This window comes from Streptomyces sp. NPDC020917, from assembly GCF_044333795.1.
GTDB lineage: Bacteria > Actinomycetota > Actinomycetes > Streptomycetales > Streptomycetaceae > Actinacidiphila.
Map to the genome: position 1 here is coordinate 285,069 of NZ_JBIRRR010000005.1, position 54,320 is coordinate 339,388.

Sequence of the window (54,320 nt, forward strand, 5' to 3'; positions counted from 1 at the left end):
CCTTCGACCGGTCGGTGGTGCTGGGTGCGGACGAGCCGGTGGCCATGCGGATCCTCCCGCACTCCGGCCAGGCCGCGGTCAGCGTCGACGGCCAGCTGCGGGGGGTGCTCGACCCGGGCGACTGGATCGGGGTGTTCGCGGCGCCGCGCCCACTGCGCCTGGTGCGTTTGCGGCCGCCCGACTTCTACGGGCGGCTGCGCGAGCGGATGCGGCTGACGGACGCGCCGGCGACCGCGCAGGACGAGTCGGCGCCGTTCTTCCGCCCGTCGAGTCCGGTGCCGGCGGACCTGGCGCACCTGTACCTGCCGCCGCCCACGGGCTGAGCGCGGGCGGCGCGGCGACCGTGCTGGCCGGCCGGGGCCGGGTCCCGCGCTCCCGCCGGGCGGGGCGGGCGAACCGGCCTGCCCGGCGGCCGAGTTGACGGCCGCATCCGGGACCGTGGCCGCCCGCAGCGCGCGGGCGGCCACGGTCCCGCGGGGCTCAGCCCGAGTAGCCGGAGGTGCCGGAGTAGCCGGCGGGCTCCCGCGGCCGCATCGGCTCGCCGGTGGTACGCGGGCCGAACGGCCGTACCGGGCCGCGCGCCAGGCGGTGGGCGCCGAGCGCGACGAGGACGGCGAGCAGCCCGCCGCCACCGGTCCACAGCCAGCGCGGCGACCACCAGGTCCCGGCCCAGCCGCCCGAGGGCGCCAGATCCGGGCCGTTGGCGGTGACCACGGGCGTGACGGAGCCGTCGACGGCCTGCCGTCCCGCGGTCCCGTGGGAGCTCGCGGTGATCGCCGCCTGAACGGGCAGGCCCAGGTCGGTCTGCGGCATGTCGAGGACCGCCAGGCGCAGGTAGTAGGCGCCGCGCAGCGGGTCGTTCGACCACGGCTCGGCGAACGAGCGCACCGCCCGCAGGGTGCAGGCGAGTTCGACGGTGGTGGCGTCGGCCGCGGCGGTGCGGGTCTGCATCCCGTAGCGGCACGGCTGGCGGCGCCGCAGGCCGTCGTAGACGTCGATCTGCCAGGTGGAGGCGCCGTGGCGGGCCGCGGTCGACGGGAAGGTCACCGTGGCCTTGACGGTGACGTTCTGCCCGGTGTCCGCGGGGAACGTCCAGTACAGGTAGTCGCCGGTCGAGGCGCTGGCCGTCGCCTGCTGCCCCTGCTTGACCGGCGTCGCGGTACGGAAGTTGGTGCCGGCCTCGGTGGGCGCGGCGTCGCCGGACGACGAGGAGCCGGACGCGGAGGCGCTGGCCTCGGGCGTGGCCGGCGCCGTGGTGGCGGAGTCGTCGGCCCGGGCCGCCGGGGCGACGAGCAGGGCGAGGCCGGCCAGGCCCGCCGCGGCGAGCAGGGAGGCCATCGGCCTGCGGGTACGGGTGCGCATCACAGGGCCCTCCCGGTGTTGAGGCGCCAGCGGGCGATCCAGCCGGTGAGCAGGCCGAGCACCGCTCCGGTCAGGGCGAGCGTGCCGAGCAGCCACCAGCCGCGGCCGAGGCCGAAGAAGGCGACGTCGGACGGCTGGTCGGGGCTCTTGACCAGGTCGATGGACAACTCGACCGGAAGGCCCGGGGTGGTCTTGACCGACGCGGGAGCCGAGAAGGAGTTGCCGACCTGCAGGCAGACGGTCTCGGCCGGGGTGTCGGAGTCGGCGGACGGCTTGGGGTAGCGGATGCCCGCGGAGACCGCGTCGGTGCGGCCGGTGCCGCCCTCGTCGTCGCGGACGATCTCCCGGCCGTGCACGGTCACTCCGCGCAGCAGCACCCCGTAGTTCGCGTTGACCGCGCGGTCGTCGGCGACGCTGACCGACGCCCGCAGTTCCTGGCCCGGCTTGACCTGCACGCGGTACCAGCGGTTCTCGGAGAACGTCTCGCGGTCGGTCCAGAGGCCCTGCTTGAGCTCGGGCGCGGTGTCGCAGCTGGCGGCGCCCTGGGTGGCGACGGGGGTGACGGTGCGCGCGTCGCTGCGCCCGACCAACTGCTTGACCTTGCTGGTCAGTTGCTGGCGGTGCTGGACGGTGGTGTAGGTGCCGCCGGTCGCCGCGGCGATGCAGCTGAGCTGGTTGCGGGTGCTGGCGTCGGGGATGAGGCCGAGGGTGTCGATGACGAGGTGGACGCCCTGGGCCGCGATGTCGCGGGCGACGTCGCACGGGTTGGTGGGGCCGCAGGTGTCCTCGCCGTCGGTGATCAGCACCAGGCGGCGGGTGCCGTCGCCGCCCTTGAGGTCGGCGGCGGCGGCCAGCAGCGCCGGGCCGATCGGCGTCCAGCCGGTCGGCGCGAGGGTGGCCACGGCGGCCTTGGCCTCGGTCCGGTTCAGCGGGCCCACCGGGTAGAGCTGGCGGGTGTCCTTGCACCCGGTCTTGCGGTTGTTGCCGGGGTAGTCGGCGCCCAGGGTGCGTATGCCCAGTTGGACGTCGGGCGGTGTGGAGTCGAGGACGTCGTCGAACGCCTGCTTGGCGGCGGACATCCGGGACTGGCCGTCGATGTCCCGGGCGCGCATCGAGCCGCTCACGTCCAGCACGAGTTCGACCTTCGGGGCGGGTTGCGCGGCCGGTTCGTCGGCGGCCGCGCCCGTGGCGAGCGGGCCGCACGCAAGCAGGGTCAGCAGGCCGCACACCGCTCCCGCGGTCGGCAGCTTTCTCATGATCATCGCAGGGATCGTAGTGGGGTCCGGCCGATTCCCGAAGTCGGCTGGTCACAGCGGTGGTTGAACGGGCATCAGCGGCTTTGACATTTCTTTACAACCCCGTCGGCGGCCGCGTCGTCTCTCCTCGCGATTCCCCGGTCCGGGCGGTTCGGACCGCCCGGCACCCGGCAGACGGGCGCCGGGGGCCTGCGGGAGAGTAGGAAGAGGGAGAGCAGGACATGCGCAGCAGTTCACTGGCCGCCGGTGCGGCGGCCGTCGCGATCGCCGCGCTCGGCGTCGTCCCTGCGACCGCGTCGGCGGCCGCTCCGGTGCGCGACGCGACGGGGACCCCCATGTGCGCCACCTCGCAGCTGACCGCCTCGCTGAGCGGCGGCGAGGGCGCGGCCGGCAGCCTGTTCCGGAACCTGGTGCTGACCAACCACAGCGCGACGACGTGCCACCTCACCGGGTTCCCCGGGGTGTCGCTGCTGGACGCCGGCGGCAAGCAGATCGGGCAGCCGGCGACCCGCGAGCACGAGGGCTACCAGCCGGTGGTGCTCAAGCCCGGCGGCTCCGCGAGCGACACCATCCACACCGTCAACCACATGGGCAGCTGCCTGCCCACGTCGGCGAGCCTGCGGGTCTACCCGCCGGGGAACCGGGCGTCCCTGGTCGTCCCGGCGAAGATCGCCAACTGCGACAACCTGTTCACCATTACGCCGATGGCCGCGGGCAGCGGCGGCAACCCGGTCGGCTCCGGGCCCACCGGCGGCAGCACGCCCACTCCGTCCCCGACCGGCTCCGGAAGCCAGGTCACGGCCGTGCCGAGCGGCGCTCCCGACACCGGCCTCGCGGCCGGCTCCTCGGGCGGCGGCGGCACCCCGCTGGCCCTGGTCGCCGGCGGCGTGGTCGTGGCCGGCGGGATCGGCGTGGCGGCGGCCCGGCGCCGCAAGTCCCAGGCGCGGGCCCGGGGCTGAGCATTGAGCCACTCCCCCGCGCACACCCCTGCCACCGCGTGCTCCCGCACGCCCACCCCCTCCGCGGCCGGACGGGCCCGGGCCGGACGCCGGACGCCTCCCCGGGGCGCCGCGCCCGGGCCCGCCGCGGCCTGGCGAAGGGCGCTGGCCGCGGCCGCGGTGGCCCTGGTGTGCGGGTGCTCGGCGACGACGGGGGCTCAAGTCCCCTCGGACGGCGGCTCGGTGACCGCGGTGTCGCCGGCCGCCGGGTCGCCCGGCCCCTCGACCTCCGGCGACACCCCCGCGGCCGCGGCCCGGCCGATGCCGCGGTCGCTGCCGGAGCGGCTCCGGATCCCGTCGATCGGCGTGGACACCTCGGTGATGTCGCTGGGTCTGGCGGCCGACGGAACCGTGGGGGTGCCGCCGATCGCCGCCCACGCCCCGGCGGGCTGGTACCGGGGCTCCCCGACGCCGGGGCAGACCGGGCCCTCGGTGATCCTCGGCCATGTGACCGTGGGGGCGTACGGCGACGGGGTGTTCGTGCACCTGAAGCGGATGCGGCCGGGCCAGCGGATCACCGTCGCCCGGCAGGACGGCTCGGTGGCCACGTTCGCCGTGGACTCCGTGCAGACGGTCTCCAAGTCGCACTTCCCGACGGAGGCGGTGTACGGGAACGTCGACCACCCCGCGCTGCGTCTCATCACGTGCGGAGGCACCCGGGTGAGCGGGGGCGGCGGCTACACGGACAACGTGATCGTCTACGCCTCGCTGGTCGCGGGCTCGTGAGCGGGGAGCACGCGGCCGCGGGTACCGTCAGCACGACACGAGTGAGGAGAGCGGACATCCGGTCTCATGAGCGCGCCGCCGCCGAGCTGTTCACGGCCCTGTACCCGCGGCTCGCGGGCTGGGTCCGCCGGCTGGTGGACGACGACGGGACCGCGCACGAGATCGCCTCGGAGGCGTTCACCCGCCTGTGGGCGCGCTGGACGAAGGTCGAGGAGCCGAGCGGCTTCCTCTATGTGACCGCGGCGAACCTGGTCAGGGACCACTGGCGCAAACTGGAGCGCGAACGGCGTGCGTTGCGCCGGGTCACCACGGAGGAAGCGTTGAGGCCGCAGCCGCAGGAGTCGGATCCGTCGGTGCGCATGCTCGTCCAGTCGCTGCCCGAACGGCTGCGCAACCCGGCGCTGCTGTACTACTACGCGGACCTGCCGGTCCGCGAGGTGGCCGCGCTGCTCGGCCGCAACGAGGGGACCGTCAAGGCCGACCTGCACGCGGCCCGTGAACTGCTCCGCGCCAAGCTCGGGGGTCGCCATGACCGTATTTCCTGACGACCACCGCGACGGCGACCTCGGCGGGGGCACCGGCGGCGGCGCCGGCGGCGAGGCCCCCGATCCGCTGGAGCAGCTGCTGCGCCCGCAGGTGGAGTTCCTGGCGGTGCCGTCCGGCGCGTTCGAGCAGATCCGGCGCAGGGCCGCCCGGCGGCGGCGGGTGCGCGCCGCGGTCGGCGGCGGCACGGCGGTGGCGGTGGCCGCCGGTGCGCTGTACCTGGCCGGCTCGCTGTCCTCCGGCGGCGCCGACGAGGAGGTGGGGCCGCCCGCCAGCCACGCGCGGACCACCTCGGCGCCGGCGACGACCGGCACGCCCGCCCCGCAGCCCTCCACGACCCGGCCCACGGCCGGCGGGCACACCAGCCGGCCCCCGGCCGGCGGCCCGGGCACGACCGCCGGACCGACGAAGGGCAGTACGGTCACGCCCACACCCACCGGCACCGGCACCGGCACCGGCACGACGCCGATGTGCACCGCGGACCAGCTGACGCCGTCGCTCGGCGGCTCGGACGCGGGCGCGGGCAATCTCTACCGGTATCTCGTGGTGACCAACCACAGCGCGACCGCGTGCCATCTGACCGGCTACCCGGGCCTGTCGGTGCTCGACGCGAACGGCCGGCAGATCGGGCAGCCGGCGACCCGCGAGCCCAGCTCGTACCAGCCGGTGGTGCTGCAGCCGGGCGATGCGGCGAGCGACACCATCCACACCGCCAACCAGATGGGCACCTGCCTGCCGGAGTCGGCGAAGCTGCGGATCTACCCGCCGGGCAGCCGGGCCTCGCTGGTGTTCGCGGGCCAGATCACGATCTGCAACGACGAGTTCGCGATCACGCCGTTCGCGCCCGGCACGACCGGCAATCCGCCCTCGTAGGCGGGGTTCTGCCGGATGCCGGGCCGGCCCGGCATCCGGCGGTTTGCCTCTGAGGCAAGAAGTTTGCCTGGGGGGTACAGGGGCTGTTCCATGGAGCCATGGACACAGCGGACGGATCCGGCCCCACCGGGACGGAGGACCTCGTCCTGGCGCCGCGCCTGCGGGAGCGGCGCCGGGGCAGCGGGCTGACCCTGGAGGCCGCGGCCGCACGGCTCGGCCTGTCGGCCGCGCACCTCTCGCGCCTGGAGTCCGGGCTGCGCCAGCCCTCGCTCCCGGTCCTGCTCGGGCTCGCCCGGCTGTACGGCACCACCGTGTCGGACCTGCTGGGCGAGACGGACGCGGAACCGGATCCCATCGTACGCGGCGCCCGGATGACGCCGGTACCGGCCGGCGGCTGGACGTACTGGCGGGCCGGCGGCACCGGGCGGGCCATGCAGGCCCTGCGGGTCCACGTGCCGGCCCGCGCGCAGCGCGCCCTGGTACGGGTGCACCCCGGCGAGGAGTGGCTGTACGTCACGGCCGGCGAGCTGGAGCTGACCCTCGGGGAGCGCACCCACCGGCTGGCGGTGGGCGACTCGGCGCACTTCGACTCCCTGGTGCCGCACCGGCTGGCCGCGGGCGGCGGGGACGGCGTGGATCTGCTGTTCGTCCACACGCTGATGCAGAGCGAGACGTCCGGACTGTGCATCGGGCCCGACCAGGCCACGAGGATGCGAGGAGAGCGGCGATGACGGCGAACGACACGGAACCGGTTCCGGCCCCGCGGGTGGTGCCCACCACCAACGGCAGCGAGAAGCGCAAGGAACGCGGCGTGACCTTCCGCGTCCTGGTCTACGTGGTGGTGGCCCACCTCATGGCGTTCTACCTGTGGTTGCTGTTCGCCGTGGTCGGCAAGCGCTGACCCTGGCCCGCCCCGGATCCCGGCCGGATCCGGGGCGCACGCGCGAAGGCGCCTGCCGCCGCCCACGGAGGGCGGCGGCAGGCGCCTTCGTGCGGTTCAGCCGTTCTGGCCGCCGTTCCCGGTCAGGATCGGGATGTCGTCGGCGATGTGCGAGAGCGCCTCGTCCCCCTTGGCCTGCGTGGAGTTCTCCGCGCACTGCTGGTTCTGCGGGTCGGCCAGCACGTTGACGTCCTGGACGGTGATCGGCACCGCGCCGATCAGCGAGCCGACGTTGGCCTTGGCCGGAACGCCGAGGCACAGCTTGTTCAGCGAGCCCTGCACCAGGCCGACCTGCGGGCTCAACTGACCGCCGGTGGTGGTGTTGCCGTACGCCTGGGTCGCGCCGTTGCCGTTGACGGTGGTGGAACCCTCGTCGTTGCCGATCGCCGAGGCGGTGCCGGCGCCGCCGGCGATCACCAGGGCGGCCAGGCCACAGGCGGCCAGAGCACTGCGGGTACGCATATCTCTCCCATCGATGACGAAACTGCGAAAGCGGGAGAAAATTACCGTTCAGGCACCGGACGGCCGCGCCTTCACCCGATCGTCGGCGGGCCGCGGGTCCGCGTGCTCACGGCGTGTCGCCCGTGGGAGTGACGGCACACTGGGCTCGAAACGGTGACCGTACGTAGGGTGGGGGCAGGCAAGCGGTTGCCGCGGCCTGCTCTCGGGACGGGGAAGTGCGGGGGAAGGAGGCAGCGTGCTGGGACGCATCCGGGAGGCGTTCGGCACCGGCCGTGGGATCCCCGGGGTGGCCGGTGCTGCGGCCCCCGCGCGGTCGGCGCCGCTGCTCCTGACGGTCCTGCCCTATGCGGTGATGGCCGTGGTGGCGGTGGTCGACGGTGTCGCCGGCGCCAGTGTCGGGCTGCTCCCGCTGGTCGCGCTGGGTCCCGCGTTCGCGGGTCTGGTGGGCAGCTGGGAGCGGACGGTGGTGGTCGGCGGGCTGGCCGTCGCCGTGGTATGCGCTCTCGGCGCGGTCGACGGGCTGTTCGCGCACCGGCGCGGCTTCGCCGCCGTCGGTGCGGTGGTCGGGGTCACGGTGGCCGCCGTGATCGCGGCGGTGACCCGGCAGCGGCGCGAGCAGGAGCTGGCCAACGTCCGGTCGATCGCCGAGGTCGCCCAGCGGGTGCTGCTGCGCCCGGTGCCGCGCAGCGCCGGCCATCTGCGTGCCGCCGTCTCGTACACCTCGGCGGTCGCGGAGGCCAGGATCGGCGGCGACCTCTACGAGGTGGTGGCATCCCCCGCGGGAGTGCGGGTGATCATAGGCGACGTGCAGGGCAAGGGCCTGGACGCGGTGGAGACCGCGGCCGTCGTGCTGGGCGCGTTCCGCGAGGCGGCGCACGACGAGAAGACCCTGGAGGGCGTCGGCGAGCGGGTGCAGCGGGCGGCGGACCGCACGATCAGCGGCGAGAAGTTCGTGACCGCGCTGATGGTGGAGATCACCCCGGTCGGCGGCGCGACCGTGCTCAACTACGGGCACCCGCCGCCGATGCTGGTCCGCTCCGGCGGCCGGGTCGACTTCCCCGAGCCGCCGTCGTACGCGCTGCCGCTCGGGGTCGGCCTGCCCACCGGGGAGCGCGCGGAGGCGTTCCCGGTGGCGTTCCGGCCCGGCGACCAGATGCTGCTGTACACCGACGGGGTCACCGAGGCCCGGGACGGCACCGGGGTGTTCTACCCGCTCGGGGACCGGGCGGCCCTGCTGGCCGACGGCGACCCCGAGAACGCCCTGGAGGCGCTGCGCGTCGACCTGATCCGCCACGTCCGCGGCCCCCTGCACGACGACGCGGCCATGCTGCTGCTGCGCTACCGGGAGGCGGAGGGCGTCCCCGCCGCACCGGCCGGGGCCTGACCGCCCTGCTGCCGTCAGCGGCAGTCGGGGTGGCCCCAGCCGTCGGCGTTCTTGGTGATCGTCTCGCCGGCGGCGTACGAGCGGCCGCAGCGGCAGCGGCCGGGGTACTTCGCCTTCAGCGTGCGTGCCGGTCCTGACCGGGCGCGGGTGCCGGAGGGCGCGGCGGAACCCGCGCCGCTCGAGCCGGACGAACCGGCACGCGGCTTCTTCGGCGTGTCAGGGGACGGCGGGGGCGCGGCGGAGCCGCGGACGCTGCCGGCGGGCTGCTGGGTGAGGGCTGCCTGGCTGGCGGCGCGGTCGGCGAAGTCGTTCAGGCGGTCCCCGTCGGCCTGGTGGGCCGGGACGTAGCGGAACTCCACGCTGCGGCCGCCCAGCAGCGCGTCGATCCGCACCACGAGATCCTGGTTGGCGACCGGCTTGCCCGCCGCGGTCTTCCAGCCCTTGCGCTTCCAGCCGGGCAGCCAGGTCGTGACGGCCTTCATCGCGTACTGGGAGTCCATCCGGATCTCCATCGGCACGGCCGGGTCGACCTCGGTCAGCAGCCGCTCCAGCGCGGTCAGTTCGGCCACGTTGTTGGTGGCGGTGCCCAGCGGGCCCGCCTCCCAGCGATCGGGCTCACCGCCGCCGTCGGCGATGACCCACCCCCACCCGGCCGGTCCCGGATTTCCCTTCGATGCCCCGTCACACGCGGCGATGATGCGCTCAACCACGACACCGATCATGCCAGCCCGCGCGGGCGGCCGTGACCGGCACCCGGCCGTACGCCCGCGGAAGGGGGCTGCGGGGCCCCGGCCGGGCGCCCGGTTCTCAGTCCTGCCCGGTGATCCCGGTGGCGGCCTGCTCCTCCAGTTGCTCAGGCGTGAGGTAGGCGTCGGTGTACTCGAAGTCGCGCAGCGTCGCGGGGGTGCGGGCCTGGAATCCGGTGCGGACGAAGTCGTCGCCGGCGACGGCGTTCAGCAGCCAGTTGGTCATCACCCGGGCCTTCGCCACGTTGGTGCGCAACGCCGACCAGTGGTAGCCGCGGGCCACCGCCTGGGCGGGCAGGCCGCGCAGTTCGATGCCGAGCGGTTTGGAGACGGCGTCCCGGCCGCCGAGGTCGACGACCAGGCCGAGGTCCTTGTGGGTGTAGGGCTGCAGCGGCTGGTTGCGGAGCGTGGCCAGCACGTTGTCGGCGACCTTGCGGCCCTGGCGCATCGCGTGCTGCGCGGTCGGCGGGCACACCGCGCCCTCCTCGTTCTTGGCCAGGTCCGGGACGGCGGCGGCGTCCCCGAGGGCGAACACGCCGTCGAAGCCGGGCAGCGTCATCTCGGCGGTCACCGCGAGGCGGCCGCGGACCGTCTCCGCGCCGAGGGTGGCGACCAGCGGGCTGGCGACGACGCCGGCGGTCCAGATCAGGGTGCGGGTGGGCACCACCCGGCCGTTGGTGAAGGTGACCTCGTGCGGGCCGGCCTTGTCGATGGACACGCCCAGGGAGATCTCGACGCCGCGCTCGGTGAGGATCTGCTGGGCACTGCGGCCGAGCTTGTCGCCGAGTTCGGGCATGAGCTTGGGGGCGATGTCGATGAGGTGCCACTTGATGAGCGCGGGGTCCAGCCGCGGGTAGCGCCGGACCGCGGCGCTGGTGAGCCGCTGGAGGCAGGCCGCGGTCTCGGTGCCGGCGTAGCCGCCGCCGACCACGACGAACTGCAGCCGGGAGGTGCGCTCGGCCTGGTCCTGGCTGGCGTCGGCGAGGTCGAGCTGGGAGATGACGTGGTCGCGCACGTAGGCGGCCTCGGCGAGGGTCTTCATGCCGCGGGCGTACTCGAGCAGGCCGGGGATGTCGAAGGTGCGGGTGATGCTGCCGGGGGCGAGCACGATGTAGTCGTAGGGCTCGTTGACCAGCTCGCCCGTTATCTTGCGGACCACGCAGACCTTGGCCTTGGTGTCCACGCCGATGGCCCCGCCGGGGATGATCCGGGTCCGGTGCCGGCGGCTGCGGCGCAGGGACACGGCGATGGACTGGGGGGTGAGGATGCCCGACGCGACCTGGGGCAGCAGCGGCAGGTACAGCTGGTAGGAGAACGGGGTGACCAGCGCGAGATCGGCCTCGTTCGGGGTCAGGCCGCGCTCAAGCCGGCGCACGCACCCCACCCCCGCGAATCCGGCGCCCACCACGAGGATCTTCGGTCGTGCCACGATGTCCGTCCCTTCTCCGGGTCCAGGCGGTCGTGTCTGTCCCCTGCCCACGGTCCGCGGCCTCGCACATCCCGGTCTACCCCCGTGGCACCCGGCCCGCCAGCGGAGTGGGAGGCCCGGCGGGCACGCGGGCGGCTCCCCCGGCGCTGCCCGCCGGGGGAGCCGCGGCCCGGCTGTCGCGGGGCCGTCAGGGTGAGGTGCCGCCGGGGCGGCCCGCGGCGGTCAGGCCACCGGGTTCCAGTAGTCGCCGGCCATGACGACGTAGACGAGCATCTTGATCGTCTCGCCGTAGTAGGCGTCGCCGAAGGGGTTGGCCGCCAGCTGCTTCCAGATCGCGTCGGTCCACGCCTGGTCGCCTGCGGCCATCGCGGCCGGGCCCGCGGAGTCGCCGGCCTCCTCGGCCTGGGTGTCGCCGGAGACGTTGCCGTTGGCGCAGCCGAGCTTGATGTGCGGCTGCACCTTCGCGGGGTTGCCGCCGGACAGCTTCTTCAGGCAGGCGGACTCCTTCTTGGCGGCGGAGTAGGCGACGGAGGCAGTCGAGGAGCCGTTGACCAGCGCGTCGGTGCCCAGGTGCCAGGGGACGCGGAGGGAGTTGTAGCCGACGATGTTGTCGGGCTGGCTCTCCTGGTAGTCGGCCGGCGCGGGCTTGGGGCTGGTGGTGTTGGCGCCGACCACGAAGTCCGGGAGCAGGCCGGCGGACGAGGAGTACCTGCCGGTGAACTCGCTGATCACCGCCTCCGTGCGGGTGACGACCTTCTTCCAGTTGTGCGCGGTGTCGAACTTCGCGAAGGCCCGCAGGTGGTCGAGCATCATGTCCGAGGGGCGGGTGTCGGTGGAGGGTCCGTCGTCCTCGCACTTCAGGTGGCCGTCGGAGGCGACGTCGTGGGCGTAGACGCTGGCGAGCCAGGCCTTGGCGTCGGCGCTGTAGCCGCCCCACTGCTTGTCGGCCAGGATCAGGCCGTAGCCGATGTCGAGGTCGCCGTCGGTGGCCGAGTCCGGCGTGCCGCTGTCGGTGTACTTGCAGGTCCTGCCGTCGAGCTGCCACTGCATCAGGCCGTCGTGGTCCTTGTGGTTCTTGACCAGCTGCCACAGGCCGTTGAACTCGGTCTGCGCGTTGGCGTCGTAACCGGCCATCAGCGGCACGATGTTCATGCCGTAGCCCTGCGCCTCGGACACCGTGCCGTTGTGCGGCGCGTCGTCGTCGCCCTTGGTCGACACGTAGTACTCGTTCGAGGCGCAGCCGTGGACCAGGTAGTTCTTCTTCCAGGCGTCGTACGCCGTCTTCACCGCGCTGTCGCGCGAGGACTGGCTCGCCGACGGCCGCACGCCGACCTTGTAGGCGGTGTGGACCGGGAAGGGGTGGGCGGGTGCGGTGGCGGCGCCGGCCGGGCCGCCGGTGCCGAGCAGCAGGCCGGCGGTGGCGCAGCAGGTGGCGACGGCGGCGGCCGTCGCGGTGGTGAGGGGTCGGGGCATCGGGTCAGCTCCTCGCCGAGGGTGGGGTGCGCCGTGCACCGCCGGGCCGCGGGCACGGCAGGGCACGGAACAGCACAGGGTGGGAGATAGTTAGGAAAGCTTCCTAACATCTGTGCGGCACAAGGGTGTTGCTCCGCGCGCGGTCCGTCAAGGGGGCGGGCAGGGTCGGATATCCAGCGGCTGCGGGCGCGGCGCGGCGGATCCGCGAATCGGCGAGGTCCGCAACGTCCCCGAGACCCGCGAGGATCCACCCGGGCCAGGGGCCAGGGGCTAGGGGCTAGGGGCCGGGGGCCAGGGGCCGCGGACCGGTCAGCCCGCCAGCAGGTCGCCGACCGCGGCGATCCCCTGCGTCACCGCGCGTTCGGCGACGTTGCCGAAGCCCAGCACGAGCCGCGGGCCGTCGGCGCGCGCAGGCGCCGCGCGGTTGGCCGCCATGGCGTACAGGCCGACGCGCCGGGCGCGGGCCGCGGCCACGACCGCCTCCTCGTCGCATCCGGCGCCGAGGTGGGCGACGGCGTGGAATCCGGCGGCCAGGCCGGTCAGCCGCACGCCCGGGGCGTGCACGCCGAGCGCCTCGACCAGGGCCGCGCGCCGCGCCGCGTAGACCGCGCGCATCCGGCGCAGATGGCGGTCGTAGCGGCCGGACGCGATCAGCCGGGCGAGCGCGAGCTGGTCGAGGGTGGGCGAGCCCCGGTCGGCCAACTCCTTGAATCCGACGACCGGTTCGACCAGCTGGGGCGGGCACAGCAGCCAGCCGAGCCGGAGCGCGGGGGCCAGCGACTTGCTCACCGTCCCGATGGCCAGCACGCGGTCGGCGGCCAGGCCCTGCAGCGCGCCCACCGGCTCGCGGTCGTAGCGGAACTCGGCGTCGTAGTCGTCCTCGATGACGTAGGCGTCGCGGCGCTGCGCCCAGGCGATCAGCGCGCGCCGCCGCTCCGCGGCCATCACGACGCCGGTAGGCCACTGGTGGGCGGGCGTGACGAGGACCGCCCGGGCGCCGGTGGCCGCCAGCGCCCGCACGTCGATGCCCTCCTCGTCGACGGGCACCGGGACGGCCGCCATCCCGGCCTGCGCGGCCGCCGCGGACGTCATCGCCGGGGCGCCGGGGTCCTCGTGGGCGAGGGTGCGGATCCCGCGGGCGGCCAGGGCGCGCAGCGCCAGGTCCAGGCCCTGCGCGTAGCCGGAGCAGATGACGGTGCGCTCGGTGTCCGCCGCGGCGGCCCGCACCCGCCGCTGGTATCCGGCGACCACCTCGCGCAGCTCCGCGGCGCCGCGCGCGGCACCGTAGTCCAGGGCTGCGGTCGGCAGGGCCCGCCCGGCCTCGCGCAGCGCCCACAGCCAGTCGGCGAGCGGGAACGAGCCGAGGTCGGGGACGCCGGCGCGGAAGTCGGCGACGAGCCGGGGCGCGGGCGGCGCCGCGGGGACCGGCGCGACCGGCGGGCACGCCCGGGCCGCGACCGTGGTGGAGGCGCCGACCCGGGTGGCGAGATAGCCCTCGGACCGCAGCTGGGCGTAGCAGTCCTGGACCAGGCCGCGGGACAGCCCCATGCGGCAGGCGAGTTCGCGGGAGGACGGCAGGCGCTCGCCGACCTGCAGGCGGCCGGCTCTGATGGCGTCCCTGATCTGCCGCTCCAGTTGCGCGCGCAGCCCTTCGCCGCTCCCCCGGTCCAGGGTGAGCAGCAGTTCCGGCGACAGACCGGACCACTCCAGCGGCATGGAAATGGAGCTTATCGGGGGTCCGGCCGGCTCCTAGCGTCGAGGCATGACGACGACTCCGCCCCGCCCGTCCGCCGCACCGGCCCTGACCCCGGACCGCTCCACTGCCCCGGCCCCTCCGCCGCTGGTCACCCGGCCGCTGGTGCTGCGCTTCCTGACGGTGATCGGCGCCTCGGCGAGCTTCTTCCTGCTGCTGTCGGTGGTGCCCCTGTACGCCGAGCGCGGCGGCGGCGACGCGGGTCTGGCCACCGGGTCGCTGATGCTCGCCACGGTCGCCGGCGAACTGGCCACGCCCCGCCTGGTCGCGCGGTACGGCTACCGGGCCGCGCTGGCCGCGGGCCTGGTGCTGCTCGGCGCGCCCGCCCTGGTCCTGACAACCTGGCACGGCATGGCGTGGGTCGCGGCGGTGTGCCTGCTGCGCGGTCTGGGCTTCGCGCTGACCGTGGTGGCCGGCGGGGCCCTGACGGCCTCGCTGATCCCCGCCGAGCGGCGGGGCGAAGGGCTCGCACTGGCCGGGATCGTGTCCGGCGTGCCGTCGCTGGTGGGACTGCCGCTGGGGGTCTGGCTGGCGTCGCACGCGGGCTTCACCCCGGTGTGCGTGGCCGGCGGGGCGGTGGCACTGGCCGCGGTCGCGGTGGTGCCGGGGCTGCCCGGGCGCGAGGGCTCGCGGGGCGGGGACGCCGGCGTGGTGGCCGGCCTGCGGACCGGGGCCCTGGCACGGCCGGCCGTGGTGTTCGCGACGACCGCGCTCGGCGCGGGGATCGTGGTGACCTTCCTGCCGGTCGCCGTGCCGGCGTCGATGTCCGGCCTGGTGGCCGTCGCGCTGTTCGCCCAGCCCGCCATGGCCACCGTGGCCCGCTGGTTCGCGGGGCGGTTCGGCGACCGGCACGGCCCGTCCCGCCTGGTTCTGCCCGGCCTGCTGGCGTCCGCCGCCGGGCTGCTCGTGACGGCGATGACGGGCAGCCCGGTGGCGGTGCTGGCCGGGGTGGCCCTGTTCGGGGCCGGGTTCGGGGTGGCGCAGAACGCGACGCTGACGCTGATGTACGCCCGGGTGCCGGCGTCCGGGTACGGCACGGTCAGCGCCCTGTGGAACGTCGCCTACGACGGCGGGATGGGCCTCGGCGCGGTCGGGTTCGGGGCCGCGGCGGCCCGCACCGGCTATCCGGCCGCCTTCGCGCTCACCTCCGCCGTGATGCTCCTGGCTCTGCTTCCCGCCTGGCGCGACCGCTGAACCGGCCGGCCTGCGACCGCCGCGGGCCGGCGGAGCGCCCGCCCGGGGCGTCCCCGGGGGCGGCGGCGAGGGCCCGGGACGGGACGGCCGCGGGAGCCGGGAACGGCCGCGAACACCGCGTTCAGGGGCCCGCGGGGAAGCCCGGCACCGTCCTTGACAGGGGCGGTGGATGCTGATTCTTTAGCCTTACGTCAGACCGAACGGTCGGTCGGCCCGGGGGCGAGCGCGAAGGAGAGCGTGATGAGCGGCGACACGGACCGGCTGCGGCCCGCCGACGGGGTGCCGGACGAACTGCTGGACGCCGCCGAGCGGTTGGACCGCGACGAGCTGCGCGCCCTGCAACTGGAGCGGCTGCGGCGGACCCTGCGGCTGGCCTACGACCACGTCGAGCTGTACCGGCGGAAGTTCGACGCGGCGGGCGTGACCCCGGACGACTGCCGGAGCCTGGACGACCTGGCCCGCTTCCCCTTCACCACCAAGGCGGACCTGCGGGAGGGCTACCCGTTCGGGATGTTCGCGGTGCCCATGTCGCAGGTGCGCCGGCTGCACGCCTCCAGCGGCACCACCGGCCTGCCGACCGTCGTCGGCTACACCGAGCGGGACCTGTCGATGTGGGCCGACGTGGTGGCCCGGTCGATCAGGGCGGCCGGTGGCCGGCCCGGCCACAAGGTCCATGTGGCCTACGGATACGGCCTGTTCACCGGCGGGCTCGGGGCGCACTACGGCGCGGAGCGGGCCGGCTGCACGGTCATCCCGGCCTCGGGCGGCATGACCGCCCGACAGGTGCGGATCATCCAGGACTTCCGGCCCGAGATCATCATGGTCACGCCCTCCTACATGCTCACCCTGCTCGACGAGTTCGAGCGCCAGGGCGTGGACCCGCGCGGCACCTCGCTGCGGGTCGGGATATTCGGCGCCGAGCCGTGGACCGAGCAGATGCGGACCGAGATCGAGGAGCGGTTCGGCATCGACGCCGTCGACATCTACGGGCTGTCGGAGGTGATCGGCCCCGGCGTGGCCCAGGAGTGCGTGGAGACCAAGGACGGCCTGCACATCTGGGAGGACCACTTCCTCCCGGAGGTCGTCGACCCGCTGACCGACGAGGTCATGCCGGAGGGCGGGAGCGGGGAGCTGGTCTTCACCTCCCTGACGAAGGAGGCGATGCCGGTGATCCGGTACCGCACCCGCGATCTGACCCGGCTGCTGCCCGGCACCGCCCGGCCGGCGTTCCGGCGGATGGAGAAGGTGACCGGGCGCAGCGACGACATGATCATCCTGCGCGGGGTGAACGTCTTCCCGACCCAGATCGAGGAGATCGTGCTGCGCACGCCGGACGTGGCGCCGCACTTCCGGATCGAGCTGACCCGGCGCGGCCGGCTGGACCACATGGCGGTGGCGGCGGAGGCCAGGGGCGACGCGGGCCCGGAGCGGCGCACGGCCGCCGCGGCGGCCATCGCCCAGGGCATCAAGGACGGGATCGGGGTGACGGCCGAGGTCAGCGTGGTCGATCCCGAGACGCTGGAGCGCTCGGTCGGCAAGATCCAGCGGGTGAAGGACCTGCGGCCGCGCGACTGACCGCGGCCGCCCGGCGGCGGGCCCCCGCGGGCCCGGCGCTGGTGCGCACCCGTCAGTCGATATCGACGGGGCCGTCGGAGGACGTGCCGTTGCGCGGGGCGCCGCCGCGCGGGTCCTTGCTGCCGACGTAGCCGCGCAGGGCGACGGTGCCTGAGGTGCCGCCGCCGTCGGAGCCGTCCTCGCCGTTGAGGTTCTTGCGGACCGAGTCCAGGATCGTCAGGCCCTGGCTGACCAGGCCCGCGGCGATCTCGCTGAGGCCGTCGGCGCCGTTGAGCACGTTGACGTTCGCGCCGGACAGGCCCGCGGACGCCTCCTTGACGATCTGCGGCAGCTGGTCGATCAGCATCCGGTCCAGGGCGACGCGGTCGTGCGAGGCGGCCGCGGCGGCCTGGATGCGCATCCGCTCGGCCTCGGCCACGGCCAGCACCCGGATCCGCTCGGCCTCGGCCTCGGCCGGCTTGACGATCTCGGCGACCAGTTGCTGCTGGCGCAGCTCGGCGGCCCGCAGCGCCAGTTCGGTCTGCGCGGCGAGCACCTCCTGCTGGGCGTGCGCCTGGGCGAGCGGGCCGGCCTGGGCGGCCTGCGCCTGCACCCGGTCGACCTCGGCGTTGTACTCGGCCTGCACGACCGCGGTCTGCCGGGCGTACTCGGCCTGGTTGCGGGCGGCGGCCTGCTGCGCCTCCACGGCCGCCTGGGTGGCCTGCGCCTGGGCGATCTGCGCCTGCCGCTGGATCGCGGCCTTGTGCGGGGCGGACATCGCGTCGATGTAGCCGGTGTCGCCGTCGTCGATCGACTGGATCTGCAGCGAGTCGACGATCAGGCCGATCTTGGCCATCTCCGACTTGGAGGTCTCCAGCACCTCGGTGGCCAGCTTCTGCCGCTCGGTGACGATCTCCTCGACGGTCATCGAGCCGATGATGGACCGCAGGTGGCCCGCGAAGATCCGGCCGGTGAGGATCGACATCTGGTCCTGGTCGGACAGGAACCGCTGGCCGGCGTTGACGATGCTCTCGTGGTCGTTGCCGACCTTGAACGCGATGACCGCCTTGACGGTCAGCGAGATGCCCTGCCGGGTCACGCACCTCTCGGAGACCTCGGCCTCGCACATGGCCAGCGTCAGGAAGCGGGTCTTGCGGAAGACCGGCAGCACGAAGGTGCCGTGGCCGGTGACGACGCGGAACGGCGAGCCCCCCAGACCCCGTCGGCCGCCCGAGATGAGCATGGCCTCGTCTGGTGCGGGAACGCGATATCCGAACATCCTTCGTCTCCTTCTCGAACGCGGCTCAGCCGGCCGGCGCTTCCAGTGGATCGAGCCATTCGATGACGTCCACCTGGCGAGTGCCGCGGGACTCCACCACCAGCACCGTCGCCCCCGTCGGCAGCGGCGCGTCGGACCAGGCCAGGAACGCCTCGGTACCGCCTCTGACGCTCACCAGCACCTCGCCGGGACCGTCGGGGCCGCGGGTACCGATCAGCAGCCGTCCGCTGCAGCCGATCACGGCGTCGTCCCGTGCCATCAACGGCAGCCCCTCGTCCTCGTGGAACCTCGAATCTCCGACCTCGACCATCCTCCCACCTGGGGTGGCCCCCCGGAGTCCGGTCGTCGCTACCCAATACGCGTGCCGGGGCCTCCCGGTTCCGTCCGCGGCGGTACCGTCCGTTCCATGATCCCGGCGCGCCGGGCGGGGGCCTGTCATGTCAGGGTTGTGGCAGGAGACGGGACTGGTAGGAGGCTGGATGTTCCGGGGGTTCACAGCGCCCTTGTCGGGGCGGACCGAGCGCGAGGGTCCGTCCCCCACGTCGCCGTGGGCGTTCATCCGCACGGAGACCGGCAGCGCCGCCGTACTGCTCGCGGCGACGCTGGTCGCGCTGGCGTGGGTGAACATCTGGCCGGACGGCTACGCCTCGGCGTGGGCCACCCGCATGTCGGTGCAGGTGGGCGGGCACGGCGTGGACATGGACCTGCGGGAGTGGGTGAACAGCGGTCTGATGACGCTGTTCTTCCTGGTCGTGGGCCTGGAGGCGCGGCGCGAGTTCGACATGGGCGAGCTGCGCGACCGGCGCCGGATCCCGCTGCCGATGCTGGCCGGGATCAGCGGCATGGTGGTGCCGGTGCTGCTGTACCTGGCGCTGAACGCGGGCCACTCCACCGCGCACGGCTGGGGCGCCGCGATGTCCACCGACACCGCCTTCGCGCTGGGCATGCTGGCGCTGCTCGGCTCGCGCTTCCCGCGCCGGCTGCACACCTTCATCCTGACCGTCGCGGTCGTGGACGACCTGGTGGCGCTCGTGGTGATCGCCGTGGCGTACAGCGACCACATCTCCTGGACGCCGCTGGCGGTCGGGCTCGGCGCGCTGCTGCTGGTGGGCGTGGCGCGCGCGGCCGGGTTGCGCCGCAGCGCGGTGTACGCGGTGCTGGGCGTGACCGCCTGGGTGGCATTCGTCCATTCCGGCGTGGACCCGGTCGTCGTCGGCCTGATGGTGGGGCTGATGGCCTACGCGTATCCGGCCCCGCGGGACGCGCTGGAGCGGGCCAGCGGGCTGTTCCGGTCGTTCCGGGAGCAGCCGACGGCCGAACTGGAGCGCGAGGCGCGGCAGGGCATCGCCTCCGCCCTGTCCCCCAACGACCGGCTGCAGCGGATCTGGCACCCGTGGAGCAGCTACGTCATCGTCCCGCTGTTCGCGCTCGCCAACGCCGGTATCCAGCTCAACGGCTCGGTGCTGGCGGCCGCCTTCACCTCGCGGGTGACGCTGGGCATCCTGCTCGCGTACGGGGTCGGCAAGCCGCTGGCGATCGTCTCCTCGTCGGCGCTGGCGACCCGGCTGAGCGGGGGCCGGATGAGGCCGCCGGTCGGCTGGGGGGCGGTGCTGGGCGGCGGCACCATCGCCGGGATCGGCTTCACCGTCTCGCTGCTGATCGCCACCCTCGCCTTCCACGGGCCGCAACTGGAGCAGGCGAAGATCGGCGTGCTGAGCGCCGTGGTGCTGGCCATGGTGGACACCACGCTGGTCGCGCTGGTCATCGAGCGGCTGCCGAAGGCGCGCCGGGCGAAGGCGCTGCTGGGAACGGCGCAGTCGGTGGTGGACCTGACCGACCCGGTCGACCCGGACTGCGACCACGTGCGCGGCCCGATGGACGCGCCGGTGACGATCGTGGAGTACGGCGACTTCGAGTGCCCGTACTGCGGGCAGGCCGAGAGCGTGGTGCGCGAACTGCTCGCCGACTTCGGCGACGTGCGCTACGTGTGGCGGCATCTGCCGCTGAACGACGTGCACCCGCACGCGGAGATGGCCGCCGAGGCCGCGGAGGCCGCCGCGGCGCAGGGACGGTTCTGGGCGATGCGGGACCTGCTCTTCGAGCACCAGGACGCGCTGACGGTCAAGGACCTGGTGCGCCATGCCGAGGAGATCGGGCTGGACGTGGACGCCTTCCGCGAGGCGCTGCGCGGCCGCAAGGGCGCCGCGCGGGTGGCGCGGGACGTGGATTCCGCGGACGGCAGCGGGGTGTCCGGCACGCCGACGTTCTTCGTCAACGGCCGCCGCCACCACGGCGCTTACGACATCGAGAGCCTGTCGCGGGCGGTCATCGCCGCCCGCGACCGGGCCCTGCTGGTGGACGGTGACGTCTGACGGCGGATGCCCGCCGGCGTCTCACGGCTCGTCGTCGGGCCGTACGACGGTGGGCAGCCCCGGGTCCTGGTGGCCGCCACTGGCCATCATCCGCACGTCGCCCTCGGGGCTGATCTCGGCGCGGACGATCCCGGAGTCGTCCTCGTAGATGGGGTAGCCGCCCGCTCCGGCCCTTTCGGTGCGGTGCACGACGATGGTGTCGGCATCGGAAGCGGGCGCGTGGAAGACGAGCTCGTAGTGTTCCGGATAGTCCATGGATGCCTCCCGACCAGGTCGTGAGGGGCCGTGCGCCCCTCCACCCGTCTCGCGGCCTCACCCATCATCCCCCGCACCCCCGGCGGACGCACATCCCCGTCACCGACAGTGACCGGACCTCGACGTGCGGGCGTCAGCCGAGCAGTCCTGCCCGGTAGGCGGCGGCGACCGCGGCCGCGCGGTCCCGCACGCCGAGCTTGCCGTACAGGTGCAGCAGATGGGTCTTGACGGTCGCCTCGCTGATGAACAGGCGCTTGGCGGCCTCCTTGTTGGTGGTGCCGGCGGCCACCAGGCGCAGCACCTCCAGCTCGCGGTCGGTCAGCAGTCCGGACGCGGCGGGCGCCGGTGCGCGGACGTGGCCGAGCAGCTTCTGCGCGACGGAGGGGGCCAGCACGGCCTGGCCGAGGTGCGCGGCCCGCACGGCGCGGACCAACTCGTCGCGCGGCGCGTCCTTGAGCAGGTAGCCGGTCGCGCCGGCCTCCACCGCGGGCAGCACGTCGGCGTCGCTGTCGTACGTGGTGAGGACCAGGACCCGGATGCCGGGGGCGCGTTCGCGCAGCAGCCGGATCGCCTCGACGCCGCCCATCCGCGGCATGCGCAGGTCCATCAGCACCACGTCGACGCCGAGCGCGACGGCCCGGTCGACCGCCTCGGCGCCGTCCGCGGCCTCTCCGGCGACGGTGAAGTCGGGGTCGCCGTCGAAGACTCCGCGCAGGCCGTCGCGGACCACGGGGTGGTCGTCGGCCAGGAGCAGTGAGATGGTCACACGCCATCATCCCCGACGGGTGCGGGCGGCGTCAGCGGCAGGGCGGGCACGCTGGCGCTGACGGCGGTGCCGTCGCCCGGCGCGCTCTCGATGGCGAGCGTCCCGCCGACCTGCCGGAGCCGGTGCCGCATCGCGGTGAGGCCGTAGCTCTGGCCCGTGCCGGGGCCGCCGCCGGCCTCCGCGTCGAAGCCGGCGCCGTCGTCGAGGACGTCGAGCAGCACGACGTCGTGGGTGTAGGAGAGGGTCAGCCCGGCCCGGGAGGCGCGGGCGTGCTTGGCGATGTTGGCCAGCCCCTCCTGGGCGGTACGGAACAGCGTGACCTCCAGGGCCGGGGACAGCGGCACCGGCGTGCCGGTCACCTCGACGCGGACCTTCACCCCGGAGGTCTGCGACCAGCGTTCCGCCAGGTCGCCGAGGGCGTCGGGCAGATGAGCCGCCTCGTCCAGCGGGCCGGGGCGCAGGGCCTGCACGGAGCGGCGGGCCTCGGCGAGGCCCTCGCGGGCCAGCCGCTGGGCCAGCGCCCGGTGCCGGGCGCGGCGCAGGGGGTCGGCGTCGAAGCGCTCGGCGGCCTCGAGCTGGGTCACGATGCCGGTCAGGCCCTGGGCGATGGTGTCGTGGATCTCCCCCGCCATGCGCTGCCGCTCGTCGAGCACGCCGGCCTCGCGGGCCTGGGTGACCAACTGGGCGTGCAGTCCGGCGTTCTCCTCCATGGTCTCGCGCAACCGCCGGTTGGCGTCGGCGAGTTGGTCGATCATGCGGGCGCGCTGCCGGTTGCGGGTGTCCTCCTCGATGCTCTGGTGGGTGATGACGCCGGCGATCAGCACGTTCACCGCGACCAGCCCCAGGTAGACCCAGACGGTCCCGCCGTGCAGGTTGGCGATCCCGCCGACCTGCGTGGTGGCCATCAGCGCGGCGTTGACCGCGACCGCCGGCGGCCGCAGCGCCCGCGGCAGTACGGCGACCTGCATGTAACCGGTGAAGCCGAAGAACCCGAAGAACGGGGTGAGCGCCAGCAGCAGCGCGATGAGGACGGTCAGCCCGGCGTAGAACACCACGGCCCGCACCCGCCGTTCGGCGGGGACCGGGTAGTCGACGCCCATCGTGCGCAGCCAGACGGCGGTGGCCGCCGACAGGCCGACGGCGGCCGCGAGGAAGGGCGCGCTGCGCGGACCGAGGGAGACGGCCAGGACCAGGGAGACGGCCAGCCCCCCGTAGGGCAGGTAGTGCTGCAGCAGATGGCGCCGGTCTCCGGCGCCGGCCAGTGCGTCGTCGGTCACCGTCCCATCATTCCCAACGGAAGAGGCGGGCGGCGACCAGGCTGCCGACGACGGTGTACCCGGCCAGCACCGCCAGGTGCTCCCCGAGCGCGCCGTGTCCCGCCCAGGCGGCCATCACCGCGCCGAACGGCACGAACTCGCCGATCCGCTGGAGGGAGTGCGGCAGTTCCGCGAGGGGCACGTACAGGCCGCTGAAGAAGAAGTTGAGCACCATCAGCGGGACGCCCATCCCGCTCGCGGCGGCCGAGGTGCGGGCGACGGCGGCGGCGATCAGGCCGAGGGCGAGCACCGCGGTGGTGCCCAGCACGAACGCGGCGCACACCGCCGCCGGGTCGGCCGGCGCGGCGACGTGGAAGGCCAGCCCGCCGATCGCGACCACCAGCCCGACGCCCACGGCGGTGATCGCGGCCATGACGGCGAGCAGCGCGCCGAGCATCCCGGCGGCCGGCACGGGGGTGACGGACAGCCGTCGCAGCACGTCCTTCTCGCGGTAGCCGGCCATGGTCAGCGGCAGTGCGGTGCAGGCCAGGAAGAGCGGCACCATGGCGGCCAGCGTCGGGACGTACACGTCGATGACGCGCTTGCCGTCGAGGGCCTTCTGGGCCGTGCCGAACGACGGGATGCAGCCGAACACCACCACCATGGCGACGGGCAGGGCCAGCCAGATCAGCGCGGCCGGGGCGCGCAGCAGCAGCCTGGCCTGGGTGACGGTGAGGGTACGGAAGCCCTGCGGGGTCATGCGCAGGGAGGGCAGGGCGAAGGCGGACATCTCAAGGTCCTCTCGGAGGTCGGGCCGGGTTCAGGATCGGATCGGGAGCGCGGGGCGGGCGCGCTGCGCGAGCACCCTCCAGCGGCGGCGGTCGAACGCGCGCGAGAGCGGCGTCAGGCGGGCCGGCCCCGGCCCGTCAGAGCGATGAACGCGTCGTCGAGGGTGGCCTGTTCGACGCGCAGGTCGGCGGCGATGACGTGGCGGCGGGCCAGCAGCGACGTGACGGCCTGCACGAGGTTGCCGGTGCCGGTCACCTCGAGCCGGCTGCCGTGCCGCGTCACACCCGTGACCTCGGGCAGGGCGCGCAGCAGTTCCTCGTCGAGCGGCTCCGACGGCCGGAACGCCATGCGCTGGGTCTGCCCGGCCCGCCGTGCCAGGCCCGCGGGGGTGTCGACGGCGACCACCCGGCCGGAGTCGATGAGCGCGACCCGGTCGCAGAGCCGCTCGGCCTCCTCCATGAAGTGGGTGACCAGGAGCACGGTGACGCCCGCGTCCCGGATCTGCTCGACCAGGTCCCAGGAGGTGCGGCGGGCGTGCGGGTCGAGGCCGGTGGTCAGCTCGTCGAGGATGACGGCCCGGGGGCTGCCGATCAGCGCCAGGGCGATGGCCAGGCGCTGCTTCTGGCCGCCGGACAGCTTGCGGTACCGGCAGCCGGCCTTGGCGGCGAGCCCGAGGCGGTCCATCAGCTCCGCGGTGCCGGCGGGCCGCTCGTAGAACGACGCGAAGAGCGCGAGCGCCTCGCGCACGGTGAGGTTGTCGGGCAGCCCGCTCTCCTGCAACTGGACGCCCAGCACCTGCCGGAGCGCGTCCCGCTCGGTCGCCGGGTCGTGCCCGAGCACCGTCAGGCGCCCGCGGTCGGCGTGCCGCAGCCCGGACAGGCATTCCACCGTGGTGGTCTTGCCGGCGCCGTTGGGCCCGAGGACCCCGAAGATCTCGCCCTCCTCGACCGCGAACGACACGTCGTCGACGGCGACGGTGCCGCCGTAGCGCTTGTGGAGGTTCGCGACCTCGATGACCGCCATGCCCGGTGCCCCTTCCGTGAGCCTGCGGCGCCCGTCCGCCGTCCTGGCCTCAGACTCCCGCGCGGGGCGGGGCGGGCGGATCGACCGGCGGGCTGCGAGCCGCGCCGGTGCGGTGGATCCGCCGCATCCACCGATCGGTGGATGCGGGTGGACGGGGCGGGCGGACTCCCGGGCGCCGCGCCCCGGTTCACGCCGGGCGGTTCGCGCGGGTCCGGCCGGTCGGCGGGGGTCAGGGAAGGGCGCGCAGCCAGGCCGCGGCCCGGGCGGGCGTCCCGGCGACCGGCACGCCCGCGGGGGGCGGTGGGCGCCGCACGACCAGCACGGGGATCCCGAGGTCGCGCGCCGCGGCGAGCTTGCCGGCGGTCGCGTCGCCGCCGCTGTCCTTGGTCACCAGCACGTCGATGCGGTGGGCGCGCATCAGCCGCAGCTCGTCCTCGGCCGTGAAGGGGCCGCGGGCCAGGACCAGTCGGTGGTCGCGCGGCAGCGGCGGGTCGGGCGACTCCACCGAGCGGATCAGGCAGAACAGGCCGGTGGCGGCGAAGACCGCCAGGTCCTGCCGGCCGACGGTGAGGAACGCGCGGGTCCCCAGGTCCGGCAGCGCGGCGGCGGCCCCGGTGAGGGTGTCCGCGGGGTGCCAGTCGTCGCCGCTGCCGGCACACCAGCCCGGCCGGCGCACGGCGAGCAGCGGGATGCCGGTGGCGGCGGCCGCGTCGGCGGCGTGGCGGCTGACGGCCGCGGCGAACGGGTGCGTCGCGTCGACGAGGGCGCCGATCCGTTCGGCGCGCAGCCACTCCGCGAGGCCGGCGGCTCCGCCGAAACCGCCGGTGCGGGTGCGTGCCGCGGCCCGGCGCGGCGCGGCCGTGCGGCCGGCGAGGGAGAGCGTGATGTCGAACGCGGCCTCGCCGTCGAGCAGTTCGGCCAGCGTCCGGGCCTCGGCGGTGCCGCCCAGGATGAGCACCCGCCGCACCCCTCCGCGCGCCGCGGCCCGCCCGGCGCTCTTCGGGTCGCCGCCCTCCCGGTCCACGGTCCGGCCGCTCAGTCCCGGGTCGCGGGACGGCGCAGCAGGTAGGTGTCCATGATCCAGCCCTTGCGGGCCCTGGCCTCCTCCCGCACCCGGGCGATGTGCTCGGCGAGCGGGGCGTCCAGCGGCCCGGAGAGCAGGATCTCGTCCGGCGTGCCGAGATAGGCGCCCCAGTAGATGTGCAGGCCCTGCCCGGCCAGCGCGGCGAACGCCCGGCGGGCGTCGAGCATCACCACGACGTCGTCGGCGCCGGGCGGCAGCCCTTCCTCGGCCAGCCGGCGCCCGGTGGTGATCCGCACGGGCCGGCCGACCTGGTTCAGGCCGGTGCGGTGCCGCGCGGCGAGGGTCGAGACGCTGCTCACGCCGGGGATCACGTTCCAGGTGAACTCCGCGGTGCCGCGGGCGTGGACCTCCTCCAGGCTGCCCAGGGTGCTGTCGTACAGGGCCGGGTCGCCCCACACCAGGAACGCGCCGCACTGGCCGTCGCCGAGTTCGTCGAGGATGAGGCGCTCGAAGACGTCCGCGCGGCGGCGCCGCCAGTCGCCGACGGCCGGGGCGTAGCCGGGGGTGGCCGCGGTCCGGTCGCGTTCGGGGTCGCGGGCGGTGACCACGCGGTGCGGCTGCCGCGCGTGCTCGGCGAGGATCTGCCGGCGCAGGGCCACGAGTTCGTCCTTCTCCTCGCCCTTGTCGAGGAGGAAGAAGGCGTCGGCCGCGCCGATCGCGCGCACCGCCTGGAGGGTCAGCTGGTCCGGGTCGCCAGCGCCGATTCCGATGACCTGGATCGTTCGCACGCTCGGGAGTCTGGCACAGCCGTGCGCCCCCGCCGCACTCCCCTGCCCCCGCCCGGTCCGCCCCCGTTCCCGACCGGGCCGCGCATGCGAGCAGGTCGGCCGGGGTAGTCAGGACTCGGACCCCCTTATTGCAATCGACTTGCAACTAGTAATGTGACGCGTGAACGCCCGCGACTGCCGCGACGACGGAGGACGACAGCATGACCACCACCCTCGGGGACCAGGCCGCCGACGGCACGCGCCGCCGCCTTGGCCTGGCGATGTCACGCGCCGAGTGGACGCGGCTGGGCGGCATGGCGGCGTTCATCGTCGCCCTGCACGTGATCGGCTGGTTCACCCTGGTCGCGATCGTCGCCCCCGAGCACTACAGCGTCGGCACCAAGTCCTTCGGTATCGGGATCGGCGTGACCGCGTACACGCTCGGCATGCGGCACGCCTTCGACGCCGACCACATCGCGGCCATCGACAACACCACCCGCAAGCTGATGGGCGAGGGCAAGCGGCCGCTGTCGGTCGGTTTCTGGTTCTCGCTCGGGCACTCCAGCATCGTCTTCGCGCTGGCCTTCCTGCTCTCCCTCGGGGTGCGGGCGCTGGCGCACCCGGTCCAGGACGACGGCTCCCAGCTGCACAACGTCACCGGCTGGATCGGCACGACGGTCTCCGGCGCCTTCCTCTACCTGATCGCCTTCCTCAACCTGATGATCCTGGCCGGGATCTGGAAGGTGTTCCGGCGGATGCGCCACGGCGACTTCGACGAGGCAGCGCTGGAGGAGCAGCTGGACAACCGCGGCTTCATGAACCGGCTGCTGGGCCGCGTGATGAAGTCGATCACCAAGCCCTGGCAGATGTACCCGCTGGGCCTGCTGTTCGGGCTGGGCTTCGACACCGCGACGGAGATCGCGCTGCTGGTGCTGGCCGGTTCGGGTGCCGCCTCGGGCCTGCCCTGGTACGCGATCCTGTGCCTGCCGGTGCTGTTCGCCGCCGGGATGTGCCTGCTGGACACCATCGACGGCTCGTTCATGAACTTCGCCTACCAGTGGGCGTTCTCCAAGCCTGTCCGCAAGGTCTACTACAACCTGACGATCACCGGCCTGTCGGTGGCCGTCGCCCTGCTCATCGGCACGGTCGAGCTGCTCGGCCTGATCTCCGACAAGGCCGGCCTGCACGGGGCGTTCTGGGACTGGATCGGCGGCCTGGACCTGAACATCGTGGGGTACGTGATCGTGGGCCTGTTCTTCGCCACCTGGGCGATCGCCCTGGCGGTGTGGAAGTTCGGCAACATCGAGGAGAAGTGGTCGGCCGGTCTGCGGCCCGCCGAACAGAAGGCGGACTGACCCGGACGTGGTGACGGGGCCCGCCCGGCTGCCGGGCGGGCCCCTTCCGGTACGCGGCCGCTCGCCGCACCTTCGTCCCCGCGGGCGGTCAGGGCGCCTTGCGCCCCGTCACGACCGTCGCGCCGCGCTCGTCGTCGTACGCGACCTCCGCGTCGAGCCGGCCGCCGCGCACGATGCCGGCCGCCTCCTGCGCCTGCCGCTCGCTGACCTCGAACAGCAGGCCGCCGCCCGGCGCCAGCCACTGCCGGGCCCCGTCCACCACCCGGCGGAGCACGTCGAGGCCGTCCGCGCCGCCGTCCAGCGCCATCAGCGCCTCGTGCTCGCGCGCCTCAACCGGCAGCAGCGGCACCTCGGCGGTGGGCACGTAGGGGACGTTGGCGGCGAGCACGCCGATCCGGCCGCGCAGCCGCCCGGGCAGCGCCGCGAACAGGTCGCCCTGGTGGACCGTGCCGCCGGCGGGCAGCACGTTGCGCCGCGCGCACCGCGTCGCGGCCGGGTCCAGGTCGGCGGCGTGCAGTTCCGGCCCCTCCAGGTGCGCGGCCAGCGCGACGCCGATCGCGCCGGAACCGCAGCACAGGTCCACCACCACCAGGGGTCCCGGCCCGACCTGCGCCCTGCCCAGGGCGATGCCGCGCTCGACGAGGAACTCCGTGCGGCGCCGGGGCACGAACACGCCCTCGTCCACCGCGATCCGCAAGCTCATGAACGCGGCCCAGCCGACGACCTGTTCGAGCGGCAGCCCGGCGACCCGCCGCCCGACCTTCGCGGTGAGGTCGGCGGGGCCGCTCGCGGCGGCCATCAGCAACTCCGCCTCATCCTCGGCGAACACGCAGCCGGCCGCCCTGAGGACGGCGGCCACCTCGTCGGGCGACGGCGCTCCGGAAAGCTCGGGCCGCGGGCCGGCCTGCGGCCGGCTTGCGGACTGCGGTTGCGCGTGCGGGTGTTGGGAGGTGATGTCCGGCATGAGGGGCCATGGAGCCTTTCGGGTGCGGCGGGCGGGGAGCGTCCCGCGCGTGAGGCTACCCGAGGCCCCGCGGCCCTGGCCGACCGGTGATCGCCGTACGGATCCGGCGTGCGGCGTGGCGCTGCCGGGTCAGGCATGGTGCTGCCGGGTCAGTAGCGCTGGGCCTGGGCGACCCGCGGGAACAGCGGCTTGTCCACGTCCTTGAGGCTGAACGCGACGGGCGTGGCCTTCTTGCCCGCCGCCACGTCCTTCGCCCCGACCACTGTGGTGTCGATGACCTTGCCGGACGAGTCGGCGAACTCGACCTTCACCGCGAAGGACGCGGTCGAGCTCGTGTGGTTGGTGATCGTCACGACGGTGGCGTGCAGGCCGCCGGTCTCTGTCAGGGGCACGCCGGTCAGTTGCACGTCCTGCCCGGCGTTGCCGGGTCCGGAGACCTTGGCGAGCTCGGCCTTCGCCGCCGCCTGGTCGCCGCTCAGCTGCGCCCCCACGGACGCCGCGAAGCTGGACGCGGCGGCGCCCGCGGACGCGGCGGCCGAGGTCGCGGCCGAGGAGGCGGCGGCCTTGGCCGACTCGGCGAGCGAGGCGAGGCTGGACGGCAGGTCGCCGGCCAGGGCCATCGAGTTCGGCGCGGAGGCGGGAGTGGTGTTCCCGCTGGAGCTGCTGCCCGAGCTGCCGCACGCGGTGAGCCCGGCGAAGCCGGCGGCCGCGCAGGTGACGAGGACCGCGGCGGTCACGGAGCGCAGCCGCCTGCGGGGGCCGGGGTGCAGGGACGAAGGGCTCACGGTGGGCCTCCAGGTTCGGCGGACCCTCCCACGCTCGCGCCGGTGGCCGCGGTGCGCAGCCCCAGCGGGCCGACCGGGTGACTCCCGGTACTCCGCCGGACCGTGAAGCCGCAGGTGGCGGGGTGTTGCGGCTGCGGAAGTCGGCGCGGTGCGCTATCCAGGAGTGGACAGAGCGACCTCCGCCGCGGGCCGCGCGGCCGTGCGTGACGGTCTCGTCCGCGGTCGCCTCCGCGGCTGCCGCAGCCGTCGCCGGAAAGGTGTCCCCCCATGCCGTCCCTGCACCAGCCGCTGACGCCCGCCGTCCTCGCCGACCTGCGGCGTCCGCGGAAATACCCCGCGGTGTCGGTCCTGCTGCCCACCCACCGGCGCGAGCCCGACAACGCCCAGGACGCGGTGCGGCTCCGGAACCTCCTGGAGGAGGCGAAGGAGGCCGTGCACAACGACCCCGAGGTCTCCAGGGCCGACCGCATCGACGTCATCGGCCAGCTGGACCAGGCGCTGGGCGAGGTCGACCTGGTGCACGCCGAGGACGGCCTGGCGATCTTCGCCGCGCCCGGTGAGCACCAGGTGTGGTCCCTCGGACGGTCGGTGCCGGCCCGGGTGCTGCTCGCGCAGACGTTCCTGACCCGCAACCTGGTCGCCGCCCACGCCGCGAACCAGCCCTACTGGGTGCTGGCGCTGGACTCGGAGGTCGCCACCTTGTGGAGCGGCGGCCGGCAGCACGTGCCCGAGGCGGCGGACGACGGGCCGTTCCCGGTGCGCCGCCCGGAGGTCGACTTCGACCCGGAGCGGCAGGAGCAGATCGGCGACACGCCGAGCACCTTCCGCGACGAGGAGACCCGCAGGTTCCTGCGGGAGGTGACGGAGGCAGCCGGCACGGTGCTGGCCGCGGACCCGCGGCCGCTGTACGTCGTCGGCGAGACCGAGGCGCTCACCGCCCTGGACGACGCGGGGCCGGTGGCCCGCGAGGCCGTCGCCAGGATCCCCCAGGGCGGCCTGGCCACCGGCCCGGGCACCGCGCTGGGCGAGGCGGTCAGGGCCGCCGACCGCGAGCGCGACGAGCAGCAGCTGGCCGACGTGCTCACCGACCTGGACCGGGCGCGCAGCCGCAAGGCGTTCGCCGGCGGCGTCGACGAGGTGTGGTCGTCCGTCACCGAGGGCCGGGCCTCGCTGGTGGCCATCGAGGACGGCTACCGCACGACGGTCCGCGAGGACGGCGAGCATCTGATCCCCTCGACCTCGGGCGAGCGCGGCTCGCGCGACGACATCGTCGACGAGATCGCCGAGCAGGGCCTGGACTCGGGTGCGCGGGTGCACTTCGTGCCCGACGGCGCCCTCGCCGGCTCCGGCCGGATCGCCGCGGTGCTCCGCTACTGACCGCGACATTGATGTGACGTACGTCACATTCATGCGGTGTGCTGTCACACCCGGGCCCCCGCCTTCCCTCCTAGGGGGAAACGCATCACGGGAGGCTCATCGTGTCCGAGGCACTCGCCCAGCGGCCCACACCCGCGGACGACCATGCGACCGAGGTGTTCCTGGGCCACCGCGAGCTGCTCTTCTCGGTGGTCTACAACATGCTCGGCAGCGTCTCGGACACCGAGGACGTCCTCCAGGAGACCTGGCTCGCCTGGGCCCGGCACAGCAGCAAGCCGGTCCGGGACGAGATCGACAACCCCCGCGCGTACCTGGTGCGGATCGCGGTCAACCAGGCGCTGACCCGGCAGGCCACCATCAGCCGCCGCCGGGAGACCTACGTCGGCCCCTGGCTGCCCGAGCCGCTGATGACGCAGACGCCCGACGCGCACGACCACGCGCAGGCCGCAGGGGCGGCCGACGCGGCCGAGTCCGCCGAGCGCAACGAGTCGGTGTCCATGGCGCTGCTCGTGGTGCTGGAGACGCTGACGCCGCTGGAGCGCGCAGTGTTCGTGCTGCGCGAGGTGTTCGGCTACTCGCACGCCGAGATCGCGGAGATCCTCGGGCGCAGCACGTCCGCGATCCGCCAGCTGGCGCACCGGGCCCGGGAGCACGTCCAGGCCCGCCGCCCGCGCTACCAGGCCGACCCGGAGGTGCGGCAGCAGGTCACCGAGCGGTTCCTGGCCGCCGCGCTCGGCGGCGACCTGGCGGGCCTGATGAGCCTGCTGGCGCCGGACGTCACGCTGTGGACGGACGGCGGCGGCAAAGCCCCCTCGGCGATGCGCCCGGTGCTGGGCCGCGACAAGGTCGCCCGCACGCTCCACGGCTACGCCGGCAACAGCCGCCAGCCGCAGCTGGACATCCACTACCGGCACGTCAACGGCGACCCGTCGGCCGTGGTCTTCTCCGGCCACTCGCCGTACGCGGTCATGATCGTGGACGTCAACCGCGACACCGGCCAGGTGACGGACGTGTACCTGGTCACCAACCCCGACAAGCTGCAGGGCGTACGGCTCGACAAGGGCGAGGCCGCCGACGGCGCGCCCGGCCGGACGCCCACCGCCCGCGGCGCGGGCCCCGCGCAGGGCCGACGCGCCACCGCGGACCCGGGGGCCGCCGGGTGAACCCCCGTACCGGCGCGCGGCCACCCGCATCCCGCGGGGCGCGCACCGGTCACCCGGCGGCTCCCGCCCTCTTCCCCCGGCCTTCCTGGGCCGGCTGACACCTGCGAGCGCCCCGCCGAACTCCCGGCGGGGCGCCGGTTGCCGTGGCTTCGGTCAGGTGCGGCGAGGGTCCGGCGCCCGGCATTCCGCTGCCCGGTGGCGGGACGTACCCGCCAGTGACCGCCGGCGGCCCGCACCACGGTGGGTACGGGCCGCCGCTTCGAGAGCGCGCCGGCGGACGCACGCTGTGGGATGCGCGCCGTCAGATGCGCGCCGCGACCCTGGCCGCGGGGAGCGCCTGCGGCGCGTCCTGCTTCGTGCGGCGGACGAACGTCCGGACGTGGCGCAGCATGCGGTACTCGTAGCGCGGTCCCCTGCGCACCTGCAGCAGCGAGGCGTCGGCCAGCTCGGCGAGCAGGCACATGGCTTCGGTGCGGCTGAACTCCGGCTCCAGGCACTCCAGTTCGGGTCCGTCACTGGACACAGGGCCGGGTTCCGCGGCCAGCCGGGCCAGCAGCGCCTGCTGGCGGCCGGTCAGCAGGTCCCAGCTCCAGCGCAGGCTCCCCGCCAGGGAGCGCTGGTGCGGCAGCAGGGAGAGGTCGGGGAACCCCAGGAGTTCCAGGACGTGTTCGGGCACCAGCAGCGCCGAGACGGGCACCGACCGCAGCCGGTACGCGGCGAACTCGACGAGCCGCGGCACGCCGTCCAGTTCGCGGCACAGCGCCCGGACCGGCTCGCCGCCCGCGGCGAGTTCCTGCTCGACGCAGCCGCTGGCGATCCGCTGCTGCAGCAGCCGCAGGGCGCTGTCGGCACCCAGCGGCGCCGTCTCCCACAGGCACGCCTCGGGGAGCGCGGGCGGCCGGCGGCTGGTCAGCACCAGCCGCAACTCCGGCCAGCTGCCGCGCAGTTCCTCCACGAGCAGCGAGGTGACCTGCGGCAGGTGCTCGGTGGTGTCCAGGACCAGCAGCGCGGGACCGCCGGCCGCTTGCGCCGCGACCCCGGCACCCGCACCCGCACCCGCTCCCGCTCCCGCTCCCGCTCCCGCTCCGCCGAGCATGGCCTCGACGGCCTGCCGGACAGCCGCCAGCCGCACCTGGACGTCCCCCGCCGGAGAGGCCGTGGGGGCCGGGATGCGGCCGAGCTGCACCACCGCGACGCCGCCGGGGTAGCGGCGGGCCGAGCGTTCCGCGGCGGCCAGCGCGAGCCGGGTCTTGCCGACGCCACCCGGTCCGGTGACCACGGTCACCGGATGGGTGTCGATCAGGCCGCACAGCCGGTCGAGTTCGGCCTCCCGGCCGATCAGGGAGGTCCTGGGCGGTCGCGGCCCCCGCCAGTGGCCCTGCGCGGCGGACCCGGCGGGGCGCACCGCACCGCCCGGGACGCGGCCGCCGCGGGCGCGCGGCTCCGGGTCGAGGACGGAGAAGAGCAGGTCGAGCGAGCTGCGCCGGGGGCTCTGGATCCGGCCGCGCTCCAGGTTGCGTATGGTCCGTACGCTGATCCCGGAGCGTTCCGAGAGCTCCTCCTGCGTCCACCCGCGCTGCGTCCGTAACGCCAGCAGTAAGTCGTGCCTCATGCCCGCACCTCGGCGGGCAGCCGCAGCCCTGAGGCCGCCCTGGTCGCCGGTGCGTGCCCGTGCTGCCGGCCCTGGCAGCACGACCCGAGTTGATGTGACACGTGGTCACGCCCCCCTTGCAGTCGCTCGCATGTCGGTCGGTACGTTCCGTTCTCTCCGGGGCAGCGACGTGGCGCGGCGGCAGGTCCCCGTCCTGCACGTCGCCGCTGGTCGGCGCGGCCGCAGCCCGCCGGACGAGCGAGGTGGCCGGGCCGCATCATGGCACGGCGGATCAAGCAAGGACGAGTGGGACCCGGCCCCCCTTCCCCCACCTCGCCCGACGCCGGGCACGCCGCCGACCGTTCGTCTGACCTGTGGGGACCGGCCGCCCCGGGACGACACCCAACAGCACCCCGCACACTATCCCTTGGCGAAGTTTTTACCTACCTGCAGGTGGTGACCACCTGTCAGTACCGGGTGACGGCGGTGGCGCCGCCCGTCGTGCCGATCGCGATGTGCGGCTTGGCCGCGGGCTTCAGCCACGCCGTGACGGCGGTCATCGCCGCGGCCGGTACGGACACGCAACCGGCCGTGGACCCGCTGCCGTTGACGTGCAGGAAGATCCCGGCGCCACGCCCCTTGACCGGGGCGGCGTAGTTGAAGTCGATGACGACGGCGTGGGCGTACTGCACCGGATACTGGTTCAGGTGCTCCGACTCGGTGGCCCGGCAGTCGGCGGGCAGCGGGCTGACCCAGCGGTTGTACGAGGTCGACTGCACGTCCTCGCACCACCACGACGACGGCGTCACCGCGCGGTAGGGCAGCGTGGTGCCCGCGGGCGCGGCGGAGTTGCCGAACGCGAAGGGCAGCCCGTAGAGGCCGGTCGGGGTGGTGTTCGTGTCCTGGCGGCGGGTGGCGCCGTCAGCCAGGCCGCTCGCGCCGAAGCGGGCCGGCGCGGAGCCCACGAGCCGCCAGGCGCTGCCGGACCTCTCCCACCAGCTCAGCGTCCCGGTGGTGGCGGCCAGGCTGCTCGCGGTGGCGGTGATCAGCTGGGTGCCTCCGCCGGTGTCGGCCATCGTGACCGGCAGGGTCACGGGACGGTACCCGGTGGGCGTCCGGTGGACGGGGCCCGGCCCCGGGGCCAGCGCCAGGGTCATGGCGGCGGCGGAGGCGAGGGCGAGCGGGGCGGCGGCGAGCACGAGGGCCTCCTGCGGTTCCGGGTGGGCAGGGGGACGCCGGCACCACCGGTGCCGCTCCCCGTTGTCGCCGACATCTATCACGCGCCCGGCCCGCCGAAGCGCAGAACCGCCCTCAGCCGGCCGCGGGCGCCAGGTCGGTCCGCCAGTCGTTGCACGTGATCGGGTTGCCCTTGGGGTACTCGAAGGCGCACTCCCCCACCAGCGCGAAGCCGGCCTTGCGGCAGACCGCGTTCGACGCGGTGTGCACGACCTTGGGGAAGGCGTGCAGCGTGGGGCGGTTGCCCAGCTCCCGGGCCTGCTCGACGACCGCCCGTGCGGCCGCGGCGGCGATGCCCCGGCCCTGGAACTCGGGCAGCACGCCCCAACCCGTCTCGTACACCGGCTCGCCCTGCCAGGTCTGGGCCCAGAAGCCGATGGACCCGGCCACCTCTTCCGTCTCCGCCAGGACGACGGTGAACATCCGACCCTGGTCGCCACCGAGGCGCTGGTAGCGCTCGTGGCGGGCGAGCAGCTCCTGCTCGCCCTCCGGCCCGCCGAGGTGCTCGGTCATCTCCGGGGCGTTGGTGCGGCGCAGGAGCCACAGGTCGTCGTCCGACCAGGGGCGCAGCCGCAGGGCGGGCGTCGGGGGGCGGGTGCTGCGAGGTGCGGTGTCCATGCTGGGGACGCTACCCCGAGGGTCTGACAACGCGGGCGGGACGGCGGCACCGGGCGGGGCGGAGTCGTACGGCCGCCGGCCCGCGGGCAGAGAAGAGCCCCGGCCGGGACGGGGGGACCAGGCCGGGGCAGTCATCGGGAGAGGGAGCACTGTTGGCGCCTCTCATTGTTAGTTTAACACTCAATGAGCGTAGTCGAAGCCGTGCGGCGCGGGCGCGGTCCGCATCGCGGTGCCGGCGGGCACGGCGGGCTCCCCCTGGGCTTCGCCGGCGTCCCCCGTCGCCCCCTGGGGGGCAGCGGCGGGCGGGGCGCCCAGCGGGCCGTGCAGGGCCCCTGTGGGGGCCAGGGCGGCCCCGACCAGCACGTCGCAGAACTTCCTGCCGTCGGTCGGCAGGTCCCGGCGCCAGGCCATGGCGACCAGCGGGGCCAGCAGCGTCAGGGCCGCGGTGAGGGAGCTGGTGACCGACAGCCGCACGAGGGTGCCGTCGGCGTGCGGCAGCAGGTCGAAGGAGTACAGGGGCACCTGGGTGCCCAGCGGGCTCCACATGCGCTGGCCGCGGAACGCTATGCGCCGGCACGGCTCGTAGTCCGCGCACACCAGGTGGTGCGGCCGGCGCCTGCCGGGGTAGCGGTAGCGGTACACCGCGTGTGCGCCGGGGGTGACGTAGGCCGCGTCGACCGAGGCGACGCCGGAGCTCCAGAGGGCGAGATTGCGGGCATCGGCGAGAAAGTCGAAGACCTCGGTGGCCGGCCTTGACACGAACACGTTCGTGGACACGCTCGGCATCACAAACCTCCCCGGTAGCGGCGTGGACGGCGTGCCGCACACGGCGCAGACCGGGTCGGGCAGTGCGTGCGCCGGGTGGGCGGCGAGCCGCCTGTTTCACTCCTCTCGGAAAGCGTGCCCCGCAAAAGGTCACATGTCGTGGCAATGAGCCCATTCGGGTGAGAACGGCCCGTGTTCGGGGAGGGGTGGGCCCGGCCCGGGGCCGATAGCCTGGCGCCGTGGAAGAACAGCAGGTACCGGCACGCTTCGAGCGCGGCACGGACGGCCCGAAGATGATCCTCGCCGGCCTCGACGGCTCCGATTCGTCATGGCGCGCCGCCGCATATGCCGCCGGGCTCGCCCGCCGCCAGAACGCGACCCTCGCACTGGTGTACGTGCAGCCCTACCTGCCCGGGGGCGCGGCCCTCGGCGTGCCGGTGTCGGAGGCGGAGACCGGGGTCGCCGAGCAGCTGCTCGCGCAGATAAGGGAGTCCGTCGAGCGGGTCCGGGACACCTTCCACGTGCGCTGGGAGTTCCACACCTTCCGCGGCGACCCGTACAACGGCCTGGCGATGGCCGCCGACCAGCTCACCGCGGACGCCGTGGTGGTGGGCGCCTCGGAGCGCGCCGGGCACCGGTTCGTCGGTTCGGTCGCCGTCCGCCTGGTGAAGACCGGACGGTGGCCGGTCACCGTCGTGCCGTGACCCGGCGCGCTCCGCCGGCCGCCTAGCGCGGCGCCGGGGCGTACTTGTAGCCGACGCGGCGCACGGTGACGATGCTCGACCGGTGCTCGGCGCCGAGCTTGCGGCGCAACCGGGCGATGTGCACGTCCACCGTCCGGCCGTCGCCGATGTGGCCGTAGCCCCACACGGTGGTGACCAGTTGGTCGCGGGAGTGCACGCGGTGCGGGTGGGCCACCAGATGGGCGAGCAACTCGAACTCCAGATAGGTGAGTTCGAGGGGCCTGCCGTCGACCTCCGCGGTGCGGCGCTCGGCGTCGATGCGCACCGGCGGCGCGGCGTCGGCAGGCCCGGACGGCGCGGCGGGCCCGGTGCCACCGGGCTCGGCCGGCACCAGCACCAGGTAGCCGACCATGGGGGCTCCGCCGGAGACCGCGGACAGCACGTGGCCCGGGGCGGGCATCCAGGTGGCGCCGGGCGGCAGGAAGTCCGGCGCCGGCGGGGCCTCGTCGGGGCGCACCGCCCTCAGGTGCTGCCGGGCGGCGGTCTGCCCCGGGGCGGCCTGCGCCGCGGGCGCGGGGCCGGTCTGGGCGGGCAGGGGAGGGAAGGAGGACACGTTCGACATGGGTTCGGCTCTTTCGCGCGAAGGGTCGTGGGACTCCGTGTGCGCGGGACCGGGGATGCTGACGGCGGGCTGCGGCAGCCGTACGGCTGCGGGCGGGTCAGCGGGCGGGGCGGGTCCGCGCGGGGATCGCGCGGCAACACCAGCGGTCGAAGTGGTGCTCCTGCCGGGACGGCCAGAAGGGCTCGAGGTCGAGGCGACCTGTCCCGGTGTCAGTAGTGCTGGCCATGCCCCCCATTGAACCAGACGGGGCGTGCGGGATGTGAGGGGTCGGGGACGGTCCGCGACGTGGCCGCGGTCACGTCGCCCCGGCCCGGCCGCCGGAAGGGGCGCTGCGGCGCGCGGGCCACCCGGAGCGCGGGGGCCGGGGGACGCGGGTTTAGGCTGGATCGCCCTATGAAGGAGACCCCCATGCAGATCCACCACCTGATGAGTCTCGCGATCGACAACTCGGCCGGCCCCGGGCCGGTGATGCGCACGGTCCTGATCGGCTCGGTGGTCGGCGTCGTCCTGCTCGCGTGGTTCGTGCTGCGCGGCTACAGCAAGAAGGACTGAGAGGGCGGCGCGGACGCGCCGCCCCCCCGCCCCGTACCCGATCGGGTCACCGGATCGGCAGACCCGAGAGGGTGCGGGCGATGACCAGGCGCTGGATCTCGCTGGTGCCCTCGAAGATCGTGTAGATCGCGCTGTCGCGGTGCATCCGCTCCACCGGGTACTCGCGGGTGTATCCGTTGCCGCCGAGGATCTGTATGGCCTGGGCGGTGACCTTCTTGGCGGTCTCGCTGGCGAACAGCTTGGACATCGACCCCTCGGCCGAGGTGAACGGCCGGCCGGCCGTCGCCATCCAGGAGGCGCGCCACACCAGCAGCCGGGCGGCGTCGATCTGGGTGCGCATGTCGGCCAGCTGGAAGGCGACGCCCTGGTTGTCGATGATCGGGCGGCCGAACTGCTCGCGCCCTGTGGCGTACTCGAGGGCGTACTCGTAGGCGGCGCGGGCGGTGCCGACCGCCATCGCGCCCACCGCGGGCCGGGACGCCTCGAAGGTGGCCATGGCCGCGTTCTTGACCCGCTCCCCCTTGCCGGCGCGCTCGCGGGCCCGGGCGAGCCGCTCGTCGAGCTTCTCCTTGCCGCCGAGCAGGCAGTCGCCGGGGACCCGCACGCCGTCCAGCACGACCTCGGCGGTGTGCGAGGCGCGGATGCCGTGCTTCTTGAACTTCTGACCCTGGGACAGGCCGGGCGTGCCCGCCGGGACGATGAACGAGGCGTGGCCCTTGGTGCCCAGCTCCGGGTCGACGACCGCGACGACGACGTGGACGTTGGCGATGCCGCCGTTGGTGGCCCAGGTCTTCGTGCCGTTGATCACCCACTCGTCCGTGGCCTCGTCGTAGACGGCCCGGGTGCGCATGGCGCCGACGTCGGAGCCCGCGTCCGGCTCGGAGGAGCAGAAGGCGGCCACCTTGACGTCGTCGGCGTCGCCGTACATCTGCGGCACCCAGGTGCCGATCTGCTCCTCGGTGCCGTTGGCCAGCACGCCGACGGCGGCCAGGCCGGTGCCCACGATGGACAGGGCGATCCCCGCGTCGCCCCAGAACAGCTCCTCCATGGTCATCGGGATGCCGAGGCCGGTGGGGTCGAAGAACTGCTGGGCGTAGAAGTCCAGGGAGTAGAGTCCGATCTTGGCCGCCTCCTGGATGATCGGCCAGGGCGTCTCCTCGCGCTCGTCCCACTCGGCCGCGGCCGGGCGCATCACATCGGCGGCGAAGCCGTGGATCCAGTCGCGCACGGACTTCTGGTCGTCGTTGAGTTCGAGCGTGAAGTCGCCCATCTCGTCCCCTCCACGTGCTGGTTACTAGCGGTAACAGCAGTCTGTTACCGGCGGGTAAGGAATGTCAACTCCCCCCTTCCCGGACGAAGGGGACCCGGCGGGGTGTTACGTTGCGCAGACCAGCGGCAATCGAACAACCCGGGGAGGCGTCGGTGGACACCGGCCAGCGCGAGGACCAGCGGACGGCCAGCGAGCGGCGGCGCCACGAGCTGCTCGAGGCGGCCGAGCGCGTGGTACTGCGGGACGGCCCAGAGGCGTCCATGAACGCGATCGCCGCCGAGGCGGGCATCACCAAGCCGATCCTCTACCGCCACTTCGGCGACAAGAGCGGCCTGTACCGGGCCCTGGCCCGCCGCCACACCGACGCCCTGCTGGCCACCCTGCGCGCGGCCCTGGACTCCCCGGGCGACCGCAGGGACCGGGTGGAGGCCACGCTGCACGCCTACCTGTCGGCGATCGAGGCGCGGCCGCAGGTGTACCGGTTTCTGATGCACCCGGCGGAGACGCCCGCCGCCGACGGCGAGAAGGGCTTCGACGTCGGCCGGCAGTCGATCCCGGTGCTGCGGCGGATGGGCGAGGACCTCGGCGACGTGATCGCCGAGCGCCTGGACCTCGGCCCCGACGGCCCGCTCGTCGCCCGCGTGTGGGGCCACGGCATCGTCGGCATGATGTACGCGGCCGGCGACTGGTGGCTCGGGGAACGCCCCTGCTCGCGCGACGAGTTGGTGCGCATCCTGGCCGACCTGCTGTGGGGCAGGCTCGCCGCCGTCGAGGATCGCGCCGGCAGCCAGGGCTTCTAGCCGACGTCCTGCGCACGGCGCCGGGCCGGGCTCTCGCCCGCGCCGTCGCCGTCGCCGTTGCCGGCGGCCTTCCGGGCCCCGCGCAGGGCGCGGTAGCGCCGCAGGCCGCGCAGCCGGTCGGTGTACACGGTGCCCTGGAGATGGTCGAACTCGTGCTGGAGGCAGCGGGCGAAGAACCCGCTGCCGGCGACCGAGGACTCGTTGCCCATCGCGTCGACGCCCTCCAGGACCGTCTCGTCGTACCGCAGGGTGCCCGCCTCGACCCCGGGCACCGACAGGCACCCCTCCGGGCCGGTGACCTCGACCCCGCCGAGGTGCACCAGCCGCGGGTTCACCAGGTGGCCGAGGTGGCGGACGTCCTCGTCGTCCGGGCAGTCGTAGACGAACACCCGCAAGGGCACGCCGATCTGGTTGGCGGCGAGGCCCACTCCCCCGGCCGCGTACATCGAGGCGAACATGTCCTCCACCAGCCGCAGCAGCGGGGCGCCGAACTCGGTGGCCTCGCCGCACGGGGCGTGCAGGACGGGGTCGCCGAGCCGCCGTACAGGGTGGACGGTGCCGGTGCTGCCGGGGATGCTGCCGCGTCGCATGCGGCTCAGCGTAGGCGCCGGCCGGTGCGGTGCGGTGCGGGGAGGGGGCCGGGAGTCGATAGGCTGAGCGCGACCGGAACCCGCAGGCCGCGCAGGCGGTCCAGGGAGCGGAGGTCCGGCCCCGCCAGGGCAGTGGCGCGGCCGGGAGTCGAGGAGGAAGTAGGACGATGGCAGGCAACTCTGAGCCGCTGTCGCCGCGGGCCAAGCTGGCCGTGACGGCGGGCAAGGCCGTGGCGGCGGTGTCGCGCGCGGCGGGCCGCGGCAGCGGATCGGTGATCGGCGGCCGGGTCGCGCTCAGGTTCGACCCGGACCTGCTCGCCAGGCTCGCCCGGCACCTCGACGTCGTGCTGGTGTCGGCGACCAACGGCAAGACCACCACCACCCGGCTGCTCGCGGAGGCGCTGCGCGCCAACGGCCAGGTCGTCTCCAACGCGCTGGGCGCCAACATGCCCGCGGGCATCACCTCCGCGCTGGCCGGCGGCTCCGAGGCCCGCTACGGCGTGATCGAGGTCGACGAGAAGTACCTCGCCGGCGTCGCCCGCGACGTCGCGCCCAAGGCGATCGCACTGCTCAACCTCTCCCGCGACCAGCTGGACCGCGCGGCCGAGACCCGGATGCTGGCCGAGAAGTGGCGCGAGGGCCTGGCCGGCGTCGAGGCGATCATCATCGCCAACGCCGACGACCCGCTGATCGTCTGGGCCGCGTCCTCCAGCCCGACCGTGGTGTGGGTGGCGGCCGGCCAGGAGTGGAAGGACGACGCCTGGTCCTGCCCGTCCTGCGGCGGCGTCCTGCAGCGCCCGTCCGACGACTGGTACTGCGCCGAGTGCGGCTTCCGCCGCCCCACGCCCACCTGGGCGCTGTCCGGCGACCACGTCGTCGACCCGTACGGCGTCGCGTGGCCGATCCACCTGCAGCTGCCGGGCCGGGCGAACAAGTCCAACGCGGCCGTCTCCGCCGCGGCCGCCGCGGCCTTCGGTGTCGACCCCAAGATCGCCCTGGAGCGCATGTACAAGGTGCAGGCGGTCGCCGGGCGCTACGACGTGGTCAGCTACCAGGGGCGCGAACTGCGGCTGCTGCTGGCGAAGAACCCGGCCGGCTGGCTGGAGACCTTCTCCCTGATCGACAAGCCGCCGACGCCGGTGATCCTGTCGGTCAACGCCCGCGGCGCGGACGGCACCGACACCTCCTGGCTGTGGGACGTGGACTACACCCGGCTGGCCGGGCACCCGATCCTGGTCATCGGCGACCGGAAGCTGGACCTCGCGGTGCGGCTGGAGGTCGCCGGCCTGCAGTTCCTGGTCTGCGCCGACCTGGACGAGGCGGTGCGCTCCGCGCCGCCCGGCCGGATCGAGTCGATCGCCAACTACACGGCCTTCCAGGACCTGCGCCGCAAGGTCGGCAACTGACCCGTGCCCGACCCGTCGCCGGCACCCGACAAGGAGAAGCACGCATGAACGAGTCCAGCCTCCGCCTGGTGTGGGTCTACCCGGACCTGTTGAGCACCTACGGCGACCAGGGCAACGCGCTGGTGGTGGAGCGCCGCGCGCTGCAGCGCCGGGTGCCGGTCTCCCGGGTGGACGTCCGCTCCGACCAGCAGATCCCGACCTCGGGCGACATCTACCTGATCGGCGGCGGCGAGGACCGGCCGCAGCGGCTGGCCGCGGAGCGGCTGCGCAGGGACGGCGGGCTGAACCGCGCGGTCGCCAACGGCGCGATCGTCTTCTCGGTGTGCGCCGGGTACCAGATCCTGGGCCACGAGTTCGTCAACGACCTCGGCCACCCCGAGCCGGGCCTCGGCCTGCTCGACGTGGTGAGCGTGCGCGGCGAGGGCGAGCGCTGCGTGGGCGACGTGCTGGCCGACATCGACCCGCAGCTGGGGCTGCCGCAGCTGACCGGGTTCGAGAACCACCAGGGCGTCACCCATCTCGGCCCGACCGCCCGCCCGTTCGCACGGCTGCGGATCGGCCGGGGGAACGGCACCGGGGACGGCACCGAGGGCGCGTTCAACGACACGGTGTTCGGCACCTACATGCACGGCCCGGTGATGGCCCGCAACCCGCACATCGCGGACATGCTGATCAAACTGGCCCTGGACGTCAACGCGCTGCCGCCGGTGGACGACCAGTGGTACGACGCGCTGCGCGCCGAGCGGATCGCCGCGGCGGTGCAGCCGGCCTGACCTGCGGCAAAGGCCCCGGCCGGGGAGTTCACCTGGCGGTCCCGATCATGCCGGCTGCTGGTCGACCCGAGTTCGAGCAATCGTCAGGCGTCCGTACTGCGGTCGCCGTGGAGACTGTGCCGGTGGGCTCGGTAAACTTGCCGCGATCCATCCGGACGACGGGGTCCGGCCGTCCGGTTGAGGTGCAGGAGTAGCGAGAGCAATGCGTATTGGTGTGCTGACCAGCGGCGGAGACTGCCCCGGGCTCAACGCCGTCATCCGGTCCGTCGTGCACCGCGCCGTGGTGGACCACGGCGACGAGGTGATCGGCTTCCACGACGGCTGGAAGGGGCTCCTCGAGTGCGACTACCGCAAGCTCGATCTGGACGCCGTGAGCGGCATCCTCGCCCGCGGTGGCACCATCCTCGGCTCGTCCCGGGTCCAGCCGGCCCATCTGCGGGGCGGAGTGGAGCGGGCCAAGGGCCACGTCCAGGACCTGGGTCTCGACGCGATCATCCCGATCGGCGGCGAGGGCACCCTGAAGGCCGCGCGGCTGCTGTCGGACGCGGGCCTGCCGATCGTGGGCGTGCCCAAGACCATCGACAACGACATCGCGTCCACTGACGTCACCTTCGGGTTCGACACCGCGGTGATGGTCGCCACCGAGGCCCTTGACCGGCTGAAGACCACCGCCGAGTCGCACCAGCGGGTGCTGATCGTCGAGGTCATGGGCCGGCACACCGGCTGGATCGCCCTGCACTCGGGCATGGCCGCCGGTGCGCACGCGATCCTGGTGCCGGAGCGCCCGTTCGACGTGACGGAGCTGGCGCAGGTGGTCGGGGAGCGCTTCGAGGCGGGCAAGAAGTTCGCCATCGTGGTGGTCTCCGAGGGCGCCAAGCCCCGCGAGGGCACGATGGACTTCACGTCCGGCGCGACGGACATCTACGGCCACGAGCGGTTCTCCGGCGTCGCCAACCAGCTGTCCGTGGAGCTCGAGGAGCGGCTGGGCAAGGAGGCCCGCCCGGTGATCCTCGGCCACGTGCAGCGCGGCGGCACCCCGACCGCGTACGACCGGGTGCTCGCCACCCGCTTCGGCTGGCACGCCGTCGAGGCGGTGCACAACGAGCGGTTCGGCATGATGACCGCGCTGCGCGGCACCGACATCACGCTCGTCCCGCTGGCCGAGGCCGTGGAGCACCTCAAGACCGTGCCGGCCGAGCGGTACATCGAGGCCGAGTGCGTGCTGTGACGCGCTGAACCACCGGGCCCGGAAACGCCGGCCCGCCGACCGCCCCCGCCCGCAACCGCGGCCGGGGGCGGTTCTACTCTGGTGCGGGCACAACGGTCGAAGGAGTGACAGATGGATCACGGCGGGCACGGCATGCACATGGACTTGCCGCCGTTCACCCTCGGCCGGGGGCTGTCGTTCAGCGGTGGCGACCCGTTCTTCCTGGTCGGCTGCGTGCTGCTGCTCGTGCTCTACGGCTGGGGGGTCGTCCGGCTGCACCGGCGCGGCGACCGGTGGCCGGTGGGGCGCACGGTGGCGTTCGTGCTCGGCGTGCTGACGGTCGGGGCCACGATGTGCACCCGCCTGAACGACTACGGCATGGTCATGTTCAGCGTGCACATGGTCCAGCACATGATCCTCAGCATGCTCTCCCCGATCCTGCTGCTGCTGGGCGCGCCGGTGACGCTGGCGCTGCGGGCGCTGCCCACCGCGGGCCGGGGCAGGACCGGGCCGCGCGAGCTGCTGGTGAAGCTGCTGCACAGCCGCTACATGCGGGTCATCACGCACGCGGCGTTCACCATTCCGCTGTTCATCGCGAGCCTGTACGCGCTGTACTTCACGTCGCTGTTCGACAGTCTGATGGGCAGCAGGGCCGGGCACATCGCGATGATGGTCCACTTCCTCGCGGTGGGCCTGGTGTTCTTCTGGCCGATCATGGGCGTCGACCCGGGCCCGCACCGGCCTGGTTACGTGATGCGGATGCTGGAGCTGTTCGCGGGCATGCCGTTCCACGCGTTCTTCGGCATCGCGCTGATGATGGCGAGCGAGCCGATGGTCTCGACGTTCAAGCACCCGGCGGCCTCGCTGGGGATCGACCCGCTCAACGACCAGACCGCGGCGGGCGGCATCGCCTGGGCGTTCAGCGAGATCCCCTCGGTCATCGTGCTGGTGGCGCTGCTCTTCCAGTGGTACACCTCCGAGCAGCGGCAGGCCCGCCGCAAGGACCGGGCGGCGGACCGCGACGGGGACGCGGAGCTGGTCGCCTACAACGCCTATCTGGCTTCGCTGCAGGGACGCGGCCGCGGCTGACGGGAAGGCGCGCGGCCGGGGCTGACGACGACAAGGGGGAACCGCATGGGCGGGCAGGTACGGGTCTCGGCGGCGGCACTGGAACTTCCGGGCGGCGCGACGGTCAGGTTCATGCGGACGCTGCGGCTGCCGGAGACGGGCACCCATCCGCTGCCGCCGGGCCTCGGGACGTTCCCGCTGCGCCGGGTCGCGGACTATCCGGACCGGGCGCCCGCCCGGTGGCTCGCCCGTGGCGGGGTGCTGCTGCCGGTGTACCAGCGCGAGGCGATGTGGCTCAGCTTCTCCGCTCCGGTGCCGGTGGCCCTCCAGGTCGGGGTCGGCAAGGTCTGTGCGGTGTCCGGGCGGCCGTGGAGCGACCGGCTGGCGCAGAGCCCGCAGAACTACGTGGTGCTGCCCCGCCAGCCGTGGCTGGACGGCATCAACTCGGGCTCCGGCACGATCCGCCAGTTCGTGGCGGTGCCGCTGGGGCTGGGCGCCACGGTGGAGGGCCAGGTCACCGGCGAGGAGGTGTGGGGCGGCGTCCAGTTGCAGGCGTTCGAGCTGCGGGACGAGGCCCTGGAGCGCTGGCGGGCCGCCCAGGCCGCGCGCGCGGAGCGCACCCGCGGCGGCTGGGGGCACCCGGCTCCGCCGCCCGCCCCGATGGCCGCGGCGGCGCCCGGCGGCGCCGCGTACGGCGCGCCCGCGGCCGCGCCGTCGATGGGGCTCGGCGCCGGCGGGCGGATGCGGCAGGAGGTGTACCGGGACGAGCGGCCGCTGTCCGACTGGCGCGAGGAGCCGTCCGGCCGGGTGTTCGTGCATCTCGCGACGGCTCCGCAGTGGCGGGCGGTCACCGGCGAGCCGGCACCGGCGTCCCCGGTGGACCGGGCGGCGTACAACGCGGCGGGGCTGCCGTGGTTCGACTACTACGACGCGGACGCCGAGGACCTGTCCCCCGCCGAGCCGCTGGCGAACGTCAAGCCGGTCGGCGACTGGCTGGGCGACGACCAGCAGCCGTGGCTGCCGGTGCAGCCGGGCCAGGTCAAGCCGCTGGGCGACGATCCGGGGGCGGTGGCCGACGGGGAGTGGTAGCGCGGCGGCGGCCCGTCGCGCGACCATGGCGTGACGGGCCGCCGCCCGGCCCCGGAAGGAGGTCGCGCGATGCCGGGAGCCACGAAGGCCATGGTCGTCGGCACGGCGACCACCCTGGTCATGGTCGTCGGCTACACCGTCGCGGTGCGCTCCGACCCCTGGCTCTGGTTCGCCTGGACCGTGCTGCTCCTGTGCACCGCCGGCCTCATCGCCCTCCGGTTCCCCCGCTGACCCCCGCCGCCGGCGGCAGTCGCCACTGACCGCCCTTCCGAGCGGATCCGGGGGGGATTACTCCTCCCAGGGCCACCGCGCGTCACGGCCCCGGCTCAGCAGCTCCACGAGCGTGAACAGCTTGTCGGAGAACCCGCCGATCTCGTAGCGGCACGGCTGCCCGCTGTCGATCGCCGCCGCCGCGTACCCCGCGGTGTTGACGCCGAACAGCGGCACGGACGGCGGCACGGCCTCGGACACCGACCGGCCGCGTGCCGCCGCGCCGGGGTGGGCGAAGGCCTGCATGTCCGAGAAGAGCACGACGCGGTCGTGCCCGCGGTACGCGGACTCCAGCGCGGCCACCGTCTGCGTGCCGTGCCCGACCTCGCCGATCCGCGCGGTGAACTCCTCGGTCTGCCGCAGCACGCTGCCGCCGGGTGCCAGCCGGTGCCGGAACGTCCCGTCGGCGAAGCCGAACAGGTCGACCGCGCAGCCGCGGGCGGCCAGCGCCACCGCGAACAGCGCGGCCACGTCGGCGTGCCGGACCGCGCTGCGCGCCGACACCGCCCGCTGCATGGACCCGGACGTGTCGGCCAGCACCAGGGTGCGGCCGGGCAGCGCCGGGATGTTCGCGGTGGACGCGCGCACCGCCTGCTCCAGGGCGTGGCCCCAGCGCAGCGAGCGCGTGGCGCGGTACGCGGACAGGAACCGGTACGGGAACTGCCGGGACTTCCGCACCTCGCCGGGGTCGGCGAGCCGTGCGGCCGCCGCGGCGGCGACGTCGTCGGGCACGCCCGCCTCGTCGAGGTTGCGCAGGTTGCGGGCCAGCGCCATCAGGCCGAGCCGCGGCAGGACCGCGGTCCACACCTGCGCGTCCATCGGGCCCAGCGAGGACAGCTGCTCCCAGGTCATGCCGGCCTCGGCCAGGCGCCGCGGGTCGGCGAGGAACCAGGCCCGCCGCTCCTCCTCGGGCATCGCCATGGCCGCGCGGTACGCGGTGAGCACCGGCAGCCGCCCGGTGACCCGCACGGTCTCGCGCCGCCAGCGGCGGTCGGCGAGGTAGTCGAACAGGTCCGCCTGCCACGGCCCCGCGGGGCGCGGCTTGGCGAGCGCGACGACGTCGGCCATCCGCCAGGCGGCGGCCACCCCGTCGTACTTCAGGGCGGCGCGCTCGGTGTAGAGGCGGGTGACGGCGTCGCCGACGCCGCGCTGGACGCCGCCGGGCAGCGTGACCTTGCCGGTGCGCGCCTTCCAGTACGCCAGGAACTCGGCGGGCTCGTCGGCCCGGAGCATCGCGTCGGCGACCATCTTCCGTACGGGGACGGCCGGTTGGCGGTCGGTGCCGGCCCTTCGGGTGAGCGCGGACTCGGCGGCGACGACGATCGCGGCCGACCGCATGTTCAGCTCGCCGCGCAGGAAGGCCACGAAGTGCGCGACCCAGTCCGGGTCTTCGCGGGTGACGGCGTGCACCAGGTCGCGGAACCGGCGGTCCCGCTCGCCCGCGCCCTCGTAGAAGGTGTCCTCGCCGACGAGGTTGGCCGCGGCGAGGACGAACAGGTCGCTCCGGGCGTCCCGGGCGTGGCCGGCGCCGCCCGCGGAGGTGGTGGCCGGACCGGTGGTGCCGACGGGCCCGGTGGGCGCGCGCCGGCGCATGGCGAACTTGCTCATGGCGTCCGTCTCCTGGTGCGTGGGAGTGAGCGGACCGGCGGCAGGAGGTGCCGCGCCGGTCCGGCCGCGCGCCGCCGGACGGGGGTTCTGGGCACGGGAGGCAGGCGAGTGCCGGGCGCACGAGCACCGTACTGCTCTGCCCTCTGAGCTACCGGGCCGCAATGGCCCGGGCGGGACTCGAACCCGCGACCTGTCGATGATGAGTCGAAGGAAGCCCGTGCTGCGCTTCGCCTGCCACCGGCGCCCAGGCGTCCCCCGAAGGGCCTGCGCTCGCGGGAGGCCCGGGCCGCTCTCCGTCCCGGTGTCCGCCCCCGCTCGGCGGCAGTTGCCACTGTAGGGACGGACGCCGCCGCGCCGCACCGCAATATCCGCGGCATGCTGCTCCCCTGGCAGCGGCCCGCGCGGCGCACTACTCTGCCGGAACACCCCGGGCCAGCCGGGACCGGTCGACGGGGAGAAAGCCGCGGTGTTCTACCGGTTGCTCAAGTACGTGCTCCTGGGGCCTTTGCTGCGGCTGCTGTTCCGGCCCCGGATCGAGGGCATGGAGAACATCCCGGAGTCGGGTGCGGCGATCGTCGCGGGCAACCACCTGTCCTTCTCCGACCACTTCCTGATGCCGGCGATCCTGCCGCGCCGGATCACCTTCCTCGCGAAGGCCGAGTACTTCACCGGGCCCGGTCTCAAAGGGCGGTTGACGGCCGCGTTCTTCCGGGGCATCGGCCAGATCCCGGTGGACCGTTCGGGCGGCAAGGCGTCGCAGTCGGCGATCACCGCGGCCCTGGAGGTGCTGGGCCGGGGCGAGTTGCTCGGCATCTACCCGGAGGGCACCCGCTCGCACGACGGCCGGCTGTACCGCGGCCGCACCGGCGTGGCCGTGATGGCGCTGCGGGCTGGGGTGCCGGTGATCCCGTGCGCGATGGTCGGCACCTTCGAACTGCAGCCGCCCGGACGAGTGGTGCCGCGGCTGGGCCGGGTCACCATCCGCTTCGGCCGGCCGCTGGAGTTCGACCGGTTCACCGGCATGGAGGACCGGCGCGAGGTGGTGCGCGCGGTGACCGACGAGATCATGTACGAGATCCTCGGGATGTCGGGCCAGGAGTACGTGGACCGGTACGCCGGTGACGTGAAGGCCGAGCAGCAGGGGCAGCAGCACGGGGTGGCGGCGCGGCTGCGGCGCAAGCCCTGACGGCCACGCTCCGGCCGCGCGGGCCCGGCGGCCTGCGCGGCGGTGTGCGCGGCGGCGGGTCCGCCGTCGGCGAACTCCCCTGGCCGCGGCGGCCGGGCGCACGTAGCGTCGCGGTATGACGGGAACCGCGTTCGTGATCGGCGCTTCAGGACAGATCGGACGGCAGGCGGTACGCGCCCTCGCCGAGGACGGCTGGGAGGTGACGGCCGCCTCACGGGGCGGCGGCTCGGACCCGGACTGGCCGCAGGGCGTGCGGACCGCCAGGGTCGACCGGGCGGACACCGGCGCCCTCGCCGCGGCGCTCGGCGACGGCGCCGACGTGCTGCTGGACTGCGTGGCCTACGACGGCGCGCACGCGGACCAGCTGGTCTCCCTGGCGGACCGGATCGGCTCGGCCGTGGTGATCTCCAGCGCGGCGGTCTACCAGGACGAGAAGGGCCGCAACTTCGACACCCAGGAGGAGCCGGACGGCTTCCCGCAGTACCCGGTGCCGCTGCCCGAGACGTGCGGCACCGTCACCCCCGGCCCCGCCACCTACGGCACGCGCAAGGCCGAGCTGGAGCAGGCGCTGCTCGCGGCGGGCGACAGGCTGCCGAGCACCCTGCTGCGGGCGGGCGCGATCCACGGCAGGTTCAGCCCGCTGCCGCGCGAACTCTACTTCGTGAAGCGGGTGGTGGACGGCCGGGAGGTGAAGGTGCTGTCCTACGGCGGCGAGACCAGGTTCCACCCCGTGCACGCCGCGAACATCGCCGAGCTGGTCCGGCTCGCCGCGCGCAGGCCCGGGTCGCGGGTGCTCAACGCCGGGGATCCGGTGGCGTTCTCCGCGGCGCGGATCGCCGCGGCGGTGGACGAGGTGATGGGCCACACCGGCCGGACCGTGCTCGTGGACGGCCCGCCGCCGGCTCCGACGGTCGGCGAGAGCCCGTGGTCGGTGCCCTACCCGATGGTGCTCGACATGTCCGCCGCGGAGCGGGAGTTGGGCTACCGGGCGGTGACGTCGTACGAGGAGGCGCTGCCGGCGACGGTCGAGTGGCTGGTCGACACCCTGCGCGGTGCGGACTGGCGCGAGGCGTTCCCGCTGGTGGCCCGGATCTCGGACCAGGGTGACTGGTTCGACTACCCGGCCGAGGACGCCTGGCTGGCCGCGACCGGCCACTGACCTGCCCTTGGCCTGCTCCCTGCCCTGCACCCGGCCCGGCGGCCGAAGGCTCCCGGGCGGCCGTGCGCGCCGCCTGCTCGGTCAGCGGCCGTCGCGCCAGGGGTACGGGTAGGCGCGCATCACCCGGACGTGGCCGAACACCGAGCGTCCGGTGATGCGCACCACCGGCCCGTCGCCGGACTTCTCCTGGGCCGCCCCCAGATGGGACCGCTTGCCGAACAGCGCCGACCCCGTGTCGTAGACCTGGGCGCCGTCCGGAACCAGGATCTCGACCTTGCCGAACAGGGATCCGGCCTCGACGACGACCTCACGGCGGGTGAACACGGCCTGCCGCAGGTCGATGACGATCGCGCCGAACGTCGCGTGCGCCACGGTGTGCGGCGGCACCGGCCACTGGCCCGCGCGCCGGACCTTGCTGAACAGGGCGCGCACGGGGGCGTCGTCGGCGGGTGAGGTCAGGGGCGCGCCGGGGGCCGGGGTGGGCAGGTCGGCGGTGAGCGGGGCGAGTTGGCCGCGGGTGCGGGCGGCGTAGACCGACTCCAGGCGCTCCGCGTGCTCGTCGACGGTGAGCCGCCCCTGCGCGAGCGCGTCGGCCAGCACGGCCGCGGTGTGGTCGCGTTCGTCGTCGGAGGCCCGCAGATGCGCGTCGGCGGGTTCCTCCCGCGGCGACAGTTCGGACACCGGACGTCCTCCGTGGTTCCTGGGTGCTCTCCGGCCCGCGCCGCGATGAGCGACCGCGCGGACCCGGGCGACACTCACGCTATATCGCGACTTACGCGGGTGCAAGGCGCTGCCCCACGCCGGGCGCGCTGGTCCCGCCGCGGGATATCCGCTCGCCCGCGCCGCCAGGGCCCGCCTAGGGTCGAAGGCCATGAGCGCACGACTGAGGAACCTCGCCAGGGAGAACGAGCGGATCTTCGCCGAGGGCGGCTACGCCTCGGGCGGCGGCGGGTTCGTGCCGCTGGCCGACGCGATCTCGGCGGCGGCCGACGGCACCCGGATGTTCGGGCCCGAGCCCGTTCCCGTGCCGCGGGAGTCCGGCGGGGGCGCGGCGGCGCGCTGCACGGTGACCGGCGAGAGCAGCACGCAGGCGGCCCGCCGGCTGACGGCGGGGTCGGGGAACGCGTCCTCGGGGAACGCGTCCTCGCGGGACGCGGACGGCGGCCCGGTCGCGGTGCTGAACTTCGCCTCGGCGCGCAACCCCGGCGGCGGCTACGTCAACGGCGCGCAGGCCCAGGAGGAGGCGCTGTGCCGGGCGTCCGCGCTGTACCCGTGCCTGCTCCGGGCGCCGGAGTACTACGCCCACCACCGCGCGGTCCGCGACCCGTTCTACAGCGACCGCGTCATCCACTCCCCCGGCGTGCCCGTGTTCCGCGACGACCGGGGCGCCCTGCTCGACCGCCCGTACCGCGCGGACTTCCTCACCTGCCCGGCGCCGAACGCCGGCGTGATCGCGCGTACGATGCCGGAGCGGAGCGACGAGATCGGCCCGGCGCTGGACGCGCGCGCCGAGCGGGTCCTGGAGGTGGCCGTCGCCCACGGGTACCGGCGGCTGGTGCTGGGCGCCTGGGGCTGCGGGGTCTTCCAGAACGAACCGGCGCGGGTCGCGGCGGCCTTCGCCCGCCTTCTGACCGGCGGCGGGCGGTTCGTCCGCGCCGTGGACGAGGTGGTGTTCGCCGTGCTGGACCGGCGTGCGGACTCCCCTACGAGGGCGGCGTTCGCCGCCGCCTTCGCCGCCCCGCCGCAGGACGCGGCGCCGGCGCGGTGACCGACACACGAGGACGTAGGCGGGTATGAGCGAGCACGACACGCAGGGCACCGGGACCGGCGACGCGGCGGGCGGGGAGACGGCCGCCGGCGAGCCCGAACAGGCCATGTACGAACGGCTGATCACGCTGCTGGACGCCGAGGGGGCCCAGTACCGGACGATCGACCACGCGCCGGAGGGTGCCACCGAGCTGGTGAGCGAGCTGCGCGGCAACTCCCTCGGCCAGGCGGCCAAGTGCATCGTGGTCATGGTCAAGGTGGGCAAGAAGGTGACGCGTTACGTGCTCGCGGTCGTGCCCGGCGACCGGCGGGTGGACATCGGCGCCGTGAAGGGGCTGCTGGAGGGCACGTACGCCTCGTTCGCCTCGCGCGACATCGCGGAGCGGCTGGCCGGCAGCGTGAGCGGCACCGTGCTGCCCTTCTCCTTCGACGAGCGCCTCGAACTGGTCGTGGATCCGGACCTGCTGGCCCACGAGGAGATCTTCTTCAACGCCGCGCGCCTGGACCGCTCGCTGGCGCTGTCGGTCAAGGACTACGTGCGGATCGCCGCACCCCGCACCGAGGCGATCGCCGGCTGAGCAGCCCCGCAAGGGCGAACCGCCCACCGCCGGGGCGGCGGTGGGCGGTTCGGCGGAGCGTTGGGCCGTCCGGCGCGGCTACTTCGTCGGGGGCACCGGGGTGGCGTGCGGCCCGCACACCACGTCCTGCGCATCGAGCGCGCCGCTCAGCAGGTAGGAGTCGACGCGGGAGTTGATGCACGGGTTGACCAGGTTGGTGACGCCGTGCGAACCGGCGTCCTTCTCGGTGATCAGCCGCGATCCGGCCAGTCTGCTGTGCAGTTCGAGCGCGCCGCCGTACGGGGTGGCCGCGTCGCGGGTGCTCTGCACGATCAGCACGCCCGGCAGCCCGCGGTGCGAGTGGACGTTCACCGGGTGCTGCTGCGGTACCGGCCAGGTCGCGCACGGCAGGTTCATCCACGCGTTGGACCAGGTGAGGAACGGGTACTGCGCGTTCAGCGCGGTGTTGTCGTGGTCCCATGTACGCCAGTTGGTGGGCCACTTGGCGTCCGTGCACTCGACGGCGGTGTAGACGGCGGTGCCGTTCTCCGAGCTCGCGTTGCCCGCGGTGTCGGACATGTCGGGCCCGGCCGCGTCGACCAGTGCCTGGGTGTCACCGCTCTCGTAGCGGCTCCACACGCCGGCCACGGTCGCCCAGGTGGAGTCGTAGTAGGGCGCGTTCTGGAAGAAGCCGAGGAGTTCCGAGGGGCCGACGACGCCGCCGATCGGGTGGGCCTTTGCGGTGGCCCGCAACTGCTCCCACCGCGCCTGGACCTGCGCGACGGTGCTGCCGAGGTGGTACACCGAGTCGTACGAGGCGACCCAGCTCTGCCAGTCCTTCCAGCGGCCCTCGAACGCCACGTCCTGGTCGAGGTTGTTCTGGTACCAGATCTGGTTCTGTGCCGGGTTGACGACGCTGTCGACGATCATCCGCCGCACGTGCGTCGGGAACAGGGTGGCGTAGACCGCGCCGAGATAGGTGCCGTAGGAGACGCCGAGGTAGTTGAGCTGCCGCTCGCCGAGGGCGGCCCGGATGACGTCCATGTCGCGCGCGGTGTTGGGGGTGGTCATCTGGGACAGCATCGCGGCGCCGGTGCGCTCCAGGCAGCCGTCGGCGTACTCGCGGGCGAGCTTGCGCTGGGCGGTCTTGTCGGCCTCGGAGTCCGGCACCGGGTCGGCCTTGGGGGCGCGGGCGAACTCCTGCGGGTCCGCGCAGGAGATGGGCGCGGAGTGGCCCACGCCGCGCGGGTCGAAGCCGACGAAGTCGTAGGCGCTCGCGGCGTTCTTCCACAGCGCCGAGCCGCTCGTCAGCCGCACCGGGAAGCGCAGGCCCGAGCCGCCGGGACCGCCCGGGTTGTAGATCAGCGAGCCCTGCCGCTGCGCGGCGGTTCCGGTGCTGACGGCCCGGTCGACGGCGAGCTTGATGGTCGCGCCGAACGGGCGGGAGTAGTCGACGGGCACGGTCACCCAGCCGCACTGCACCGGTGCGGCGAGATTCCAGCCGGCCGGGCAGGCGGCCCAGTCGATTCCGGCGCGCTGAGCCTGGTCCGCGGCGATGACCTGGCCGACGGACTCCGGTACGACGACCTCGCGGGCGGGACGTGCGGTGGCCGCCGGCGCGGCGGCGACGGCGCC

55 protein-coding genes (2 of these 55 cut by a window edge) are annotated in these 54,320 nt (G+C 74.3%); 27 read left to right on the top strand and 28 right to left on the bottom strand.

The window, feature by feature from the left end:
- Positions 1–323, top strand: partial view of an NAD(+)/NADH kinase gene (locus ACH4TG_RS13495; RefSeq protein WP_398242374.1) — the 3' portion only. 733 nt of this gene lie to the left of the window's left edge; 323 of the gene's 1,056 nt are visible here — the last part of the coding sequence; its start codon lies beyond the left edge, outside the window; it ends in the stop codon at positions 321–323.
- Positions 324–480: 157 nt separating this feature from the next.
- Here ACH4TG_RS13495 and ACH4TG_RS13500 read toward each other — a convergent pair whose 3' ends face one another.
- On the bottom strand, positions 481–1,362 hold the full coding sequence (locus ACH4TG_RS13500) for a hypothetical protein (RefSeq protein ID WP_398242375.1): 882 nt from the start codon (positions 1,360–1,362) through the stop codon (positions 481–483).
- Positions 1,362–2,624: a VWA domain-containing protein gene (locus tag ACH4TG_RS13505; RefSeq protein ID WP_398242376.1), complete on the bottom strand. Its 1,263-nt coding sequence runs from the start codon at positions 2,622–2,624 to the stop codon at positions 1,362–1,364. Before ACH4TG_RS13505 ends, ACH4TG_RS13500 begins: the two co-directional genes overlap by 1 nt.
- 215 nt (positions 2,625–2,839) lie before the next feature.
- Between ACH4TG_RS13505 and ACH4TG_RS13510 the strand changes: the two genes are divergently transcribed.
- The 6 genes from ACH4TG_RS13510 to ACH4TG_RS13535 all read left to right on the top strand — a co-directional run bounded on the left by ACH4TG_RS13510 (position 2,840) and on the right by ACH4TG_RS13535 (position 6,659).
- The gene (locus ACH4TG_RS13510) at positions 2,840–3,577 is read left to right on the top strand and encodes a DUF4232 domain-containing protein (RefSeq protein ID WP_398242377.1); all 738 of its coding nucleotides are present in this window, start codon (positions 2,840–2,842) and stop codon (positions 3,575–3,577) included.
- Between the two features lie 144 nt (positions 3,578–3,721).
- Positions 3,722–4,342, top strand: coding sequence for a class F sortase (locus ACH4TG_RS13515; protein ID WP_398242603.1), 621 nt, complete (start codon positions 3,722–3,724; stop codon positions 4,340–4,342).
- Positions 4,343–4,383: 41 nt separating this feature from the next.
- On the top strand, positions 4,384–4,887 hold the full coding sequence (locus ACH4TG_RS13520; protein WP_398242378.1) for an RNA polymerase sigma factor: 504 nt from the start codon (positions 4,384–4,386) through the stop codon (positions 4,885–4,887).
- Positions 4,871–5,758, top strand: coding sequence for a DUF4232 domain-containing protein (locus tag ACH4TG_RS13525; protein ID WP_398242379.1), 888 nt, complete (start codon positions 4,871–4,873; stop codon positions 5,756–5,758). The genes ACH4TG_RS13520 and ACH4TG_RS13525 overlap by 17 nt, the downstream gene beginning before the upstream one ends.
- Positions 5,759–5,856: 98 nt before the next feature.
- On the top strand, positions 5,857–6,489 hold the full coding sequence (locus tag ACH4TG_RS13530; RefSeq protein ID WP_398242380.1) for a helix-turn-helix domain-containing protein: 633 nt from the start codon (positions 5,857–5,859) through the stop codon (positions 6,487–6,489).
- The gene (locus ACH4TG_RS13535; RefSeq protein WP_398242381.1) at positions 6,486–6,659 is read left to right on the top strand and encodes a DUF6126 family protein; all 174 of its coding nucleotides are present in this window, start codon (positions 6,486–6,488) and stop codon (positions 6,657–6,659) included. The genes ACH4TG_RS13530 and ACH4TG_RS13535 overlap by 4 nt, the downstream gene beginning before the upstream one ends.
- Before the next feature lie 96 nt (positions 6,660–6,755).
- Here ACH4TG_RS13535 and ACH4TG_RS13540 read toward each other — a convergent pair whose 3' ends face one another.
- A complete protein-coding gene (locus ACH4TG_RS13540; protein WP_398242382.1) occupies positions 6,756–7,160 on the bottom strand; it encodes a rodlin in 405 nt (134 codons plus the stop codon).
- A gap of 352 nt (positions 7,161–7,512) precedes the next feature.
- On the opposite strand from ACH4TG_RS13540, the gene ACH4TG_RS13545 reads away from it, so the two are divergent.
- Positions 7,513–8,544 carry a PP2C family protein-serine/threonine phosphatase gene (locus tag ACH4TG_RS13545; protein WP_398242604.1) on the top strand — a complete coding sequence of 344 codons (1,032 nt, stop codon included), beginning with the start codon at positions 7,513–7,515 and terminating at the stop codon, positions 8,542–8,544.
- Between the two features lie 14 nt (positions 8,545–8,558).
- On the opposite strand, the gene ACH4TG_RS13550 is transcribed toward ACH4TG_RS13545, so the two are convergent.
- From ACH4TG_RS13550 to ACH4TG_RS13565, 4 genes are all read right to left on the bottom strand, one after another.
- Positions 8,559–9,266: a ribonuclease H gene (locus ACH4TG_RS13550; protein WP_398242383.1), complete on the bottom strand. Its 708-nt coding sequence runs from the start codon at positions 9,264–9,266 to the stop codon at positions 8,559–8,561.
- Between the two features lie 85 nt (positions 9,267–9,351).
- On the bottom strand, positions 9,352–10,719 hold the full coding sequence (locus ACH4TG_RS13555; protein ID WP_398242384.1) for an NAD(P)/FAD-dependent oxidoreductase: 1,368 nt from the start codon (positions 10,717–10,719) through the stop codon (positions 9,352–9,354).
- 222 nt (positions 10,720–10,941) lie between these two features.
- Complete coding sequence (locus ACH4TG_RS13560; RefSeq protein ID WP_398242385.1) at positions 10,942–12,192, bottom strand: glycosyl hydrolase family 8; 1,251 nt, start codon at positions 12,190–12,192, stop codon at positions 10,942–10,944.
- Between the two features lie 309 nt (positions 12,193–12,501).
- Entirely contained in the window at positions 12,502–13,908 is a 1,407-nt protein-coding gene (locus ACH4TG_RS13565; protein ID WP_398242386.1) for a PLP-dependent aminotransferase family protein, read from the bottom strand.
- Positions 13,909–13,954: 46 nt separating this feature from the next.
- On the opposite strand from ACH4TG_RS13565, the gene ACH4TG_RS13570 reads away from it, so the two are divergent.
- Both ACH4TG_RS13570 and paaK read left to right on the top strand, forming a co-directional pair.
- Entirely contained in the window at positions 13,955–15,139 is a 1,185-nt protein-coding gene (locus ACH4TG_RS13570) for an MFS transporter (RefSeq protein ID WP_398242387.1), read from the top strand.
- Between the two features lie 240 nt (positions 15,140–15,379).
- Positions 15,380–16,714, top strand: coding sequence for a phenylacetate--CoA ligase PaaK (paaK, locus tag ACH4TG_RS13575; protein WP_398242388.1), 1,335 nt, complete (start codon positions 15,380–15,382; stop codon positions 16,712–16,714).
- 52 nt (positions 16,715–16,766) lie between these two features.
- Here paaK and ACH4TG_RS13580 read toward each other — a convergent pair whose 3' ends face one another.
- Together ACH4TG_RS13580 and ACH4TG_RS13585 are read right to left on the bottom strand one after the other, a co-directional pair.
- Entirely contained in the window at positions 16,767–17,972 is a 1,206-nt protein-coding gene (locus tag ACH4TG_RS13580; protein ID WP_398242389.1) for an SPFH domain-containing protein, read from the bottom strand.
- Positions 17,973–17,997: 25 nt separating this feature from the next.
- Entirely contained in the window at positions 17,998–18,231 is a 234-nt protein-coding gene (locus tag ACH4TG_RS13585) for a hypothetical protein (protein WP_398242605.1), read from the bottom strand.
- A gap of 220 nt (positions 18,232–18,451) precedes the next feature.
- Between ACH4TG_RS13585 and nhaA the strand changes: the two genes are divergently transcribed.
- Positions 18,452–20,344 (top strand): Na+/H+ antiporter NhaA, encoded by a 1,893-nt coding sequence (nhaA, locus tag ACH4TG_RS13590; protein ID WP_398242390.1) that lies wholly within the window; start codon positions 18,452–18,454, stop codon positions 20,342–20,344.
- A 21-nt stretch (positions 20,345–20,365) separates the two neighbouring features.
- Here the strand turns inward: nhaA and ACH4TG_RS13595 are convergent, their stop codons facing one another.
- The 7 genes from ACH4TG_RS13595 to cobF form a co-directional block, all read right to left on the bottom strand.
- Positions 20,366–20,599 carry a DUF6296 family protein gene (locus tag ACH4TG_RS13595; protein WP_398242391.1) on the bottom strand — a complete coding sequence of 78 codons (234 nt, stop codon included), beginning with the start codon at positions 20,597–20,599 and terminating at the stop codon, positions 20,366–20,368.
- 133 nt (positions 20,600–20,732) lie between these two features.
- Entirely contained in the window at positions 20,733–21,365 is a 633-nt protein-coding gene (locus ACH4TG_RS13600) for a response regulator (protein WP_398242392.1), read from the bottom strand.
- On the bottom strand, positions 21,362–22,642 hold the full coding sequence (locus ACH4TG_RS13605; protein WP_398242393.1) for a sensor histidine kinase: 1,281 nt from the start codon (positions 22,640–22,642) through the stop codon (positions 21,362–21,364). Before ACH4TG_RS13605 ends, ACH4TG_RS13600 begins: the two co-directional genes overlap by 4 nt.
- A gap of 7 nt (positions 22,643–22,649) precedes the next feature.
- On the bottom strand, positions 22,650–23,411 hold the full coding sequence (locus ACH4TG_RS13610; protein WP_398242394.1) for an ABC transporter permease: 762 nt from the start codon (positions 23,409–23,411) through the stop codon (positions 22,650–22,652).
- Positions 23,412–23,524: 113 nt separating this feature from the next.
- Positions 23,525–24,433, bottom strand: a complete 909-nt coding sequence (locus ACH4TG_RS13615; RefSeq protein ID WP_398242395.1) for an ABC transporter ATP-binding protein — start codon at positions 24,431–24,433, stop codon at positions 23,525–23,527.
- A gap of 229 nt (positions 24,434–24,662) precedes the next feature.
- Complete coding sequence (locus ACH4TG_RS13620; protein ID WP_398242606.1) at positions 24,663–25,400, bottom strand: cobalt-precorrin-6A reductase; 738 nt, start codon at positions 25,398–25,400, stop codon at positions 24,663–24,665.
- Positions 25,401–25,468: 68 nt separating this feature from the next.
- A complete protein-coding gene (gene cobF / locus ACH4TG_RS13625; RefSeq protein WP_398242396.1) occupies positions 25,469–26,245 on the bottom strand; it encodes a precorrin-6A synthase (deacetylating) in 777 nt (258 codons plus the stop codon).
- A gap of 260 nt (positions 26,246–26,505) precedes the next feature.
- On the opposite strand from cobF, the gene ACH4TG_RS13630 reads away from it, so the two are divergent.
- Positions 26,506–27,579 carry a HoxN/HupN/NixA family nickel/cobalt transporter gene (locus tag ACH4TG_RS13630; RefSeq protein WP_398242607.1) on the top strand — a complete coding sequence of 358 codons (1,074 nt, stop codon included), beginning with the start codon at positions 26,506–26,508 and terminating at the stop codon, positions 27,577–27,579.
- Between the two features lie 88 nt (positions 27,580–27,667).
- Here ACH4TG_RS13630 and ACH4TG_RS13635 read toward each other — a convergent pair whose 3' ends face one another.
- Together ACH4TG_RS13635 and ACH4TG_RS13640 are read right to left on the bottom strand one after the other, a co-directional pair.
- Complete coding sequence (locus ACH4TG_RS13635) at positions 27,668–28,543, bottom strand: putative protein N(5)-glutamine methyltransferase (RefSeq protein WP_398242397.1); 876 nt, start codon at positions 28,541–28,543, stop codon at positions 27,668–27,670.
- A 149-nt stretch (positions 28,544–28,692) separates the two neighbouring features.
- Positions 28,693–29,328, bottom strand: a complete 636-nt coding sequence (locus ACH4TG_RS13640) for a hypothetical protein (RefSeq protein ID WP_398242398.1) — start codon at positions 29,326–29,328, stop codon at positions 28,693–28,695.
- Positions 29,329–29,604: 276 nt separating this feature from the next.
- Between ACH4TG_RS13640 and ACH4TG_RS13645 the strand changes: the two genes are divergently transcribed.
- Together ACH4TG_RS13645 and sigJ are read left to right on the top strand one after the other, a co-directional pair.
- On the top strand, positions 29,605–30,705 hold the full coding sequence (locus tag ACH4TG_RS13645; protein ID WP_398242608.1) for a chemotaxis protein: 1,101 nt from the start codon (positions 29,605–29,607) through the stop codon (positions 30,703–30,705).
- A 101-nt stretch (positions 30,706–30,806) separates the two neighbouring features.
- On the top strand, positions 30,807–31,868 hold the full coding sequence (sigJ, locus tag ACH4TG_RS13650; protein WP_398242399.1) for an RNA polymerase sigma factor SigJ: 1,062 nt from the start codon (positions 30,807–30,809) through the stop codon (positions 31,866–31,868).
- Between the two features lie 301 nt (positions 31,869–32,169).
- Here the strand turns inward: sigJ and ACH4TG_RS13655 are convergent, their stop codons facing one another.
- The 4 genes from ACH4TG_RS13655 to ACH4TG_RS13670 form a co-directional block, all read right to left on the bottom strand.
- Entirely contained in the window at positions 32,170–33,480 is a 1,311-nt protein-coding gene (locus tag ACH4TG_RS13655; protein ID WP_398242400.1) for a helix-turn-helix domain-containing protein, read from the bottom strand.
- A gap of 446 nt (positions 33,481–33,926) precedes the next feature.
- Positions 33,927–34,616, bottom strand: a complete 690-nt coding sequence (locus tag ACH4TG_RS13660; protein WP_398242609.1) for a L,D-transpeptidase — start codon at positions 34,614–34,616, stop codon at positions 33,927–33,929.
- A 154-nt stretch (positions 34,617–34,770) separates the two neighbouring features.
- Positions 34,771–35,313, bottom strand: coding sequence for a GNAT family N-acetyltransferase (locus ACH4TG_RS13665; RefSeq protein WP_398242401.1), 543 nt, complete (start codon positions 35,311–35,313; stop codon positions 34,771–34,773).
- Between the two features lie 180 nt (positions 35,314–35,493).
- The gene (locus ACH4TG_RS13670) at positions 35,494–36,090 is read right to left on the bottom strand and encodes an SRPBCC family protein (protein WP_398242402.1); all 597 of its coding nucleotides are present in this window, start codon (positions 36,088–36,090) and stop codon (positions 35,494–35,496) included.
- 281 nt (positions 36,091–36,371) lie between these two features.
- Between ACH4TG_RS13670 and ACH4TG_RS13675 the strand changes: the two genes are divergently transcribed.
- Positions 36,372–36,782, top strand: a complete 411-nt coding sequence (locus ACH4TG_RS13675; protein WP_398242610.1) for a universal stress protein — start codon at positions 36,372–36,374, stop codon at positions 36,780–36,782.
- 22 nt (positions 36,783–36,804) lie between these two features.
- Here ACH4TG_RS13675 and ACH4TG_RS13680 read toward each other — a convergent pair whose 3' ends face one another.
- The gene (locus tag ACH4TG_RS13680) at positions 36,805–37,383 is read right to left on the bottom strand and encodes a winged helix-turn-helix domain-containing protein (protein ID WP_398242403.1); all 579 of its coding nucleotides are present in this window, start codon (positions 37,381–37,383) and stop codon (positions 36,805–36,807) included.
- A 408-nt stretch (positions 37,384–37,791) separates the two neighbouring features.
- Here ACH4TG_RS13680 and ACH4TG_RS13685 point away from each other — a divergent pair, with 408 nt between their 5' ends.
- The gene (locus tag ACH4TG_RS13685; RefSeq protein WP_398242404.1) at positions 37,792–37,935 is read left to right on the top strand and encodes a hypothetical protein; all 144 of its coding nucleotides are present in this window, start codon (positions 37,792–37,794) and stop codon (positions 37,933–37,935) included.
- Between the two features lie 46 nt (positions 37,936–37,981).
- Here ACH4TG_RS13685 and ACH4TG_RS13690 read toward each other — a convergent pair whose 3' ends face one another.
- Positions 37,982–39,205, bottom strand: coding sequence for an acyl-CoA dehydrogenase family protein (locus ACH4TG_RS13690; protein ID WP_398242405.1), 1,224 nt, complete (start codon positions 39,203–39,205; stop codon positions 37,982–37,984).
- 152 nt (positions 39,206–39,357) lie between these two features.
- On the opposite strand from ACH4TG_RS13690, the gene ACH4TG_RS13695 reads away from it, so the two are divergent.
- Positions 39,358–40,005: a TetR family transcriptional regulator gene (locus tag ACH4TG_RS13695; protein WP_398242406.1), complete on the top strand. Its 648-nt coding sequence runs from the start codon at positions 39,358–39,360 to the stop codon at positions 40,003–40,005.
- Here the strand turns inward: ACH4TG_RS13695 and def are convergent.
- Positions 40,002–40,595, bottom strand: coding sequence for a peptide deformylase (def, locus tag ACH4TG_RS13700; protein ID WP_398242407.1), 594 nt, complete (start codon positions 40,593–40,595; stop codon positions 40,002–40,004). The genes ACH4TG_RS13695 and def overlap by 4 nt on opposite strands.
- Positions 40,596–40,762: 167 nt before the next feature.
- Here def and ACH4TG_RS13705 point away from each other — a divergent pair, with 167 nt between their 5' ends.
- The 6 genes from ACH4TG_RS13705 to ACH4TG_RS13730 all read left to right on the top strand — a co-directional run bounded on the left by ACH4TG_RS13705 (position 40,763) and on the right by ACH4TG_RS13730 (position 46,369).
- Positions 40,763–42,001, top strand: a complete 1,239-nt coding sequence (locus tag ACH4TG_RS13705) for a MurT ligase domain-containing protein (RefSeq protein WP_398242408.1) — start codon at positions 40,763–40,765, stop codon at positions 41,999–42,001.
- Between the two features lie 44 nt (positions 42,002–42,045).
- A complete protein-coding gene (locus ACH4TG_RS13710) occupies positions 42,046–42,774 on the top strand; it encodes a type 1 glutamine amidotransferase (RefSeq protein ID WP_398242409.1) in 729 nt (242 codons plus the stop codon).
- Positions 42,775–42,976: 202 nt separating this feature from the next.
- A complete protein-coding gene (locus ACH4TG_RS13715; RefSeq protein WP_398242410.1) occupies positions 42,977–44,002 on the top strand; it encodes a 6-phosphofructokinase in 1,026 nt (341 codons plus the stop codon).
- Between the two features lie 111 nt (positions 44,003–44,113).
- Positions 44,114–45,070, top strand: a complete 957-nt coding sequence (locus tag ACH4TG_RS13720) for a cytochrome c oxidase assembly protein (RefSeq protein WP_398242411.1) — start codon at positions 44,114–44,116, stop codon at positions 45,068–45,070.
- Positions 45,071–45,115: 45 nt separating this feature from the next.
- A complete protein-coding gene (locus ACH4TG_RS13725; protein WP_398242412.1) occupies positions 45,116–46,138 on the top strand; it encodes a hypothetical protein in 1,023 nt (340 codons plus the stop codon).
- A 69-nt stretch (positions 46,139–46,207) separates the two neighbouring features.
- Complete coding sequence (locus ACH4TG_RS13730) at positions 46,208–46,369, top strand: hypothetical protein (protein ID WP_398242413.1); 162 nt, start codon at positions 46,208–46,210, stop codon at positions 46,367–46,369.
- A gap of 57 nt (positions 46,370–46,426) precedes the next feature.
- Here ACH4TG_RS13730 and ACH4TG_RS13735 read toward each other — a convergent pair whose 3' ends face one another.
- Complete coding sequence (locus ACH4TG_RS13735) at positions 46,427–48,016, bottom strand: TROVE domain-containing protein (RefSeq protein WP_398242414.1); 1,590 nt, start codon at positions 48,014–48,016, stop codon at positions 46,427–46,429.
- Between the two features lie 466 nt (positions 48,017–48,482).
- Here ACH4TG_RS13735 and ACH4TG_RS13740 point away from each other — a divergent pair, with 466 nt between their 5' ends.
- Together ACH4TG_RS13740 and ACH4TG_RS13745 are read left to right on the top strand one after the other, a co-directional pair.
- Positions 48,483–49,202, top strand: a complete 720-nt coding sequence (locus ACH4TG_RS13740) for a lysophospholipid acyltransferase family protein (RefSeq protein ID WP_398242415.1) — start codon at positions 48,483–48,485, stop codon at positions 49,200–49,202.
- Positions 49,203–49,317: 115 nt separating this feature from the next.
- Positions 49,318–50,361, top strand: a complete 1,044-nt coding sequence (locus ACH4TG_RS13745; protein ID WP_398242416.1) for an NAD-dependent epimerase/dehydratase family protein — start codon at positions 49,318–49,320, stop codon at positions 50,359–50,361.
- An 81-nt stretch (positions 50,362–50,442) separates the two neighbouring features.
- On the opposite strand, the gene ACH4TG_RS13750 is transcribed toward ACH4TG_RS13745, so the two are convergent.
- Positions 50,443–51,042, bottom strand: coding sequence for a DUF1707 domain-containing protein (locus ACH4TG_RS13750; RefSeq protein WP_398242417.1), 600 nt, complete (start codon positions 51,040–51,042; stop codon positions 50,443–50,445).
- 190 nt (positions 51,043–51,232) lie between these two features.
- Here ACH4TG_RS13750 and ACH4TG_RS13755 point away from each other — a divergent pair, with 190 nt between their 5' ends.
- Entirely contained in the window at positions 51,233–52,129 is an 897-nt protein-coding gene (locus tag ACH4TG_RS13755) for a TIGR02452 family protein (protein WP_398242418.1), read from the top strand.
- A 106-nt stretch (positions 52,130–52,235) separates the two neighbouring features.
- Positions 52,236–52,706 carry a YbaK/EbsC family protein gene (locus ACH4TG_RS13760; protein ID WP_398242611.1) on the top strand — a complete coding sequence of 157 codons (471 nt, stop codon included), beginning with the start codon at positions 52,236–52,238 and terminating at the stop codon, positions 52,704–52,706.
- 78 nt (positions 52,707–52,784) lie between these two features.
- On the opposite strand, the gene ACH4TG_RS13765 is transcribed toward ACH4TG_RS13760, so the two are convergent.
- Positions 52,785–54,320 carry the 3' portion of an alpha/beta hydrolase gene (locus ACH4TG_RS13765; RefSeq protein WP_398242419.1) on the bottom strand. The gene runs 45 nt beyond the window's last position, so 1,536 of the gene's 1,581 nt are visible here — the last part of the coding sequence; the start codon falls outside the window, past its right edge — the gene reads right to left on this strand; it ends in the stop codon at positions 52,785–52,787.

Bases quoted from the DNA above. Each gene is read 5' to 3' on its own strand.
- ACH4TG_RS13500 (WP_398242375.1), bottom strand. From the start codon at position 1,362: ATGCGCACCCGTACCCGCAGGCCGATGGCCTCCCTGCTCGCCGCGGCG.
- ACH4TG_RS13505 (WP_398242376.1), bottom strand. From the start codon at position 2,624: ATGATCATGAGAAAGCTGCCGACCGCGGGAGCGGTGTGCGGCCTGCTG.
- ACH4TG_RS13510 (WP_398242377.1), top strand. From the start codon at position 2,840: ATGCGCAGCAGTTCACTGGCCGCCGGTGCGGCGGCCGTCGCGATCGCC.
- ACH4TG_RS13525 (WP_398242379.1), top strand. From the start codon at position 4,871: ATGACCGTATTTCCTGACGACCACCGCGACGGCGACCTCGGCGGGGGC.
- ACH4TG_RS13530 (WP_398242380.1), top strand. From the start codon at position 5,857: ATGGACACAGCGGACGGATCCGGCCCCACCGGGACGGAGGACCTCGTC.
- ACH4TG_RS13535 (WP_398242381.1), top strand. From the start codon at position 6,486: ATGACGGCGAACGACACGGAACCGGTTCCGGCCCCGCGGGTGGTGCCC.
- ACH4TG_RS13540 (WP_398242382.1), bottom strand. From the start codon at position 7,160: ATGCGTACCCGCAGTGCTCTGGCCGCCTGTGGCCTGGCCGCCCTGGTG.
- ACH4TG_RS13545 (WP_398242604.1), top strand. From the start codon at position 7,513: ATGGCCGTGGTGGCGGTGGTCGACGGTGTCGCCGGCGCCAGTGTCGGG.
- ACH4TG_RS13550 (WP_398242383.1), bottom strand. From the start codon at position 9,266: ATGATCGGTGTCGTGGTTGAGCGCATCATCGCCGCGTGTGACGGGGCA.
- ACH4TG_RS13560 (WP_398242385.1), bottom strand. From the start codon at position 12,192: ATGCCCCGACCCCTCACCACCGCGACGGCCGCCGCCGTCGCCACCTGC.
- ACH4TG_RS13565 (WP_398242386.1), bottom strand. From the start codon at position 13,908: ATGCCGCTGGAGTGGTCCGGTCTGTCGCCGGAACTGCTGCTCACCCTG.
- ACH4TG_RS13570 (WP_398242387.1), top strand. From the start codon at position 13,955: ATGACGACGACTCCGCCCCGCCCGTCCGCCGCACCGGCCCTGACCCCG.
- paaK (WP_398242388.1), top strand. From the start codon at position 15,380: ATGAGCGGCGACACGGACCGGCTGCGGCCCGCCGACGGGGTGCCGGAC.
- ACH4TG_RS13580 (WP_398242389.1), bottom strand. From the start codon at position 17,972: ATGTTCGGATATCGCGTTCCCGCACCAGACGAGGCCATGCTCATCTCG.
- ACH4TG_RS13585 (WP_398242605.1), bottom strand. From the start codon at position 18,231: ATGGCACGGGACGACGCCGTGATCGGCTGCAGCGGACGGCTGCTGATC.
- nhaA (WP_398242390.1), top strand. From the start codon at position 18,452: ATGTTCCGGGGGTTCACAGCGCCCTTGTCGGGGCGGACCGAGCGCGAG.
- ACH4TG_RS13595 (WP_398242391.1), bottom strand. From the start codon at position 20,599: ATGGACTATCCGGAACACTACGAGCTCGTCTTCCACGCGCCCGCTTCC.
- ACH4TG_RS13610 (WP_398242394.1), bottom strand. From the start codon at position 23,411: ATGTCCGCCTTCGCCCTGCCCTCCCTGCGCATGACCCCGCAGGGCTTC.
- ACH4TG_RS13615 (WP_398242395.1), bottom strand. From the start codon at position 24,433: ATGGCGGTCATCGAGGTCGCGAACCTCCACAAGCGCTACGGCGGCACC.
- ACH4TG_RS13630 (WP_398242607.1), top strand. From the start codon at position 26,506: ATGTCACGCGCCGAGTGGACGCGGCTGGGCGGCATGGCGGCGTTCATC.
- ACH4TG_RS13635 (WP_398242397.1), bottom strand. From the start codon at position 28,543: ATGCCGGACATCACCTCCCAACACCCGCACGCGCAACCGCAGTCCGCA.
- ACH4TG_RS13655 (WP_398242400.1), bottom strand. From the start codon at position 33,480: ATGAGGCACGACTTACTGCTGGCGTTACGGACGCAGCGCGGGTGGACG.
- ACH4TG_RS13660 (WP_398242609.1), bottom strand. From the start codon at position 34,616: ATGACCCTGGCGCTGGCCCCGGGGCCGGGCCCCGTCCACCGGACGCCC.
- ACH4TG_RS13665 (WP_398242401.1), bottom strand. From the start codon at position 35,313: ATGGACACCGCACCTCGCAGCACCCGCCCCCCGACGCCCGCCCTGCGG.
- ACH4TG_RS13675 (WP_398242610.1), top strand. From the start codon at position 36,372: ATGATCCTCGCCGGCCTCGACGGCTCCGATTCGTCATGGCGCGCCGCC.
- ACH4TG_RS13680 (WP_398242403.1), bottom strand. From the start codon at position 37,383: ATGTCGAACGTGTCCTCCTTCCCTCCCCTGCCCGCCCAGACCGGCCCC.
- ACH4TG_RS13685 (WP_398242404.1), top strand. From the start codon at position 37,792: ATGCAGATCCACCACCTGATGAGTCTCGCGATCGACAACTCGGCCGGC.
- ACH4TG_RS13690 (WP_398242405.1), bottom strand. From the start codon at position 39,205: ATGGGCGACTTCACGCTCGAACTCAACGACGACCAGAAGTCCGTGCGC.
- def (WP_398242407.1), bottom strand. From the start codon at position 40,595: ATGCGACGCGGCAGCATCCCCGGCAGCACCGGCACCGTCCACCCTGTA.
- ACH4TG_RS13705 (WP_398242408.1), top strand. From the start codon at position 40,763: ATGGCAGGCAACTCTGAGCCGCTGTCGCCGCGGGCCAAGCTGGCCGTG.
- ACH4TG_RS13710 (WP_398242409.1), top strand. From the start codon at position 42,046: ATGAACGAGTCCAGCCTCCGCCTGGTGTGGGTCTACCCGGACCTGTTG.
- ACH4TG_RS13715 (WP_398242410.1), top strand. From the start codon at position 42,977: ATGCGTATTGGTGTGCTGACCAGCGGCGGAGACTGCCCCGGGCTCAAC.
- ACH4TG_RS13720 (WP_398242411.1), top strand. From the start codon at position 44,114: ATGGATCACGGCGGGCACGGCATGCACATGGACTTGCCGCCGTTCACC.
- ACH4TG_RS13725 (WP_398242412.1), top strand. From the start codon at position 45,116: ATGGGCGGGCAGGTACGGGTCTCGGCGGCGGCACTGGAACTTCCGGGC.
- ACH4TG_RS13730 (WP_398242413.1), top strand. From the start codon at position 46,208: ATGCCGGGAGCCACGAAGGCCATGGTCGTCGGCACGGCGACCACCCTG.
- ACH4TG_RS13735 (WP_398242414.1), bottom strand. From the start codon at position 48,016: ATGAGCAAGTTCGCCATGCGCCGGCGCGCGCCCACCGGGCCCGTCGGC.
- ACH4TG_RS13745 (WP_398242416.1), top strand. From the start codon at position 49,318: ATGACGGGAACCGCGTTCGTGATCGGCGCTTCAGGACAGATCGGACGG.
- ACH4TG_RS13755 (WP_398242418.1), top strand. From the start codon at position 51,233: ATGAGCGCACGACTGAGGAACCTCGCCAGGGAGAACGAGCGGATCTTC.
- ACH4TG_RS13760 (WP_398242611.1), top strand. From the start codon at position 52,236: ATGTACGAACGGCTGATCACGCTGCTGGACGCCGAGGGGGCCCAGTAC.